Raw genomic sequence first — 57,671 nt, forward strand, 5'->3', positions numbered from 1 at the left:
TAAGCACCACATCCTCGTCGACGCCAACGGAATCCCCGTCAGCGCGATCCTGACCAGCGCGAACCGAAACGACGTCACCCAACTCCTGCCGCGCATCGACGCGATTCCACCGATTCGCGGCGTGCGTGGCCGACCACTTCAGAAACCCAAAGTCATCTATGCCGATCGCGGCTACGATTCCGAACTGCATCGTCGGAAGCTACGCGAGCGCGGCATCAAGCCAGTGCTCGCGAAACGCCGAACCGAACACGGTAGCGGTCTCGGCAAGTTTCGCTGGGTGGTCGAACGTACTCATGCATGGCTCCACAGTTTCCGTCGTCTTCGCATTCGCTTCGAGCGCCGCGCTGACATTCACGAAGCATTCCTGAAACTTGGCTGCTCTCTCGTTTGCTGGAACGTCTTCAGGCGTGCTGAGCAGTCTTTTTGATATGGTCTCCTAGGGCTTCGGCGCATCGAATTGCGCCATGGCCGTAGGCATTGGCTTTGAGCACCGCAAGCGCGCGGCCTCCACGCACGGTTCTCAAGTGTCCATAGTTGCGGCGCAGGACCACAAGGTCAATTCGAGCGAGAGCAGGGCGAGCCATGAGTAGACTAAATCGGGGATGAGATGACTTCGGTGTCCGAACGCGGGAAGGGAAGCTGCATCGGTTGAGATAGAGAACGACGCAGTCATTTGAGGCACTGAAGCCGGACTGCCGGTATGCTTTGGTCGCGCAGGACGAGTGCGCGACCAGCAGGGGAAGGTGGGTAGAGCGGAAGGTAGGGCTTTCGGGCACACGTCTTCGGCCTTACCTATGCTTCCTGGGAGATTAACTGTTGCTCGGGAAGGCGAACTGCGCCTTCTCGTTGCTTTCGCGCTTGGGCCAGCGTTGGGTGATTGCCTTCCGGCGGGTGTAGAAGCGGACGCCATCAGGACCGTAAGCATGCAGATCGCCGAACAGGGAGCGCTTCCAACCGCCGAAGCTGTGGTAGGCCACGGGCACTGGTAGCGGAACATTGACGCCAACCATGCCGACTTCGATTTCGTCGCAGAACAAACGGGCCGCTTCACCGTCGCGCGTAAAGATGCACGTTCCGTTTCCGTACTCATGCGCGTTGATGAGCTGCATCGCTTCCTGCAGGCTCTTGACGCGCACGATGCACAGTACCGGGCCGAAAATCTCATCCTTGTAGATGCTCATTTCGGGCTTCACGTTGTCAAACAACGTGCCGCCAACGAAGTAGCCATTCTCATGGCCGGGAACCTTGAGTCCGCGTCCATCTACAAGCAGGTTTGCCCCAGCGGCTTCACCGTCATCGATATAGCCGGTCACGCGCTCAAAGGCAGCTGCCGTGACAAGCGGGCCCATGTCGAGACCACAAGAAGTGCCCGGACCAATCTTCAGTGCCTGGATTTGGGGCACAATCTTCTCGACCAGGGCGTCGGCAATCTCGTTCCCGACACACACTGCCACCGAGATGGCCATGCAGCGCTCGCCGCAAGAGCCGTATGCCGCTCCCATTAATGCATTGACGGCGTTGTTGAGGTCGGCGTCTGGCATCAGAACTGCATGGTTCTTTGCCCCACCCAGAGCCTGGACACGCTTGCCGCGCTTGGTGCCTTCGGCGTAAATGTACTCGGCGATAGGCGTCGACCCCACGAAGCTCAGGGCCTTGACGTCGGGGTGGTCAATCAGCGTGTCGACGGCTTGCTTATCGCCGTTGACCACATTCAGAACCCCCTTGGGCAATCCTGCCTTGTGGAACAGCTCGGCAATCAGGAGCGTCGAACTCGGGTCTCGCTCGGACGGCTTCAATATGAAGGTGTTGCCGCAAGCGACGGCCAGCGGGTACATCCACAGCGGTACCATCGCCGGGAAGTTAAACGGAGTGATACCCGCAACCACGCCGAGCGGTTGGAAGTCACTCCAGGCGTCGATGTTGGGGCCTACGCTTCGATTGTATTCGCCCTTGAGAAGCTCGGGAACCGCACACGCGTATTCCACGTTTTCGATGCCGCGCTTGAGTTCACCGGCAGCATCCTCGATCGTCTTGCCATGTTCCTGGCTGATGAGCTCGACGATAGCCTGCTCGTTCTCCTCGAGCAGTTGCTTGAAGCGGAAGAGAACCTGTGCCCGCTTTGCCGGCGGCGTATTGCGCCATGCCGGGAATGCCGCCTTGGCGGTCAGGATGGCGTGCTGCAGTGTGGCGGAATCTGCCAGGATAATCTGGCGAGTGACCTCGCCGGTGGACGGGTTGTAGACCGGCGAGGAGCGGCCTTCGCCCACGACACGCTCACCATTGATCAGATGTGGGATGGTATTCATAGAATATCCGGAACGATAGATGTTGCTGAGATGGGACGCCTACATTGCCTCAGGCAAGGGTTTCAATGACCGCTCCGACTGCGTCGAACATGGTGTCCAGCTCGCTGGTCGTCGTGTTGAATGCCGGGCCAAACTGGAGCGTGTCGCCGCCAAAGCGGACATAGAAGCCCTTCTTCCACAGCGTGAGGCCGGCCTCAAACGGGCGGATGGTCGCGTCACCGTCACGCGGTGCCAGCTGGATCGCGCCGGCCAGACCGCAGTTGCGGATGTCGACGACGTGCTTCGCGCCGCGAATGCCGTGAATCGCCTGCTCGAAATGGGGTGCCAAGTCGGCGGCCTTCTGAATCAGACTCTCACGCTTGAGCAAGTCCAGCGTAGCCAAGCCGGCAGCACAGGCAACGGGGTGGGCGGAATACGTGTAACCGTGTGCGAACTCGACAGCGTGCTGCGGTGCCGGCTGGTTCATGAATGTCTCGTAGATTTCGCTTGATGCGATGACCGCGCCCATGGGGATTGCGCCGTTCGTGAGCTGCTTGGCGACATTCATGAGATCGGGGGTCACGCCGAAGAATTCCGCGCCGGTTGCCTCGCCCATGCGGCCGAATCCGGTGATGACCTCATCGAAAATCAGCAGGATGCCGTGCTGATCGCAGATTTCGCGCAGGCGCTGGAGGTAACCCTTGGGAGGGACAATGACGCCGGCCGAACCCGACATCGGCTCCACAATGACGGCCGCGATGTTCGAGGCGTCGTGCAGTTCGATGAGTTTGAGCAACTCGTTGGCGAGCTCGATGCCGCCGGTCTCGGCCTGGCCCTTGGTGAACGCGCAATCTGACTGCAGCGTGTGCGGCAGGTGATCCACGTCCATCAATTGGCCAAACGTCTTCCTGTTGCCACCGAGGCCGCCCAGGCTCGTGCCTGCAACGTTCACGCCGTGATAGCCGCGGGCGCGACCAATGAGCTTGGTCTTAGCCGGTTGGCCCTTGAGCCGCCAGTATGCGCGAGCCATCTTCACGGCCGTATCGGCGCATTCCGAGCCGGAATTCGTGTAGAAGACGTGCTTCAGGTTGCCGGGCATCATGTCCACGATGCGCTCGGCGAGCGTGAAGGACAGCGGGTGGCCAAACTGGAATGCCGGTGCATAGTCCAGCGTGCCCAGCTGGCTAGCCACGGCCTCCTGAATCTCTTTCCGGCTATGACCCGCACCACACGTCCACAGCCCCGACAGCCCGTCGAAGACCTTGCGGCCATCGGCGTCGATGAGATAACGCCCCTCAGCAGCAACGATCAGACGCGGGTCGTGATGGAAATTGCGGTTGGCACTGAACGGCATCCAGTGGGCGCTGAGATTCAGCGCGTTCTTGTTCCTGAGGGCGTGGACAGTTGAGGGATTCACGGCATTTCCTTTTGGTTGGCAGGGGGCCTAGGACGCAAGTGTGTACCTTCCATTGCGTGAGTAAAATACGATTTTTCTCAAGATTACTTATCATAGTACTCACCTATGCGGAAGCTTCCCCTATCCCAAGTCACCGACTTCGACCTTCGGTTGCTACGTGTCTTCCGTACCGTGGCGGAGGTTGGCAGCTTTGCTGCGGCCGAAAGCACCCTTGGCATCACACGATCGGCGATTAGTCTCCATATGAGTGACCTTGAGAAGCGGCTCGGCGTCCGGCTGTGTCAGCGCGGGCGCGCGGGATTCGCCCTAACTGACGAAGGGCGCGAGGTCCTCCGGGCAGGCGAGGCGGTGCTTGCCGCCATAGAGGGCTTTCGCACCGAGGTGAATCAGCTCCACCAGAACTTGCGAGGCGAACTCAATATCGGGCTCATGAACAACCTGGTAACCCAGCCCAAGATGCGCATTACCGATGCCCTGAGGGCAATCCGGCGCCAGAGCGACGGGGTGCGCATCAATATCAGCATGAGCACTCCCGAGGAAATTGAGCGTGGATTGCTGGATGGCCGCTTGCATGTCGGTGCCTTGCCACTCATCACGACCCTCACCGCGTTGGACTACAGCCCTCTTTATGAAGAGCGATCGTCGCTCTACTGTAGTTGGGGCCATCGATTGTTTGCATCAGCAGGGAGCGTGACCATGGCTGATCTGCGAGATACGCCCGCGGTGGCGCCAAGCTATCGGATGAGTGCTGAAGCTATGCAATTGCACCAGGATCTTGCCTGCACTGCGACGGCGACGGACCGAGAGGGGATCGCCTTCTTGATTCTCACAGGCGAATACATCGGCTTCTTGCCGGACCATTTTGCTGCCACATGGGTTGAGAAGGGGATGCTTGCGACCCTGTCACCGGAGGAAATGCAGTTCGTCGTGACGCTAGGGGTTGCGACGCGAAAGGCACGAAGGAAGAACCTCATTGTGGATCGGTTTCTCGAAGTGCTCCTTCAAAACGCCTGATCGCATGGCGAACGATGCCGCGTGGCGGGCAAGCGCACGCACCTGACTTTCAACACGCTATTTCCAGTGGCTGTGCAGGGCACCGGGAGTCGCATGCCGGCGCAAAATACACTTTCCCGGCTGCCCAGGTTGGGTTACCGAGAATCCCTTGCAGCGAAGCCGACAAGCAGGTGTCGCCGGCTTCGCTGGCGCGGTGCCCAGACCAAATTACATCTGCAGGCACAGGTATTTGATCTCGAGGTATTCCTCGATACCGTGACGCGAGCCTTCGCGACCAAGGCCAGATTGCTTGATGCCGCCGAACGGTGCCACCTCATTGGAGATCAGGCCCGTGTTCAGGCCCACCATGCCATACTCCAGCGCTTCGGCCGTGCGCCATGCACGGGTGATATCGCGGGTGTAAAGGTAGGCCGCGAGACCGTACTCCGTGGCATTGGCGGCGGCCACAGCGTCTTCATCGCGCTTGAAGCAGAACAGCGGCGCCACTGGGCCGAAAATTTCCTCGAGCGCGACGCGCATCTCGACCGTAGCGTCGGCGATTACGGTCGGCGCAAAATAGGTACCGCCCAGTTGATGCTTGCGCCCGCCAGTGAGCAAACGACCGCCCTTCGACATGGCGTCATCCACTAGCGAAGTTACTTTCTCGACGGCAGCGTCCTCGATCAGCGGACCAATCACGACACCATCCTCCAGACCATTTCCCACGCGCAGCTGGCTCGCGCGTTCGGCAAACTTCGTCGCGAAAGCGTCGTAGATGCCGTTCTGGATATAGAAGCGGTTCGCGCAGACACAGGTCTGGCCACCATTGCGGTACTTGGCCGCGATGGCGCCTTCCACTGCGGCGTCTACATCGGCATCGTCAAACACAACAAATGGTGCGTTGCCCCCCAATTCCAGAGATAGACGCTTTACCGTAGGCGCCGACTGGGCCATCAGGATTCGACCTACTTCCGTCGAGCCCGTAAACGAAAGCTTGCGCACAATCGGACTACGGGTCAGCACTGCGCCGATCGTCTTCGCATCCCCAGTCACCACCTGGAGCACGCCGGCTGGCACGCCCGCCCGATGAGCCAATTCGGCCAGTGCGAGTGCGGACAGCGGGGTGAGTTCGGCGGGCTTGACGACAATGGCACAACCCGCTGCCAGAGCCGGGGCCACCTTGCGCGTGATCATCGCCGCCGGAAAATTCCACGGCGTGATCGCGGCGCAGACACCCACCGGCTGGCGCAACGTTACCAGCCGCTTATCGGCGGCGGGACTCGCCAGCACTTCGCCATCCACGCGCTTGGCCTCCTCTGCAAACCACTCAATAAAGCTGGCCGCGTAGCTGATCTCCCCCTTGGCTTCGCCAAGCGGTTTGCCCTGCTCGCGCGTCATCAGATAGGCAAGGTCATCGGTGTTGGCGATCACGAGGTCGAACCAGCGGTGCAAGATGATCGCCCGTTCCTTGCCGGTCTTCTGTGCCCAGCCCTTTTGAGCCACTTCAGCGGCGGCAATTGCACACTCTGTTTCGGCGGCTCGTAAGTCTGGCACCTTTGCAATGATCTCGCCTGTGGCCGGGTCCGTCACGTCAAACGTAGCGCCGGAATCGGATCCCACCCACTGGCCATCGACATAGGCCAGCTGCTTGAATAGCGAAGGATCTTTTACATGCATGATGAATTACCCAGTAAAGGCAGAACGCTTGTCGCGTTCAAGAGAATGAAGTAAAACGACGCGTTGCGCGTAGCGTCATATAACAACACGAAGCTTCGCCTTGTCAGACCACGTGCGCCATATGCAAGTGCCATTGACGCTTCTGTGGCTGGCAGTCATTGATGCATGGGTGAGTAGCACAACCGCGTCACCACCCTACGACGTTAAATCAGCACGTAGACTTTGCGTAGTGTCTCTTGAATGGTCGAAATTCCGAACGTATTGGGTGGAAAGAAGAGCGTATCCCCGCTCCTGAACGCATACACGGACCCGTCATGCGAAGTAAATTCGCCACTTCCACAAAGAATATGCATCACTTCACCAGCGGCGACCTGGCGCTCGAAGCGACCACGACTGCATTCCCAAATGCCAGTCTTGCACTCTTGGCGCTCAGGCATTTTGACTTCTAACGCCGAAATTTGGCAGGCCGGTTCGCTCAATGGGATCGGCACTGGGCCCTTGGCGAGTAAATCGCTAGTTGTCGACGATGAATGAATTATCTGGATACTCATTTTGCTCTGATAGGCGTAGATGTGAGAGGCGATGGGTCAAGATAGCTTATCCAGCAGGCTGTACCACGCAACCCCTGCAGCGATATAGAAGCGCTGCAGCCTGTGGAAGGGGATGGGTGCAAGCGGCGAAACCGGGTAGGGAAACTGTTCCCCACAGCTCATCAGGTCGGCTGCCAGATGCTTGCCAAAGCTGGTACAGAGCGCGATTCCGCGCCCGTTGCAACCCACCGCTATCGTGATACCAGGCGCTGGCTTATGAATGTGCGGCATGAAATCCCGGGTTACTGCGATGCGCCCGGACCAGCGGTATTCGAACTCCAGCGTTCCGAGCTGCGGGAATAACAACGCCAGCGATCGCTCCAGATGTGCGAAGTCCTTTGGTTGCTTAGGATCCGAAAAGAAGCCTCGCCCTCCCATCAGGAGGCGACCGGCATGATCTTTGCGGAAGTAAAGTAGCAGTCGCTGCGATGTGGAAGCTGTTTCTCCGCGCCGGAGTATCGTCCGCGCGATGTGACCGCGAAGCGGGCGCGTGGCAACAATAAAGCTGTTAGCGGTAAGCAACGTTTGCCTTAGTCCTTGCCAAAGTGCATCGCTGTAGCCGTTTGTCGCGATGACAACTTCCTCTGCGGTCACGACTGCGCCGGTAGAAAGGGTAGCCTTCCACTTAGCGCCTTCGCGCGCCAACCCTGTCACACAGCTGCCACCGTGAATCGTGGCACCGGCATGAATGGCCGCGTCGGCAAGTCCTCGGGCATAGGCCAAGGGCTGGACTGCCCCGGCCCTGCCGTCCAACCATCCGCCCGCAAACTGTCGCGTCCCGACACGTCGTTCCACCTCATTGCGATCAAGCATTTCAACTGGTACGCCGCGGCGCTGCCAGAGCCTCGCGCGCGAATGCAATGCCGGCACCGACTTAGGAGAGTACGCCAGCTGCAACCAGCCTGCGCGCACTGGATGACAATCGATCTTGTATCGCTCAACAAGGTCGAACACCAGATCCGCGGATCCGGACACTGCGTTAATTAGTGCTTCGGCGCGCTCGCCCCCAAGCATCCTCTCGAGTTCGTCCGGGTCATGCTTTAGGGATGGACTGACCTGGCCGCCGTTGCGCCCGGAGGCTCCCCAACCCGGTTCATGCGTGTCGACTACGCAGACATTGCTGCCGTGCTCGGCGAGATGCAATGCTGTCGATAGCCCAGTGTAGCCGGCGCCAATCACCAGCACGTCCACAGTCTTCGAGGCCAGCAAAGGAGGAACATTGGGTGCCACCGGTGCCGTTGCCGCCCAGAGGGATGGCGGAAGGGACGATGGCGCGGACACTTCAGTTGTATAGGTTGTGGCTATCATGGTGCGACGCCTCTCGCCAGGATGACTGGCGATTCAAAAACATGATGCGGGTTCAATAGATCTGGCTCGTTAGGAGCGCTGGGGGCCTCATTCCGGTGTTCCTGGCGACCACCTGTTTGATCGACGCTATAGCTCCGAGGTCATTAGGCTGGCCCACGCTCGGTTGACCGGAGTCTTCCGTCAATGCGAGGTCGGCCAATCAGGCGCCAGAGTGAGGCTACCGCCCCCGCGATGCCGTTGCGGAAAAACAATACTGTGACGACAAACAGAATTCCTGTGACGACGGTAACGCTCTCACCAAGTTTGAGAAATGCATCGATGTTGGTCAGCGAAGCCAAGACGTGGCCAATATCGCCCAGCTTGGTTTCCAGCGCTACGATGATCAACGCCCCGAGCATGGGTCCCCAGCGTGTACCTAACCCCCCGACCAATGTCATCAAGATCACGGTGCCGGACATAGACCAGTGGACATCGGACAGGGTTTCAAAGCCGAGTACGAGCACCTTGAGAGAACCGGCCAATCCGGCGACCGCGGCGGAGATCACGAACGCCACCAGCTTGAAGCGCTCCACGTTATACCCGAGCGACGCTGCACGGGATTCGTTTTCCTTAATGGCATGCAGCACGGCGCCGAACGGAGAGGAGACGACGCGCCAGAGGAGCAGGACCGCTGCGGTGGCGATCGTCAACACCACGTAATAGAGCACGAAGTCGTTGTCTAGCGGTAACACGCCAAGGAGCTTCCCACGAGGCACACCTTGCAGCCCATCTTCGCCACCCGTGAACGGTGCCTGGAGCATGACGAAGTAAAGCATTTGCGCAAGTGCTAGGGTGATCATTGAAAAATAGATGCCTTGGCGCCGGATTGCCAGTATTCCCATGGTGCCCCCAAGCAACGCACCTGTCAGTGTTCCGACAATGAGACCGAGTTCTGGGGTGATGCTCCAATGCTTTAGCGCATGCGCCGCAATGTATCCGGCCCCGCCAAACATTGCAGCATGCCCGAAGGAAAGAAGTCCTCCATAACCGATCAAAAGGTTGAACGCGCATGCGAACAGGGCGAAGCAGATAACTTTGAGTACAAACAGAGGATAGGCGCCTGCGTACGGCGCTAACAGCAGGAATGTCAGAACAAGCAGTGGCAACGGGTTCTTTCGCACGTCAGATCTCCTACTTCTCTTTGCCAAACAAGCCAGCAGGTCGCACCAGAAGCACGATGACCATAATGGCGAAGACAACGGTGGATGAGGCCTCTGGATAAACGACCTTGGCAAGCCCCTCAATCACGCCTAGGCCAAGGCCCGTTGCGACTGCGCCGAGGATCGAGCCCATGCCGCCGATCACGACGACGGCGAAGACGACGATGATCAGGTTCTGTCCCATCAGCGGTGAGACCTGGATCACCGGCGCAGCGAGCACGCCGGCAAACGCGGCTAACGCAACGCCAAATCCGTACGTCAGGGTGATCATCAATGGAACATTGATCCCAAAGGATTCGACAATCTTGGCGTTCTCCGTGCCGGCGCGCAGGTACGCTCCCAAACGGGTTTTCTCGATCAGGAACCAGGTCGCAAAACAGATGCCAAGGGACGCTGCGACGACCCACGCCCGGTAGTTTGGCAGCATCATGAAGCCAACGTCTGTGGCACCGCTGAGGGATTCCGGTGTGGGGTACGGCAACCCGGAGACGCCGTATGCCGAACGTAGAAGCCCCTCAATGACGAGCGTGATGCCGAGCGTGAGCAGAAGCCCATAGAGGTGATTGAGCTTGTAGATCCAGCGCAGCATGATCTTTTCGATCAGGATGCCGATCACGGCGACCGCCACCGGAGACAGCAGCAGCATCGTCCAGTAGCCAAGTCCGAGGTATTCCAGGCCCATCCAGGCCAGCACCGCGCCCAGCATGAACAGCGCGCCGTGGGCGAAGTTGATGACATTGAGCAGACCGAAGATCACGGCTAGCCCCAGACTCAACATCGCGTAGAACGCGCCATTGACGAGCCCCAGCAGCAGTTGCGACAGCAGCGCGGGCAGGGGGATTTCAAATAGGTTCATGGGTGCTCCTCATACGCCCAGCAATTCATGCAGCACCGGCATCTTTGCCTGCAGTTCGCTGGCATCGAAGCGTTCGACGATGCTGCCGTGCTCCATCACATAGAAGCGGTCGGCCAGCGGCGCGGCGAAGCGGAAGTTCTGCTCCACCATCACCACGGTGTATCCCTTCTGCTTGAGCATCCGGACCATGCGCGCCAGCGCCTGGACGATCACCGGCGCCAGCCCTTCCGAGATTTCATCGAGCAGCAGCAGGTTGGCGCCGGTGCGCAGGATGCGCCCCACCGCCAGCATTTGCTGCTCGCCGCCAGACAGGCGCGTGCCCTGGCTCTGGCGGCGCTCCTTCAGGTTGGGAAACATGTAGTAGATCTCGGCCTCGCTCATGCCCTCGCCTTGCCCTTTCAGCGTGGGCGGCAGCAGCAGGTTCTCCTCGCATGACAGGCTAGAGAAGATCGCGCGCTCTTCGGGGCAGTAGCCGATGCCGTAGTGCGCGATCTTGTGCGTGGGCAGGCCGATGGTCTCGTTGCCATTGACCTTGATCGAGCCCTTGCGCGCGCCGGTCAGTCCCATGATCGCGCGCAGCGTGGTGGTGCGCCCGGCGCCATTGCGGCCCAGCAGCGTGACCACTTCGCCGCGGTTCACGGTGAGGTCGACGCCGTGCAGGATGTGCGACTCGCCGTACCAGGCCTGCATGCCCTTGATTTCGAGGGCGGGAGTGTTGTTCGTGCTCATCGTTCGTTTCCCCCGGCTCAGTGCGCGCCCTGCAGTTCAGCGTCTGCAGTGCCCATGTAGGCCTCCATCACGCGCGGGTCCTTCGACACCTCGGCGTAAGGCCCTTCGGCCAGGATCGCGCCACGCTGCAGCACCGTGATCTTGTCGGCGATCCACGAGACCACGCTCATGTTGTGCTCGACCATCAGAATGGTACGGCCGGCCGAAACCTTCTTGATCAGCTGCGTGACGCGGTCCACGTCCTCGTGGCCCATGCCCTGCGTGGGCTCGTCGAGCAGCATCAGCTCGGGCTCCATCGCCAGCGTGGTGGCGATCTCCAGCGCGCGCTTGCGCCCGTACGGCAGGTTCACCGTCAGCGTGTGCGCGAACTCGGTCAGCCCCACCTGCTCGAGCAGCTCCATGGCGCGCCCGTTGAGCACGTCCAGCGAGCGTTCGCTGCGCCAGAACTGGTAGGCGGTGCCAAGCTGGCGCTGCAGCCCGATGCGCACGTTCTCCATCACCGTCAGGTGCGGGAACACCGCCGAGATCTGGAAGGAACGGATCACGCCGCGGCGCGCGATCTGCGCGGGCTTCTCGCGGGTGATGTCGATGCCGTTGAATACGATAGTGCCGGTGGTCGGCTCCAGGAACTTGGTGAGCAGGTTGAAGCAAGTGGTCTTGCCTGCGCCGTTGGGGCCGATCAATGCATGGATCGAGCCGCGACGTACGCGCAGGTTGACGTCTCTGACTGCGTCAAAACCTTTGAAGGATTTGCTCAATGAGTGGGTCTGCAGAATCAGGTCTTCGTGGGGCATGCCGTTTTAAGTGAAAGGCGTCGTCGCGCAAACGGGGGCAACGCGTGGCGTATCTGGAAGCCCGAGGCGGCCATTGCATTGGCCACCACGGCCGCCAACTTCCCCGCGCAACGGGGACGTCAAGCAGTGCTACAGGGAGGAGCAGATGCTGTGGCTACTTCGCCTGCGTTTTGAAAACGCGACATTGGCTTTCGGTGACCGGCAGAAAGACGTCGTCACCCGGCAAGGTCTTCTCCAGGGCGTAGAGATCCCAGGAACCCTTCGATTCCTGCGGCGACTTGACCCGGAAGTAGTAGTAGTCGTGGACCATGCGACCGTCTGGTCGCAACTTGGGATTGCGTACAACGTCGTCCTGGATCTGCAGTTCGTGCATCTTGCGAACCACCGTACGCGCATCGTCGGACTTGGTTGCCGCCACCGCTTTCAAATAGTGATAGACGGACGAATACACGCCGGCGTGCGTGAGGGAGGGCGGTCCCTTCTTGTAGATATCCATGAATCGCTTGCTGAATCGCCGGGTACCTTCATCGATATCCCAATAGAAGCTCTCAGGAAAGCGCAGACCCTTTGCCTGTGCCAGACCTATCCCCTTGATCTCATAGACGGTTGGAAAGAACGCAGCCTGCAGCTTCTTGGAGCCGAGCTGGAATTCGCTGGCTGTCTTGATCGCATTTGCGGAGTCGGCGCCCGAGTTCGCAAACGCCACAACATCGGCTTTCGACTGCTGCGCAGCGATGATCTGCGAGGACATATCGCTGCTGTTTAGTGGATGTTTCGATTCGCCTACGGTATAGGCACCGATTGCCTCGAGTTGCTTTCGCGCCTCGGCAACGGCGGCATTGCCGTACGCATAGTCCACAGTAATGAAGTACCAACCCTGTTTGGGCTTGGCCAGGCCTTTGATTGCCGCGGCGGTCTGCGAATAGGTGTCCCACATCCATTGAACCGCATATTCTGGCTGGCAGTCCTCGTTCGAGATGCGCAGGGGACCACCGGCGAACAAGGCTGCTTTCTTCTTCTGTACGGCAAGATTCTGCATCGCCAGCGCCACTGCGGAGTTCACCATGTCTGCATAGGCGTCCACCTTATTGACATCGGCCCATTCCCTGGCCTTGGCGAGCGCGATGTCCGTCTTGTTCTGGTGGTCGGCGGACAGCAACTCGATCTTCATGCCCTTGCATTCCCGGGCGAGGCAGTCGTCGATGGCCATTTGTGCCGCAACTACCGAACCTTGGCCGGAGAACTGCGAAAATGAACCGCTCATGTCTGTAAGCAAGCCGATCCTGACAGCTCCGTCGGAGATTTCTGCCTGCACCCCGGTTGCGAAAAGCATCGCCGTCAGCGCGACTGCGGACAGGCGAATTGTGTTGCTCAAACACTTGTTCATGATTTCCTCCGTGGACGTGGGTTCAGCGCGCGGTTGCGACCATGCCGTCGTCGATGTCGGCTTTGATGAGTGCCGGATCGCGCTCGGCCTCATCGCCATAACCACCGCCACCGCCCATATAGACCTTGACCCGGTCGCCACGATTGAGCGTGACCATGGATTTCGAAGCGAGCCTTTCTGTAACGCCATTGCGGGTCAGTTCACAATAGCCGCGTCTGCCCTCGTTGCCACCGAACAGGCCTTGCGGGGCATAGCGATGGCGATCGGCATAGATGGCGAAAACGACGCCATCCTTGAGCACGGAATACTCTCGGCTGAAGCCGGCACCGCCGCGGTACTTGCCGGCACCGAAAGAGTCTGGTTCCAGCGCATAACGCTCCAGCCGGAAAAAGTCGTACTCCATATCCAGAGCCTCGGCAGGCGTGTTGGCGCAGTTCGACAGCGGGGAGTCCACGGCGTCACACCCGTCGCCGTGCTGGGATCCGCCATAGCCGCCGCCGAAGATCTCCAGGTAGACACTGTAGCCCTCGTGGCGCTGCAGGGAGAAGCAGGCTGCGGTCAAGGTGTCGAAGCCGGTCGCGATGACCTTTTCCGGAGCGACCGGCGCTAATGCGCGCATGATGGCGTTGTAGATTCGATAGTTTGCTTCCAGTCGGGCACGGACAGGCGAGGGCGGGGCTGGGTTCAGGATCGAACCGTAGGGCGCCGTGATCCGAACCGCGCGCAGGATGCCATCGTTAAAAGGAATGTCCGGAGACGTCAGCACGGACTTGACACAGGTTACGGCGGCGGACACTGTGCACGAGAATGGCGAGTTCAGGTTGCGGCGTACCTGTGGGCTGCTGCCGGTGAAGTCGATATCGATAGATTCGCCTGTCACAGCTACCCTGACTTTGATCACCAGAGGCTCATCGGTCACGCCGTCATCGTCGATCACGTCTTCACCGTAATAGACACCATCCGGCAATTGGCCAATGGCGGCGCGGAAGCGCCGCTCAGAATAGTTGACCATTTCTGCCATGACCTCGGTCACCGCGCGATCGCCATATTTGTCGCAAAGTTGCACAAGCCGCGCCGCAGCGATGGCGTTGGCGGCAAACATGGCGTTCATGTCACCGATGGTCAGGTCCGGTACCCGGATATTCGCGCGGACCAGTTGTTCGAGCGGGCCGCCATCCCAGTCCCGGGTTCGAGACCAAAGGGTGGGGGGCAGGCGCAGCCCTTCCTGATAGATGTCGGTGGCGGCCGGATCGAGGCCTGGTGCGCCGCCGCCGAAGTCAATCTGGTGGGCGACACTGGCAGAGAACCCGATCAGCTTCGCGCCGTAGAAAATCGGGCAGAAGATATAGACGTCAGGCAGGTGCTGGCCACCCGAGTATGGGTCATTGGTGATCATGAAGTCGTCCGGGCCGATGGTTTCGACCGGATGACGTTCAAGGCATTGCTTCAGCGTGATGCCGATAGGGCCGAGTTGGATGGGGATAAGCTCGGCTTGCGCCACGATATCGCCATGCACATTCGCGATCGCCGCCGAGCCATCGCTGGCCTCGCGCAGGATGGTCGAATAGGCGGAGCGGATCATCTTTACGCCCATCTCACGCGCTGCGGCAAGGATGCTTTGGCTGATGATGGCGTTGTCGAAAGGATTGACCGGCATGCTCATGCTTCCTTGGAAAGAATCAGGTTGGATTGCGAATCGACGCTGGCTGCCCAGCCTGCCGGTACGAGAACGGTCGTGGTGTAGTCCTCCAGCACTGCTGGTCCCGACACTGTGGTCCCATCAGTACTAAGCCCCGCGACAGTGCGGCGGCGGCACGACGCCCAGGCTTTGCCGTCATACAGGGCAGGCTCGCCCGGAGCGGCCAGCAGGCTGCTTGTTGTGTCGGATGCAGCGGAAACATGCGACGTAGCAAGCGTTGCACCCACGCGCAGCGCGACGACTTCGATCGGTCTGCCGGACTTGTCGCTGTGGAAATAGATGCGATGGTGAGCATCGATGAAGCCCGCCTCCAGGCTCTGTCGATCCAGTGCCGCAAGGGCGGGCGCATCGAGTTCGAGCGGCACTTCAAAGGCCTGTCCGACGTAGCGCATCTCGAGCGTGAAGCTGAAAGCCAGCGGCTCATCGAAAGCCATTTGGCGAAACTGCGCTTCAAGGTCCTGTTGCATGGCGGCGAAGCGCTCGCGCAACTGGCCGCATGTCTGGTCGTCGAGCTGAACCCGGTGAGTCAGCGTCTCATACTTGATGAAATCGGAGGCAAGCAGGCCGTGCGCTGAAGTCACGCCGGGGTTGGGCGGCGCAACAACTTTGGCGATGCCAAGTTCTTCAGCGATCTGCGCCGCCTGCATCGGTCCGGCACCGCCAAAGGGCACCAGAACATAGTCGCGGGGATCGCGTCCACGCTGGGTGGACACAAGTTGGATGGCGCGAACAATGTTCGCATTGGCTAGGCGCACGGCGTTGTAGGCGACCGCCTCTACCGGAAGACCGAAGTGCGCAGCCAGCGAATCAAAGGCCCGGTGCGCCGCGGCAACATCAATTTTCATCTGGCCGCCGAGGAAGGCTTCGGGACGGACCGTACCGAGGACGACGTGGGCGTCAGTGATGGTAGGCAAGTTGCCACCGCGCCCATAGCAGGCAGGTCCTGGCTGCGCACCTGCGCTCTCCGGGCCGACCCGCAGCATGCCACCGTCGTCAATCCAGATCAGGCTTCCCCCGCCGGCGCCGACCGTGACGATGTCCAGGACCGGGGTGCGCACGGGTAGCCCATCGATTTCGGTTTCCGGAGCCAACGTCGGCCTACCATCTTGGACCAGGCACACATCAGAGCTGGTGCCCCCCATGTCGAAGGTAATGACGTTCTGGAAGCCGGATCGAATGACCTGGCGTACCGCGCCGACCACGCCAGCGGCTGGCCCCGAGAACAGCGCGCTGATCGCATTCTCACGCATGGCGTCAGCCGGCAGCCGCCCCCCATTGGATTGCATCACCGAAAAGCGACCACGAAACCCTTCCCGAGTCAGCGCTTCGGTCAGACGCCCAAGATATCCCGCGATAACCGGCTGCACAAACGCGGACAGCGTCGCGGTGCTGGCACGTTCGTATTCGCGGAACTCGCAGGCCACCTGATGAGAGCACGTCACAACGACCCCCGGCAGGGCAGACCGAATCATGTCCGCCAGGCGGCGTTCGTGGTCCGGATTACGGTATGCATTGAGCAGGCAGATAGCCACAGCGTCGAACGTACCGGCTTCGAGCTTCGGCAGGACCTCGGCGCGGAATTGCTCTTCATCCAATGCAAGTTCCACACTCCCATCGGCCAGTATGCGCTCGTGCGCTTCGAAGCAATCGCGACGCTTTACTGGCGGCGCCGGTTTCTTATAGAACAGGTCGTAGATCTGCTTGCGGTCGTGTCGCTGCAGAAAGAGGATGTCGCGAAATCCTTCGGTCGCAATAAAGGCGACCTTTCCGCCCTTGCGCTCAAGCACCGCGTTGGTGGCAACTGTGGACCCGTGGGCAAAGTCGTCGATCTGCGCAAAGTCAATGCCGGCAGCTCGCAGCGCATCCAGGACGCCAATATCAGGAGATGCTGGTGTACTCGGGACCTTAATCACGTGTATCCGGCCAGGACTGTGCGCGACCAGATCCGTAAAGGTTCCTCCGACTTCTACTCCTACTTTCATTTTGCTTTCCTTATCCGACATGAGGCGGTTGACGGTGGCGAGCGGCGCATGTGTAAGGTGGTGCATGCCAAATGGCGCCGTTCTGGTGCGTCTGCACAAAAAACTGCACTTATTTAATCGATATGCGATACACTATGATCGTGCAGCGGTTACGAAGAGTTTATGCGCGCTTTCTGCATCGGTAAACGCTCATATGTAATCGAATATAGATTAATTTGTAACTGACTGGGGGATTCCCATGATGGACAACGACAGCAGAGATTCACCGATGTTTAATCAGTCGGTAGAAAAGGGGCTGGCCATCTTGGCCGCTTTTGGATCCCGCAACCGCCACATGAGCCTCGGTCAGATCGCGGATACGGTTGGCATCACACGCAGCTCCGCGCAACGCATTGTTTTTACGCTCGAAGCTCTTGGCTACGTGGCGAAGGATCCTTACACCCGACGCTACGAGCTAGCGACCAAGGTCATGGAGATTGGATGCAACTATGTGGCGGCCAATACACTCATCGATAGCGCCAATCCGTTTCTTTCTGCGATGAACAGCAATTGCGACGAAACGGTGTCGCTCACGGAGCCGTGCGGCAGCAACATGGTGTACGTGGCCTCGTTTACAAGTCGTAAGCCGATCGTGGCGCATATGGCGATCGGCAGCCGGATGCCGATGTATTGCACATCGGCTGGCCGGGCTTATTTGGCAGGGCTGCCGGATGAAGAGGTTCGTACCCTGCTGCGGCAGTCGGAGCTAAAGCCGCTGACGCCGAATACGCTGACCGATCCTGAGCAAATCTTTGCCAACGTGCTGGAAGGACGCGTGCGCGGATTCTCGATGAATTTTGAGGAGTATTACCTGGGACACATGAACGTCGGCGCACCGGTTTACAACAAGAATGGGCGCGCCATCGCCGCGGTACATGTTGTGGCACCGAGCAGTCGTTGGACTCGTGAAGAGGTCCTGGCCAAGCTTGGTCCGATGGTTCGCGAGTGCGCTGGGGCAATCACCAACGCCGTGCGTGCCCACTAGGGCCGCCGAGACGAGACCGCGCCATCGCTGGGGCAAAGACGATGTTCCCAGAGCCCGGTCGGCAGCCGCTTGGCGCTAACCTGCGCACATAGGATTTCAACATAACACCCGGTCACCGAAAATTGGATGGACTCGACTGTTGGGAGGGGGCGAAAAGTGCCCCCACGGCCGAGGGAACCGTCCGGCCCTCAGTTGTCCGTCAGCGAGCGATTGGTTGGAACCGGTGCAAAGTCGAAATGGGCGGCGGCATACACGGCATTGCACGCCCATACTTCTTCCCCGTCCTTATAGAAGGTGACCCATTTGCCGTCGCTGATGCAGTCGGCGCCAGGGAATACCTCATCGTGGCCGTTCGGACCGTCCAGCGGAAACGGCGCGTGCGGGGTGGCCCAGTATTGGCCGCGCGATAGGGGCGCGATCGTCTTTGGCATGCTCATCAGGCCCAGTGAGGTGTTACACAAGAGACGCCATGGCCCGGTTAAGGCAGCGAAACGGCGGTGGTGTCAATCGTGCAGCGGCGTAGAACCGTCTTATGGCATCTTCGTGTAGTCTCCACCACCAAATTACCTGCTGCTACCCGTTGCAATTTCGATGGAACGATACCTTACGTTTGTGGCCCGTGCCTTCATTGCGATCGTCGCCATCGTCTCCCGGCAAGTATATCTGCGCACGCCGCGGAGGCCGCCGACCCCGGCGCAGACGAGGAGCCTGCGACAATGATCCTGATTCGCTGCGAGACGATGCACGAACGTCTGCAGAGCCGGCACAGGCCGGCTGCGGAGGCTGACGAGCGGCCACGCGCTCGTTGTAGGGAATCGTGACTGCGGAGAGCCTCTGGTCAGTCGATCAGGAGAACAGGCAAAAGAAAGCCCGCTGCTCGGGCGGGCATGAATCCCTTCAGGACAAAGGGAGGAGACGGGTGTGAGTATAAACCCTTGTGAAGAATCTTGCAGATCGCTCCGCAAAGGGCAGGGGATCCAGGCGATAGCAGCGAATGAACAGTGGCCAATCAATCATGTCACAATACCCCGAACCGCTGTTCGGACTTGAGTTCGCGCATCCCGACCCAAGTCAGCCCCACTATGAAGGGGTGCTGCCAGCTTGTCCCAGCGCTTAGCATCGCGCTCAAACAATAAGCGCAGGAGGGTCAAATGAAAGCAATGCTAGGTGCGTTCCTTTTCGCAATTGCAATCGTTCTCCTGTCGATACTGAAATCAGCAGCGGCAGGCGGAAATTCCTCCAAAGATTTTCGTTTTGTTCGCAGATCTCCATTCTTGCGGCACGATGAGGTACAGCTCTACGAACGGCTAACAGCGGTGCTCGACGACGCGCACGTCTTTCCCCAGGTCGCAATGTCCGCGTTTGTACAGCACAGGGGAAAGTCACAAGCCGCCAGGAATCTATTCGCTCAGAAGTACGTCGACTACCTCGTCTGCGAACGCAAGACGATGCGACCGCTCTATGTCGTCGAGCTTGACGGCGCCTCGCACGGTAGCGCGAAAGCACAGAAGCGCGATAAGCAAAAGAATGACGTTCTCGCATCAGCCGGAATTCCGATCATGCGCTACACGTCCAAGGACGTGGATCTGAAGACAATCCTCGGCGACTACTTCAGTGTTGTCCCGCCTCAGCCAGTCGAATCTGATCCGTCAGCGCCAGACAATGAACGAACGCGGCGGGCCGTGCGGGCACCCGCGGCCTGAAGTTAACCATGCTTAGATATCTGACGATCGCGATGTTCGCCATGGCCACAAATGCCGCAGGCCAGACCATCTATCAATGTCGGAGCGCCGCAGGGCATGTCACGTTGCAGGATGCCCCCTGCCAGCACGACGCAAAGACTGAGGTGATGAGGAAATCCATCGGCCAACGAAACGCAGAGTATCGTGCCGAACCGTCTTCGTTCTTCGACCCAGAGGGACAGGAGCGGCTCGCATCGAGCATCATGTGCGTCCCTGCGCCAGTCCTACCTGGCTGCGGTTACCCACTCCGAGCGAGCATTGCTCACCCAAAATTCGGTACAGATCCAGCAAGCATCAGAGGCCGTACAGCGAGCCGGAGCGCAAATTTCCAAGTATCGCTGCGAGTAACAATACACCGAAGCGTGCGTACGATTCGCCACAGCCATCGTACGATTGCTCTCGCTCCGCGGTGGGCGACGACCGCGACCGACGCCGGCATCTGGCGCTTGTCTGCACCCTGAGTTCGGCCGCACAGGCACCGCAGGATAACGACGCCACTGTGGCAAGGACTACGTTTATGGGCGACCCAACTTTTCCTGGCTCCCCGAATGCCTATGCTATGCGGGTACAGGCGGCGGGCAAGAGCAAAACCAACGCGCTCGAGTCGCCAACTTGATCAACGGTTCGTGCGAATTCTGGCGGCAGTCATGAGGTTTTCCTGCAATTTTCCACGGTGGCATACGAATTGACGATGGCCGAGTTTGGTCTGCGAGAACACGAGGGCTTCATCTGTACGACTTCAACGCGTGGTGGCGGCATGATATACGCGTTGAGAGTCGCCAGATGGCGTCCCGGCCAGCTGCCACGTTGCATGGCCGGTTGTGGGCATGGGCCGCCAGCGGACATTGGGGAGAAGAAGATCGCCGCCTTGCTGCATAGTCAGCCCGTGATTTGGCGCGGTTTCCACTGGAGCGAACACGGATTACCCATAGTGGCAGAACTTCACATCCGTCGTCCATCATGCTTGCGTCCGCAAAGAGTGGTTGCGGACGCAAGCCTGCCCACTCTCAGCCGCAAAGATTGGGTGCGCCTAATTTCGCGTCTACAAAATAACCATGCGCGGCGCGCGTACTGAGGGACCCACGGGACACGTTGGTGGGTGGGTCAACTGCAGCTGGCCCTGCTGAAGGCGTGCCAACAGTGGCCAAGTGTCGCACATGGTAGCGTTTCATTCGCGACATCGCCTCGGTACGCGTACGCAGTCCCAGCCGCTGCAGGATGCCGGATACATGCTCCTTGACGGTGTTCTCGGTTAGGCCGAGTCGCAGCGCTATGATCTTATTCGGCAACCCTTCCAGTAGCAGAATCAGGACTGAGCCCTGGCGTTGGGTTAGCCCCAAAGCCTCCGGTGTAATCGGGGCACGCTGCGTCGATTCGATCGCGCCATCCTGCTCGCCTGCCGCTGCCGCGGCGGTGAGGGGCAAGCTATCACCCGCCCGCGAAGCCTCCATGCGCAGTCCCATGCGCGAGATCACTTCAGCACGGGAGCGCAGGCCAAGCCGCCGCAAAATGCCTGCCACATGTTCCTTCACTGTGTTTTCTGTCAGGCCGAGACGCCGCGCGATGAGCTTGTTGGGCAGTCCCTCAAGCAGTGGAGTTAGAACGGCGCGCTGCCGTTTAGTGAGCGCGCCTGGATCGGGAACGTCATCGCCGTCCCGTGCGGACGCGGCTGCTGGCGTTTCCGCAAAGACTGTTCCGTCATCGTCGATCTCAATCTTCACTCCCGCGGCGGGTGCATTGACCTTCCGAGCACAGTTGGCCGGTGCTGGAGGCGATAGATCCATCTCATCCGATGCGGCTTCGAACGAAAAACCCACCATCGCAGCGGGCTTGGTTTCTGTCTGGTACCCAGCATGGAGGCGTGCAGGGATTGCGATTTCACTCGTCTGCCTTGAGCGAGGAGGCGCCGTCCACCCATTGACGACCGACGACTTTCCCATGTCAGGGGAGAGTATGGCCTGGGGCCCACCGTGGCTGCGAACGTCATGACATTTGGCGAGTGCTTGTCCCATCCCGATGGACGGATAACAGGTACCCTGCCCCCGTACACGTTCCATCGCTGCCTGCAACTCCTCGAACTGCGTAGTGGTCAGTTCCGCCACGCCACGTAACATAGTCCTAAACTGCTCTGAGATCATATTCTTATTACTTATTCCCCTTGACCCAAGTTCCCGCGCCAGCACCACTGTTCGCCCTGAAAGAGAGGAACGCGGCGGCTGTGGTTGGCTTCATCGCGACGCTGCCGGGATCGTTCTTTTATTGCATCGCTGAATTCGAGCAACGAATCTACACGACAACAGGAAGTGAGCAAAGAGCAGGGCACCGAATAAGGGGGACGGCTGTCGGCAAAAAAACACCAACGGCGCGATATCGCAATCGGCGTGTGGTTAAGAGCACTTTGCAAGTTCACTATTCGTGGGACAGAGCACCGGATGCGCCTCGTCAGTGGGGGAATGAGAGAAGGAAGTCCACGGCGTCGCGATACCGTTTAATCTGGGAAGCGGACTGCCCCTCGGCCACCAGGTGCGCCAGCGGATGGCGTTGGGTGGGCTGCTCGCGCGCCTGCAATGCTTCAGGCAGCTGCGACTTGTCGCCCTGTTTGCCAATGGCGATTACAGCCTCGATGGCGTAGTCGTCCGGCACCGCCAGCGCCTCGCGCAACCGCGCCTTGTCGAAGCCACCGATGCCGTGTGCGTGCCAGCCCGACAGCGTAACCTGGAAGGCCAGGCTGGCCCAGGCCGCGCCGGCGTCGAAGGAATGCGTAACGATGTCCTGCGGCTCGATCTTGCCCGGAGGGATCCACACCTTGCGCGACAGAATGGCCACCAGCGCCGACGCGTTCCGCGCCCAGCCTTGGTTGTACTCTGAAAGCGCGTCGAAAATCGGATGCCAGGCCGGCGTATCGCGCCGCCCGTAGACGAAGCGCCACGGCTGGGCGTTATAGCCGGACGGTGCCCAACGCGCCGCCTCGAAAAAGCGCAGCAGCGTGGCGGGGTCGATCGCCTCGCCGGTGAAGGCGCGCGGCGACCAACGCTGCAGGAAAAGAGGATGGATATCGTGCTCGGTGCTGCGGGGTTGCGACATGAAGGCTCCTGGTGATGGATGCGGACAGTGTTGGCTCAAGATGCCAGTGGTTGGTGGGCCGTGGCTAGCATCAGAGAGCGCTACAGGGCTGATTCCAGCATGATTTCCCCTTGCGTCCCCACGAATCTTTGCGCAGGTTCTTACTCGGATAGCCGTGTATACCAGGACCGGCAGATGGCATACGCCGGGCTTGGGCTCTCAAGCCGACTCTGATTCCTAAGCTCGCCTCATTGCTGGTCCGTCTAGGCAAAAGCGTACAAATTCCGATATGCGGGCCACTCCGAACCCAGTGGACCACGCGATCCGTGGCGTTCAAGAGGTACAACGAAGTGCGCCGTGCAGTCGGGCGCAGCAAGCCCGCCGAACATAGCCAAGACGCCTTGTCGCACGGAGGGGTGACAGCTTTGCTTTGGTCTACGACGAGTGCCCAGGCAGGGATCCCGAAACCGCTCTGCTGCGTATGCATGAACGCGCAAGCGCGGCCAGGATGTCCCCTCCAGCTTCGCTGGTCGCGCCAAAAAACATATGCATATCCAGACATGTTATTTCCCGCGTAACCGGCCAGACAGTAAGCTTTGACGCTCACTCACCGGCCGAGGCAGCCCTGCCTTGCCGCGTTGCCCCTGTTTCAAATTCCACTCGTCGCGGGACGAGCCAGTTTCCATGACATCCAGTGCCTCAAAGCCATTCAAGGTGCAGACTGCCGCGCCGCCAGTCTCGAAGGAGAGAGACCGCGGCCACAAGCGCAGGCTCGGCAATGCTGAGTTCCTGGCCATCTCATGGGCCACGCCTGCACTGGTCCTGGTCGTATGGGAACTCCTGTCACGCGCGGGCTATATCGAACCGCAGGTGCTGCCGGCGCCCAGCGGCGTCGCGCAAACGGCATGGGAAATGATCCGTGACGGATCGCTGTTCGTTCACCTCGCATACAGCCTGGCACGGGCGGCGACCGGCTTTGCCATCGGTGGCGCGGTCGGCTTTGGCCTGGGCATCCTGGTGGGCTTCTCCCGCCTGGCGGAAGCCGTCCTGGACCGCTCGGTGCAGATGGTGCGGGCGATTCCATTCCTTGCCCTGCTCCCGCTGGTCATCGTCTGGTTCGGCGTGGAGGAGAGCGGCAAGATCTTCCTCGTCTCGCTGGCCGTGCTGTTCCCGATCTATACCAACACGGTGCTGGGGATCCGGCAGGTGGACCCGAAGCTGCTGGAAGTCGGCAAGGTGACGGGCCTGAGCCTGGGCGAGCAGATCTCGAAGATCGTGCTGCCGGGTGCCATGCCGTCCATCCTGACCGGCGTGCGCTATGCGCTCGCCGTGTCGTGGCTGGCGCTGGTCATCGCCGAGACGATCGCCACTACGAAAGGCATCGGTTTCCTCGCCATGGATGCCCGTGAGTTCCTGCAGACCAATGTCATCGTGCTAACCCTGCTGATATACGCGGCCATCGGCGTGCTCGCGGACTGTCTGGCGCGCCTGCTGGAACGCCAGTTGCTGTCCTGGCATCCAAACTACGACGCAAAGGGTTCACGCTGATGTCCGCGCAAACAGCAACCCGCCAGCGCGGTGACGCGGCAGTCATTGTCCGTGGATTGCGCCGTCAATATGGCGAACATGTGGTGGTGGACGATCTCGACCTGCAGATCGAGGCCGGCGAATTCGTCGCGCTGCTCGGTGAAAGCGGCTGCGGCAAGACCACGCTGCTGCGCGCGCTGGCTGGTCTGGACCCCATCGATGCCGGCCACGTGGAAGGCCCTGTGCAGCCTGCCGTGGTCTTCCAGGAGCATCGGCTGATGCCGTGGTTCCCGTTATGGCGCAATGTCGCGCTTGGCATCCCCGACGACAAGGGCCGGCCGCTCGCCGAGGCGGCTCTGCGCGAGGTTGGCCTCGGCGGGCGTGAAAATGACCTGCCCAGACGGCTCTCCGGCGGGCAGGCGCAGCGTGTGGCATTGGCTCGTGCCCTGGTGCGCGAGCCCCGGTTGCTGTTGCTGGACGAGCCGTTCGCGGCGCTCGATGCGCTGACTCGCATCAAGATGCATGTGCTGGTCAAGGAACTCGTGGCACGTCACCAGCCCGGCGTGCTGCTGGTGACGCACGATGTGGACGAGGCCATTGCCATCTCCGACCGCATCCTGGTCATGCGCAAGGGACGCATCGCCGCGTCCTATGGCGCCGGGGCCGGGCAGGACGGGGGCAAGCTGCGCGCCCGCCTGCTCCGGGAACTGGGCGTCGATGCCCGGCCCGAGTCAGCCACCTGAGATCCAGTCTTCCCGTCCCGGCCGTGAACGCCGGCTATGCCATTCTCCATGAGGTTCCGATGACACAGCATTCCCCTTTTTCCCCCGCCCGCCGCAAACTGGTCCAGGCCGGCCTGGCGCTCGGCGCTGGCGCCGGCCTGGGGCTGCCGCAAGGTGTCCTGGCCGAGGGTACCCGTAATACCGACAAGGTGCGGGTGGGTTGGGGACCCGGCGGCTTGCCGCTGATTGCGCGCGAACGCGGTGAGTTCGAGAAGAACCTAGCGGCCAAGGGCATCAAGGTGGAATGGGTCGGCCCCTTCCCCAATCACGCGCCGTCGCTGCAGGCGGTGGTGGGCGGCAGCGCCGACTTCGGCTTCTGGGGCAGCACGACGCCAGCGCTGGCGGCGATCATCGCCGGTTCACCGCTGGTGTTCGCGCAGTTCAATGTCTACAGCCCGCGCAGCACCGCGATTATCGTCAAGAAGACCTCCGGCATCAACTCGGTCAAGGACCTGGTCGGCAGGAAGGTGGCAGTGAACCGCTCCGGCCTGGGAGAGTTCCTGTTGGTGGCGGCGCTGGAAAAGCATGGCGTTGACCGCGCAAAAGTGGAGTTTGTCTACCTGAATCCGCCGGACGCGGCGCCCGCCTTCGGGCAGGGTAAGGTCGATGCCTGGTCCATGTGGACGCCCGGCGTGGACATCGCCCGCAGCCAGTACGACGCCAAGGACATCTTTTTCGAAGGCACCGACCTGGACTTCCTGATCGACTATTCTTCGCTGGTTACGCAGCGGCGCTTCGCGGTGGACAACTCCGCCCTGGTGCGCGCTGTCATCGACGCCTATCGCATCGAGGGGAAGTGGGTGGACCAGCATGCCGCCGAGGCGGAGGCCTTCGCCCAGAAGACAGGTAAGTACAGTAATGCTGTGCGTGATCACCTGATCGGCTATCGCCGCCAGAACAAGTTCTACGAGGCCGACGACAAGGCCTTCCTCGGCCAGTTCCAGCGGGCCGCGGACTGGCTGGCCGAGCGCCGCATCCTGCCGAAGCGGGTCAACGTGGCCGATTACTCCGTGAGAGTGTGAGCCGTATTTCTTGCCCGGGCGCTTCCTGTGCCCGGTCGCTGTCGCGGCAGTCCGACTGCCGCGCCGTTGCCGGCGTATCGCCGTGGTGTACCGCCATAGGCCGTCATCCGCCGCACCCTACCGCAAGGACCTTTTCATGTCATCCGCACCTTCCATTCGCCTGGGCGTCAACGTGCTCGCTTCCGGCCGTCATGACGCCGCCTGGAAAACGCTGCCAAATCCGGCCGGCCTTTCCACCGATATCGACAGTTTTGTCAAGATTGCCCGGATCGCCGAGCGGGGCAAGATCGATGCGCTGTTTCTCGCAGATGGGCCTGGCGGGCTGGTGCCAGAGGCCTTTCACCGGCCCTGGCGCGCGCTGGATCCGCTGGCGCTGCATGCCGCGCTGAGCCAGGCCACCCAACATATCGGCCTGGTGGTGACGGCCTCCAGCCTCTTCGGCCATCCGTATATCGTGGCGCGCCAGATCGCCACGCTCGACCACATCAGCAAAGGACGCTCCGCCTGGAACATCATCACCAGCCAGGTGCCGGTGGCGCTCGCTGCCTATGGGCTCGACAAGGGCTTCGGGCAGGAGGCGCGCTACGAGCGCGCAACCGAGTTCGCGGAGATCGTGATCCAGTTGTGGGACTCCTTGCCGCAGCACGCCGTGGTGGCCGATGCGCGCAGCCATGTCTACGTGGATTCCGCACAACTGAGGCCGATCCGCTACCGGGGCGAGCATTTCCGCAGCGAGGGTACGCTGTCCACTCCGGCCACCCCGCAAGGCCGCCCCGTCATTTTCCAGGCAGGGCAGTCCGATGACAGCAAGGCCTTCGGCGCGCGCTTCGCCGATGCGCTCTTCACCGGGCAGCGCCGCATCGAAAAGGGGCGGGCGTTCTACGCCGACGTGAAGTCCCTGGCGCGCAGCTACGGGCGCAATCCGGACCACCTGCTGGTGATGCCCGGCCTGTTCCCCATCCTGGGCGGCACCGAGGCCGAGGCGCACAGGCGCAAGCGGGAACTGGACGAGCAACTCGATCACGCATTCTTGCGCGAGGAACTGGCGCACCACCTGGCGCTCGATCCGGACGATCTGCTGCTGGACGAAAAGCTGCCTTATGACAAGATCGAGCAGGCGGAAAGCCGGGTGCCCGTGGCTTCGCGATGGCATCGCCAGGAAATCCTCAGCGAGGCGCGCGCGAACGATTGGACCGTGCGCCAGACGCTGGTCAGCAATATCACCGGCGGCCACCGGCTCATCGTCGGCACGCCGGAGCAGGTTGCCGGCGACATCCTGCACTGGGTCGACAGCCGGGCTGCGGACGGTTTTAACCTGAACATCGACGTACAGACGGGCGGGCTCGAAGACGTGGTGGACCACCTGATCCCCGTGTTGCAGAAGGCGGGGCGCTTCCGTACCGAGTACACGGGAACGACGCTGCGTGACCACCTGGGACTGCCGGCCTATGCCGACCCGCGCAATGCGGCCACCGCAGCGCAGGCCGCCAACAGCGACGGAGTGACCCATCATGTCTGAGACTGCATCGGTCGACCTGATCGCATGGAGCGACGTGACACGGCGCCTCGGCTACGAGGACCTGTTCCGGGAACTGGCCGCGGGCGCCGCCGAGCGCGACGTGGCGCACCGACTCCCCTTCGCCGAAACGGCTGCCCTCAAGGCACGCGGCTTCGGCGCCGTGCGGTTGCCACGCGCCGAGCGCGGACAGGGCATTACGCTGCCGGAGTTGTTCCTGCTGGCACGCGATCTCGCCACGGCGGACTCCAACATCGCCCATGTGTTCCGCAATCACTTCTTCGCGGTCGAGCAGCACCTGAAGACCAGGGACGATGCCTTCTCGCGGCATGTTCTGGACTTGGCCGGACAGGGCAAGACCTTCGGCGTCGCCTTCAACGAACTGACCGGCGAGCCGGCGGGCTCCCTCGGCCAGGTGCCAGCCACCCGGCTCGTGCGGGTGCCCGGCGAGCCCGGGTGGCGCCTGTCAGGCAGGAAGATCTACTCGACCGGCAATCTATACGCTGACTACCTCTTCTCCACGGCAATCGCACCACCCGCCGAAGGCATCAAGCAGTTTTTCATCGCGTCTTCGGCGCCCGGCGTCAAGCTCGACGACGACTGGGATGGATTCGGGCAAAGGCTGACGGGATCGGGCACCACGGTGTTCGACAACGTGTACGTGAGCGAGGCGGACCTGCACGATCTGCCCGCCCGGGCAAATGACGGGCGGCCCGTGCTGTATGGTTTTACCTTCCACCAGGTGTACCTGACCAATGCCATCACCGGCATCGTTAGCCGGATATTGGCGGATGCCATCGCCCTGGTGCGCGCGCGGCACCGCAACTACTACCACGCGCTGGCGCAGCGGCCGGGCGACGAACCGGAAATCCAGGCGACGGTAGGCCGCATCGCGGCCTACCGCAGCGCCCTGCATGCCACCACCGACCGCGCCGTGCAAGCGCTGGACCTTGCCTGGCGGGAGGCCCATGGGCCAGATGCGCATCGGTTGTCGCTGGCCGCCACGGTGGCTGCCTCCGAGGCCAAGGTGATCACCGACGAGGTGGCCGCCAACCTGGCCAGCCTGCTGATCGATGTGTCCAGCGGCAGCGGTGTTTCCACCCAGGCGGCGCTCGACCGGCACTGGCGCAACATCAAGGTCATCGCATCGCACAATCCGCGTCTCTACAAGGAGCGCGTGCTCGGCGACCACTACCTGAACGGCACGCTGCTACCCACCGGCGCGTTCTTCTAGATCGTCCCGGTGGCCATGCGAGAGCAGACATGGATGCCGGCTGGGTTTCAACGCAGATGTCCGGCCCCGGGTGGCCGTCACCCGTATCAGCAGAGGAAACCAACATGAGCACGGATGCACGCCTTGCAAGATTCGTTACCGGACCCCGGACCGCCAGCAAGCCCGCGGCGCACTACCAGAACGCCACGTCGTGGGGCAACCTGCTGTTTCTCTCCGGCAAATCCGCCGCGCCTGCAGACGGCAAGGCGCCGCGCGGGAAGCTCGGGCGCGAATTTACCGTCGAGGAGGGAAAGCACTTCGCACATCTCGCCGCGATCGAATTGTTGCTTGTCATCAAAGACGAACTCGGTTCGTTGGACAGGGTTGCGCAGGTAGTTGAATTGCAGGGATTCGTGAATGCCACTGAGGATTTCGAAGATCATGCCTTGGTGCTTGATGGCGCCTCTGACACCTTCGTCGAGGTGCTTGGCGATGTCGGCATCCACGCGAGATCCGTGCTCGGCGCCAGTTCGCTGCGTGGGGGCAACCCCGTGATCCTGCGGGCAGTGGTGGGGGTGAGGCCCTGACGGCAGGAGCTTGCCGGCGAACGCCTGGCGCAGGTCGGAGACGAAGCCGCTTGCAACGGGAATTCCCGTCTGGCGGCGAAGCTGCAGCCCGGGCGCGAAGATGGTAGCAAGCAATATCGAAAAGCTTCGTTGTCCGCGCTTGCACGCGGTTGCAATATCGAAGACTGCTCTGTTTCACGGATCGCCTTGCCGGTTCGGTTCGTATCCTCCATGTCTATCAAGAAACTTCGCTTGCACGCCGTCTGCGCACTGTTTTCCCTCGCCCTGGGCGGCGTTTTTGGAGCGCATGCATTCGCCCAGCCGGGTGGCACCGATCCGGCGGTCCCGGCCGGAACGAAGCTGGTTGTGGCCGACCAGAACGAAGCTCTCCAGACGCTGCTGCGCAGCGCCGGCGAGCAGGCCAGGGTGGGCGCCGGCATCACCTATGCCAACTTCCTCGGTGGTCCCGCGATTCTGGAGGCCTTCCGCGCAGGCGCCCTGGACCTGGCAGTGGTTGGCAATACGCCGCCGATCCAGGCCCATGCCGCAGGCGAGACGCTGCCGATTGTGGCAGCCAGGAAGAATTCAGCGCCGGACTACCAGTTCGCCGTGCGGCCAGGGTTGACGATCAACACGCTCAAGGAACTGAAAGGCAAGAAGATAGCCTATGCCGAAGGAACTGGCCGCCAGCCTTTCGTGCTGGCTGCGCTGAAGCTGGCGGGCCTGTCCCGGCGCGATGTCAGGCTGGTGCCACTGCGCGCAGGCGAGTTCCCCACCGCGATCCGCAGCGGGCAGGTTGATGTGGCCGCCCTGAATGAGCCGCACTTCAGCCGCTACCTGCGCGACTACGCAGACCAGAAGGCCAGCGCGATACCTGCAGCCGAGCATGCCGCGCTGCCCACCAGTACGGCCTACCTGTATGCCAGCCCGAAGGCGCTCAAGGACCCGGCCAAGGCCGCCGCGATCCGCCAGTTCGTGAAGAGCTGGATCCGGGCCAGCGACTGGGCCGTCAAGCATCCGCAGCAATGGGTGCAGGCTTACTACGTGAAGAACCAGGGCCTGAAGCCGGAGGACGGATTCGCCATCGTCAAGTCAGAGGGGAAAGTCTACTATCCCCTGCTGTCGGCGCTGATCCCCTCACAGCAGCAACTGGTCGACCTGATACACGATGCCGGCGACATACCGAAGCGCCTGGACGCCGGCGAGGAGTTCGACCTTGGTTTCGATCCCGTGATCAAGGCTGCCGTCGATTCGCTGCCGCCGGCAGCTAACTAGGAGGACGGCGTGAACCAGCAGGCTTCCACGACAGGCAAGGGCGCTGGCGCCTGGCTACGCGCTGCGGCTTCGGGCCAGCGGCCTTCCGTGCGAGGCGCCGGACCCCGGCCGGCCTTGCTGCCGCGCAAGCTCGGTGCCTGGAGCTTGCTGTTCGGGCCGGCGGTGGTGCTGCTTGCCTGGGAGCTGGCCTCCCGGCTTGGATATCTTCCGCCCAAGCTGCTGGCGGCGCCGTCGACAGCCGTCGTCACCGGCCTGGACCTGGCGCTCGACGGGACCCTCGGCCCGCATCTGTGGGCCTCGGCCCAGCGCGCCTACATCGGATTGTTCTGGGGCGTGCTGATTGGCGTCACACTCGCGCTTGCGGCGGGCCTGAGCCGTTGGGGAGAGGCGTCGATCGACAGCTTGGTGCAGATCAAGCGTGCGATTCCCACGCTTGCGCTGATTCCGCTGGCGATCCTGTGGCTGGGCATCGGCGAATCGATGAAGATCGCCCTGATCGCCACCAGTGTGCTGGTGCCGGTCTACATCAATACCCATGCCGGGCTGCGCAGCATCGACATGCGCTACGTCGAACTGGCACAGAGCCTGGGGCTGTCGCGGGCCGGGTTCATCCGCAGGGTGGCACTACCCGGGGCGCTGCCCGGCTTCTTCACCGGACTGCGGCTCGCGGTGACAACTTGCTGGACGGCGCTGGTGGTGCTGGAGCAGATCAATACCATGGAGGGCATCGGCTATCTGATGAACCGCGCCCGTGACTACGGCCAGACCGATGTCATCGTCGTCGGCCTGTGCATCTACGCGTTACTCGGGCTGGGCTCGGATGCCCTGGTGCGTGCCTGCGAGCGCAGGGCGCTGTCCTACCGGAAGGTGATCGGGTCATGAGCGTCGCCATCGAAGTGCGCGCCCTCAGCCGGCGCTTCGGGCAGCGCACAGTGCTGGACAACCTCTCCTTTTGCATCGCCCCCGGCGAGTTCGTCGCGCTGATCGGCAAAAGCGGTTCCGGCAAGAGCACCTTGCTCAGGGCGCTGGCCGAACTCGATGCCGATGCGGGTCGCAGCGGGGAGCTCTCGGTGCCACAGAGCCGGTCGGTGCTGTTCCAGGATTCGCGGCTGTTGCCGTGGGAGAGCGTGCTCGGCAATGTGACGCTCGGCCTGCACGAGGTGGAGGCGCAGGCCAGTGCGAAGGCGGCGCTTGCCACGGTCGGGCTGGCCGGCCGCGAGCAGGCGTGGCCCAATGCGCTCTCCGGTGGCGAGCAGCAACGGGTTGCACTGGCGCGATCCCTGGTGCGCAGGCCGGCCCTTCTGCTGGCCGACGAGCCCTTCGGCGCTCTCGATGCACTGACCCGTCTCAGGATGCAGAGCCTGCTGCACGATGTGGTCCGCAAGCACCGGCCAGCGGTCATGCTGGTCACCCATGACGTGGAGGAGGCGTTGGTGCTGGCTGATCGTGTCATGGTCATGGATGCGGGGCGCATCGTGCTTGATCGGCAGATCGATATGTCCCATCCACGCAGAAGGAGCGAAGCGGGCTTTGACCAGCTACGCGGCGAGTTGCTTTCCGCCCTCGGCGTAGACACCTGCGTGTAGGCGCCTCGTTCCACTCCACCGATCTACTGATCCTTTGATCCCTTGACCCCATGCCGAAGAAGCAGCTCCACCTGAATCTGTTTGTCCATGGCCGCGGCCACCACGAGGCTGGCTGGCGCCACGCGCGCGCAACGCGCCTGCCGCTGACCGATATCGGCTACTACGAGGCGCTCGCCCGCACGGCGGAGGCGGGCTGCTTCGACTCCGTGTTCCTTGCCGATGCGCTGGCGCTGGGGGAGGGCATCCGGCACGTCGCCGGCGCCGGGCTGGAGCCGATCACTGCGGTGGCGGCGCTGGCACGGGCCACCAGCCGGATCGGTTTCATCGCCACTGCCTCCACCACGTACTCAGAGCCTTTCAACCTGGCCCGCCAGTTCGCTTCGCTCGACCACATCACAGACGGCCGCGTGGGCTGGAATATCGTCACGTCGTGGGTTCAGGGTGCCAACCAGAACTTCGGGCTGGACCAGCAGCCGCCGCACGCGGAGCGTTACGCGCGTGCCCACGACTTCCTGGCGGCGGCCACCAAGCTATGGGACAGCTGGGCCGACGATGCCATCATCGACGATGCCCAAACGGGGCGCTTCGCCGACCCCGGCCGTATCAGGCCGATCGAGCATGCCGGCTCGTTCTACAGGGTGGCTGGCCCGCTCAATATCCCGCGGGGGCCGCAAGGCCGCCCCGTGCTCGTGCAAGCGGGGTCATCTCCGGCGGGGAAGGCGTTTGCGGCACGCTATGCAGAAGCGGTCTTCACCGCGCATCTGGACAAGGAAGCGGCGGTGTCCTTCTACGACGAGCTGAAAGCCGGGGCCGAGAAGAACGGCAGGCGGGCCGACCAGATCGTGATCCTGCCCGGCATCAGCCCGGTGATCGGTTCGAGCGATGAAGAGGCGCAGCGCAACTGGCGCGAGCTCAATGCGTTGACCGATCCCGAGGTCGGCCGCGCCAGGCTGTCCAACCGTTTCGGCGGGTTCGACTTCTCGCACCTGGATCTCGACACGCCGCTGTCCCTCGATGATTTCCCCGATCCCGCCACTGTGCAGGCGGCACAGAGCCGGGCTGTGGTGATCACCGGCCTGGTCGCCCGCGAGCGCCCGACGCTGCGCGAGCTGCTGCACAAGCTTGCCGGCGCGCGTGGGCACTTCACCCTTGCAGGTTCTCCCGAGCGCATCGCTGACACCATCGAGGATTGGTTTGTCAGTGGCGCCGCCGACGGCTTCAACGTGATGCCTCCGGTGCTGCCCGCACACCTCGACGATTTCGTCGAACACGTGGTGCCGCTGCTGCAGCGCAAGGGCCTGTTCCGCCGTGGCTACGAGACCCATACACTTCGGGCGCACTACGGTCTGGATCGCCCGTGAGTACGCCGGCGCGCCAGCGCGCCGTGTCCTAGGGAGTCACCGCGATTTGCCCGGTTCTGCAGGACCGCGGACACATTGGCCAGTGTGGCGCCATCAGCGCGTGGATAACGCCGATGCCCACGCGGTTTTGCTCAGTCCTGAAGCACACGGCCCGGCGCCACGCACTGCATTACCAATGGCGGAAAGATTCGTTGGCGCCATGCCTGTAGCGGTCCTAGAGTGGGGCGCTCGTCTATCCGGCACCTGCCAGCACATCATCATGTTCCGCAAGTCTCTCTCTGCATTCCTCACGCTTGCCACGATATCCGTGTTGTCCGCGCTTTGGACCAGCCCCGCGGCTGCCGCTGATGCAGCCACTGAAACCTGGCCGGTCAAGCCCATCCGCTATGTCATCCCATGGCCGGCAGGCGGCAGCGCGGATTTGTATGGCCGCGTGCTGGCGCGCGCGCTCAGCAAGGTTACGGGCCAGCCGGTGGTGATCGACAACAAGCCTGGCGCCACCGGCTCGATCGGCGCGGAGGCCGTTGCGCGCGGCGTGGCCGATGGCTATACGCTGCTGCAGGCCAACAATGTTGTGATCGTCGGCAATACGGTGCAGAACCAGCATCTGGAACTCAAGCCCATGCGCGACCTGACGCCAGTGGCGGTCACGCTGGAATCGCAGGGTGTGATCTTCATAAACGGCGAGCTTGGCATTCGCTCCTTCCAGGCGTTCCTGGCCAAGGCGCGCGCGTCCGGAGAGCCATTTGCCTTCGGCTCGTCGGGGCCGGGGTCCATCTCGCATTTGTCGGTCGAGCAGATCGGGAAGCACTTCGGGCTGAACCTGCTGCACGTGCCATACAAGGGCACCGGGCCGCTGTATTCCGATTTGCTTGCGGGCCACGTACAGGTTGGCATGGTCGACTACGCCCTGGCAGAGCCACAGATCAAGAACGGCCGGCTGCAGCCATTGCTGGTGATCGGCGCGCAGCGCCTGGCCGCTCTGCCCAATGTGCCGACCACAGTGGAACTGGGCGTGCGCGAGCCCGATTTTGGCGGCTGGACGGGCATCTTCGTGCCGCCGCGCACGCCGCCGCAACGCATCCAGGCCATCAGCCAGGCGCTGGCCCGCGCGCAGGCCGAGCCGGAGGTAAGGGAGTTCACGGCCAAGCCGGGCAACCGCCCGATCTTCCTCGGGGCTGTCGAAGCGCGCGGGCGTATCGAGCGCGATGTGGCCGCATGGGAGCGCTATGTCAATGGCGGCCAGGGCGGCATCATTGCGCGCAATGACAAGCCAGAAGGCGCTGGAAGCCGCTAGCCGCTAACGCACCAAGAGTCCTCACCGGAGAACAACCATGAGCCACCCCCTGCACGAACGCCTGCAGCCCTATCCCACCGAGAAACTCCTGGCGCTGGCGGCGCAGACGCCGTTGCGCACCAACCTGCCGCACATCAGTTTCAGTTGGGGCGAGCCGCAACATCCCACGCCCCGTTTTATCGTGGAGGCGCTTGGCGAGCACGCTGCGGGAATTGGCCAGTATCCAAAAGTGGCCGGGAGCGACGCGCTGCGCGAAGCCATTGCCGCGTGGATCGCGCGCCGACACGGCGTGACCGACCTGGACGCAGCACGCGAGATCGTGCCGGTCAATGGCTCGAAGGATGCCTTGTTCAGCGTGGCGCAGGTGGTGCTGCGGGCCAATCTTCCACTGCAGGGCACGCCGGTGGTGCTGGTCAGCAACCCCGGCTACCAGGTCTATGAAGGCGCCGCGCTGCTGGCCGGAGCGGAGCCGTATTACCTGGACATCGACCCCGCGAGCGGGCTGGCGGCAGCCTTCGATGCGGTACCGTCCGACATTTGGCCGCGCGTGCGGCTGGCCTACCTGTGCTCGCCCGACAACCCCTCGGGGCGCGTGTACTCGCTATCCGACTGGGCGCATGTCCTGGAACTGGCCGAGCGCCACGGCTTCCATATCGTGGCGGACGAGTGCTACTCGGAGCTCTATTTCGACGAGGACGCGCCGCCGCTGGGCGTGCTGGCCGCCGCACGCGCGCTGGGCCGCGACCGCCAGCGCATCCTGGCCGTGGCCAGCCTTTCCAAGCGATCCAATGCGCCAGGCCTGCGCTCCGGGTTTGTCGCAGGCGACGCGGAGGTGCTGGTGCGGCTGCGCCAGTACCGCAGCTATTCCGGGGGGGTACTGAGCCCGGCCGTGCAGGGCGCCAGCATCGCGGCCTGGCAGGACGAGGCGCATGTGGTGGAGAACCGGCGTCTGTACCGCGAGAAATTTGCCTTCGCCATCCCGCGCCTGCGGCAGGTGGCGAGCCTGCACGCGCCGCAGGCGGGCTTCTTTGCCTGGCTGGACATCGGTGCCAGCGGGCTGGATGACGTGGCGTTCACGCGCGAACTGCTGGCCGAACAGAACCTTGCCGTGGTCCCAGGCTCCTACCTGGCGCGCACGGTGCGCGACCATAACCCTGGCGTGGGCCACATCCGCATTGCGCTGGTGGCCAGCCCGGAGGAATGCGCGCAGGGCGTGGAACGGCTGATTCGCTTCGTCCGTGCGCTGCAGCCGGCGACCGTAGCGGCCTAGTTTGCTCGGGAATCAACCCTGCGTCAGCCGCCCTATCGCGATCTGCAATCTGATGAGAATTTGAGGTGCGTTGGAGAAACCTCCTTTCCGCAAGGTGCAGACCTGAGGTCACGCTCAGGAGAGCGAAGGCTCTCCCGCACATTTGCCGGGAGTAACTGCTCGAAAATCAACACTCTCTTGCACCGGCTGCTGCGTGCTTGGCGGCGGGGCATGATCGGGTCAGGTCAAGCGCCTGTTTACCTCTCTGCCGCTCCCGCGTCAACGAACGACTTCAACTTATCTACTGCGGAATGCTTCCTTTTGCTGAGCTGTGCGCTCGTGTGAGACTTGGCCCTCGCATATCTGCATGTCTTTGTCATGTCCAACATTGCCGTTCGCCTCGCGACAACCATCATCCTGGCGGTCACCGCTACCTCCTCCTATGCACAGGCTGGCCCGGCGTATCCGGCCAGGCCGATCACCTATATCGTGCCCTATGCACCCGGCGGTACGAACGACAATGTGGCGCGCATTATCAGCAAACGGCTCGCGGAGAAGACCGGGCAGAGCGTGTTGGTCGAGTACAAGCCAGGCGCCGGCGGCACGCTGGGTGCGGGCTACGTTGCCCATGCGCCAGCCGACGGCTACACGTTGCTCAACACGTCAATCGGCAATCTCGCGATTGCGCCGCAACTGGTGAAGACGACCTTCGACCCGTTTGCGGATTTCGTTCCGGTGGCTTACATCGGCAACTCACGCGCAACGGTGGCAGTCAATCCAAGCGTGCCTGCTCGGAGTCTGAAGGAACTCATCGCCTATGCCAAGGCCAATCCCGGCAAGCTAACCTACGCCACCTCGGGAAATGGCACCCCTGGGCATATCGCCGGCGAGTTGCTCAAATCGCTCGCAGGCATCGACATGCGCCATGTGCCGTACAAAGGCAGCGCGCCCGCCGTGGCGGATGTTGTCGCCGGCCATGTAGACGTTGTGTTCGATCCCCTCAGTACGGCGTCCATCAAGGCAGGAAAGCTGCGTGCGCTTGCTTTCTTCGGTAGCGAGACCTCGCCCGAGTTGCCAGGCGTGCCGTCGATTGCACAGGCTGGAATCAGCGGCTGGGAGAATGCGCTGGGAGGGTCGTTCTTCGTTTCCGCACCGAAGGACACGCCTGCGAGTGTACTCGCGGCCTTGCGGGGATTGCTCACCGATATCCTGCGGGAACCCGCGACTATCCAGGCGCTCGCCCGTGTTGAGGTGGAGGCCCGTTCGCTCACGCCGGAGCAGACCAAGGCCACGATACGCTCTGTCCATGACCTGTCGCATCGCATCATACGAAGCAGCGGTACCCAGCTCTAGGCCCATTGACGCCAGTGCCACCTACTTGAAGTCCCTGACATGCCCATCACTTCGCCAAAGCCGATCAAATTAGGCCTGTTCCTCCTGGCAGCCGGTCATCACGCCGCCGGCTGGCGTCATCCCGATGCCGAGTCAGGTACGGAGAACATTGATCTGATTGTTCGAACCGCCCAAGCAGCAGAGCGAGCCCGGTTCGACATGCTGTTCTTTGGCGATCGCTTGCTGACCACGCCCGACTCGCACCCGTCGATGATCACACGGCCGGAGCCGCTGACACTGCTTGCCGCATTGGCGATGGTGACGCGTCACATCGGGCTGGCGGCAACAGCATCCACGACCTATAGCGAGCCATTTAACCTCGCGCGCATGTTTGCCACAGTCGACAAGATATCCAAGGGACGGGCCGCATGGAATATCGTGACGACCTTCGCCGATGGCTCGGTGAACTTCAGCAGGGATCGGCATCCCGATCATGCCGAGCGGTATGCGATCGCCGACGAGTTCGTCGAGGTGGTAAAGGGATTGTGGCGCTCGTGGGAGCCTGATCCCTATGTGCGCGACAAGCAGGCCGGTGTCTATGTTGACACGGGTAAGATGCACGCGCTGAATCACCGCGGCAGGTTCTTCGAGGTAGCGGGTCCGCTAAACGTGACGCCGAGCCCGCAGGGACATCCGGTGCTGATCCAGGCGGGATCTTCCGGGCCAGGCCAGGCACTTGCTGCCCGCCATGCAGAGGTTGTCTTCACGGCGCAACAGGACCTGGCAGCGGCCCGGCAGTTCTATCGGGAAATCAAGGAACAGGTGGCGAAACAGGGGCGCGATCCGGCGCACTGCCTGGTGATGCCCGGGTTGATGCCCATTGTCGGACGTACCGAGCAAGACGCTTATGAGAAGCTTGCCGTATTGCAGAATGGCACCGATCAATCCAACGCGACAGCCTTGCTATCGGAGCAACTGGGCCACGATATTTCAGGCTACCCGCTGGATGGACCTTTGCCTGAGCTGCCATCCACCGAATCCATCCAGAGCCGCAGCCAGCTTCTGAAGAAGCTGGCGCGCGACCGTAACCTGACGCTACGGCAGCTCTATCACGTGGTTGCCAGTGCTCGAGGCCACCAGGTCGTCGTGGGCACGGCGGCGCAGATCGCGGAACATATCACCACTTGGGTGGACGAAGGCGCCGCCGATGGGTTCAACATCATGCCAGCGTATTTTCCTGGGGGCCTGGACGACTTTGCTAATGACGTGGTTCCGCTGCTGCAGGCACAAGGGCGGGCACGTACCGAATATCACGGTGGAACCCTGCGGGAGAACCTGGGGTTGCCGTTGCCCTATTGATCGGATGCGCGGCAAACCTCGCCCTTCAAGGGGTGCCGTTCTTGCGTGGGCTCCTGCCGCGCATCTTCTTCCATGTGCAGGCGCCGATCGGTCTCGCCGCCTTTGCGCGCATCGGCCGTGTGCATGTCGACGCAGAAGGCACAGCCGGTGATCTGCGAGGCGCGCAGACGTACAAGCTCGGTCAGTGATTTTTCCAGCGGGGACTTGGCGATGCGTTCTTCGAGCGCGAGCAGCGCCTTGATTGCGTTCGGGTTGACTTTGTAAAAGTCGAGACGGGGTTCGATGATCGACTCCTCATTCCTCAATTACATGATGCCACGGCGGCGCCGTATGAGAAAGATTAGGTGGGTCTCCCGCACTTTGTGTGACGGCCGCGTCGAGGGCTTGATTTCGGGCCGATCTGGCCCCACGTCGATCGTTACCATGAGCAAAGTTCTCGGTGGGATCGATCGTCTTCTCGCCCGTGTGGGTAAGCGCTTCGTCTCCAGCGACGCGCGAGGGGACACCATCACTGTCGAAGCCTGCAGTACGGTTCGCGCGGCACCTTGTCCTGCCCGCCATCGTTGGAGTAATCGACTCCACGGCCGCTATGTGCGCAGATTGGAAGAACGTCCGATGCTCGAGCAGCGGATTGGTCTCGCCGTTGAGGTGCGTCGCTTCAAGTGTGCAAACGCCGGCTGCCCCCGTCGTACGTTTGCCGAGAACATCCACGCCTTGGCCGGTCGGCATCAACGTCGTACGCGATCGCAGGCTCGGGCGTTGCACGCGCTGGGCCACGCCCTCGGTGGTGAGGCGGCAGCTCGGCTTGCTGACGTTTTGGGCTTGTGCACCAGTGCCGACACCGTGTTGCGGGAGTTGCGCAGAGCTCCTGAGCGCAAGCGAAAACCACGACCGCGGGTCGTCGGCATCGATGACTGGGCGATCGCGCGCGGTCACCAGTACGGAACGATCATCGTCGACCTGGAGCGACGTGAGCCGAAACGGTCGCGGAAGGTGGGGGCGGACATATCGCACTGGACCACCTCCGCCTCCGCGTCTTCCTGGCTGCAGTCGTTCAGCCGCTCAACGCGCACGCCAGTCACCTCCAGCAGGATCCGCGACAGCGCGCGCGGCATGTGGATGCTTGGCTTCCAAGTGATGGCCTCGGCCGGCGGCAAGTTCTCAGTTCTGCCGAGCACGTTGTCCGGGTAGTCGGCGCGGTAGAGCGTCGGGCCCGGATGGCGCGCGCCATGGCGCCACTGAAGAGAATGGGGCGTTCTTTAGTCATGCTAGGATTCTCCAAACTGCGGGAGGGCCGATGAGATTCGTGAGCGCGACGACCGCTACCGCGGCATTTGTTGTCATCTTGGTGACACTTTTTTTGCTCTATCCGCCGCGGACTAGCGAAGCAGTAGCGGCGTGGGTCCAAGCGGTTGGGTCCATTCTGGCTATTATTGGTGCGTTCATTGTCGGGGAGCGACAAGCAACCGCCACCCAGCGTGCGGCACTGGAGCAAGTGCGGAGTGCTGCGCGACGTCGGCTTGAATCCACTCTTGCCGTTTTTACTTTTGCCCACGCCTGTATTGAAGAGGCGGCGCGGCAAATGCCCCCTCAGGCCCCAATTCCAGGGCTTACGGTCATTTTTTTTCTACTGAAACCTTCCACGGTGCATTGCAAGCGCTTGGGGCTCTCTCGCCATTGGATCTGGGGACACCTTCTATGCTTGCGATTCGCAATGGGCTTGCGGCATGTCTCCGATCGATGATCTCGATCACCAATGAACTCGAGACACCGGCGAAGGACCGCAAGAATACTGATTCATCCATGATTGAGTGGTGCGATCTTCTCCGCAAGAAGGCCTGTATGTTGGTATCTCAAGCAAAGGCAGAGGCCGAGGAGATCCAGTAAGTTGAGGGTGTTCACCACAAGCAGGTCATGCATGCTATAGGCGCGCAGGCCAGAGTATGGCGAGCTGCTGACGATGCACTGCGCGCGCACGCCGGTGGCGATCAGTTCGCGCATCACGGCGCGGCAGTCGTCTTGGTAGCAGTGGTCGAGGCTCACGCTAGGATTCCGCCAGTCTCAAAATTGAGGGAAATCTCTATGCGTGGCAAGGTCTGGTATTTCGATTGCTGGCATCGGGATCGCAATCTACATTCCGTGGCGCCAGAGAGCCGATCAGGCGAAAGCTGAAGAGCTGGCGTCTTGAAGAGCGAGCCGTCCGTGTGGCGCGCTTGGGCCTGATAGCACTTGAGACAGAGCTGTATGCCATCGCGGTGATCCAGAGCGCCACGCCGAAGGAAGATGGGGATCTTATGTTTGTCATGCAGCCGACAGTTGGTTCTCACCTTGTGGAGCGTCTGACTAAGGTCCAAGACCAAGGGCTCCAGCTCCTGGAGCAGGATATTTGCTACGGGATGCGATCCACCCTTGAGAAGCTCAATACGCAGATGAAAATGCGTCAGGGCATCGCCATACCGCCTGGCCCGTCCAGCGGCGACCCGTGGCGCCTCCGAGCACTTGCCGAAGAAGTCCTGGACAGGGCTTCTCCGGTTGCCAGGCTGGAGGAGGAAGCACGCGACGCTCTCAATGAGACGGAATCCCCTGCGAAGTGCCACCACTGCAGTGTTAGTAGATGGCGGTGGCACAGCGCGCGACGTATTAGATCCGGCTGGAGGCCGCCATGGCCGCTTGTCAGTTAGCGCGCGGCGGAGCAGCGGAGGCGGCTGGCGAACGAGTTGGGGTAATGCGTAGGCAACGTGGCGCGCGGGTGGTAGGCGCCTTCGGAGGGAGAAAGGGGTGTAGGCGCGGGGAGAAGGCGCCTACACCTTGGAATGGCAACACGGGGTCCAATCCGTTGCCGCTACTGATTATGATGCGCCGCATCAATATCTGTACCCCGCTGGTGAAGGGGGCGCGACGGAGGGCACCGGCTCACGGACCTGGAGGGCGAGGTGCGGGTGTGCTGGCGGTAAGAAAAGCACCCGCGGCCAGGAGGAAGCGGGTGCTGAAGGGAATGCGGGGCAATCGCGTTTGCTCCGTGTCACTCTAGGGGAGTTAAGTCCGAGAGAACATAACTCTCTCGATGGGATGCGCAACGCTATTCGGCGGCTTTGGCCCTCGGTGCGCGCGGCGCCGGCTCCGCAGCCATGAGTTCGTGCGGGTACGGCCGCATGAAGCTGCGCGCTCGTTCCGGATCCCGACAGGTCAGCCATTCCGCCCGCGGTACGATCACGATCATCCGTTTTTCCTTCCCCGGGGCATGGAAGCGGTTCATCAGCGGGTGCTTGTCCAAATTGATGGTCAGCATGGTGAAGCTGAACACTTCGGCGCCGCCCTCGTCCGGCCAAGCTCGCCACAGGCCGGCGATCGGAAACTCGGGCTCGTCCTTCAGCCAGATCCGCCAGCGGACCGATTTCGCTTGACCCTCCGCATAGAACGGCTCGTAGAAGGCGCTGGCCGGCACCAAGCAGAGCTGACCCTTCTTCCAAGATCCCGAGACGATCGCTTCTGGCCGACCGTTTCCGATCTCGCGTTGGTGGTGTCGAACTTGGCCACGCCGGGCGGGATTCGGCTCTTGGGCACCATGCCAAATGTTTCTGCCAGCGCGCGCCGCTCGCTGTGGTTCGTCGACACGATGGTCGGAGCTGCATAGTCCGGCCAGGTCTCCGGCGGATAGTCGAGGGGCGGCGGCTCGACGCCGTAGACGTCGCGCAGCAGCTGGCGCTGAACAGGGGCGTAGTTGTTGCACACGGCTAGTCCCTCCGGTTTTTCTTGCGAGTGTAGACGCTCTGCATGGGCGGCCCGAAGAACTCCCGTTCCCAGGCATCCCGTTCGTCAGTGCAGGGCTCGCTGCGAATGCTGGCAGTGCTTTTCCAAAAAAAAGACCGCTCACGGGCGTGGGGCGGTCCATAGAAGATCTCGGTGAGGTCAAATCACGAGATGGTCAATAGAAATTTTTCCGTGCTGCTGCGCGTGTGCCTACCCGTCGCTGGTGGGGTGCCAATCGAGCCGCTCCTGTAGCTTCGCGCCTATCCAGATCACGCGCAGCTTTCGGATACTGGTAGCGGCTGTCCGAGGCCGATGGGGAAGCTGGGTGCCATGGCACTCACTGCGCCACGCGCGGCAGCACCCGCATGGCCTTTTCCGCTACGCTGCGGTGCTTGTCTAGCGCTTCCTCCCAGTTCGGTGACGAAAAGATCTTGTCGACGCTGGGTGCGATCAGGTGGGTAAGGAACACCGGCGTGTCCCATGGACAGAAGCAAGTCCAGACGCGGGCATTTTGATCTGGCAGATCGGTGCGCAGCACGAATCGTTTGAACCAGCCCGTCAGGAAGTCGAGATGAACCTGCCGCTCTAGTTCCTCCACCGGCTTGCCGGAAGGGTCGAGGATGTAGGACCGCGTGCGGAATGGGTCGCCATAGAGATCCGGCGTACCGCCGCGCACGGCGTGACGCAGCGCGCGGATCCAGGCCTCGGGGGTATCGGGTGGGGGCATGGCGGCAGAACCTTGGCTATCTCACGCGCGGGGGAAGCGCGCTCGCAGAGGCGGTTTCGTCGCCGGCCGCGCGACCTTGATCCGGTGGTGCTCGTCGCCCGAGCCGAACGACAGGTAATCGGGCGCCCACTTCATTGCCTCGAGTTGGCAGGTCTCCACCCCGCGGACCGTTACCGCGTCAGCCGTCACGGTGACGCTCTCGCACGCCAGGCGCAACTCGGCCGTGTCGCCGGGCAGGAAGTGGGATTCGAGGAAGATGGACATGGAAATTTCGTCACTCGGCGAGAGCGGGGATGCTCCCTTCCTGCGCCAGGATTCGGGGCGAACCCATCTCGCCGGTTTCCTCGTCCACCAGCACCTCATATGCCGCGACGCCGACGAAACTCGAGGCCATGCCGTTCGCGATGCGGATAGCACCGACTTCGCTGGATGCCTGGCGGATCTCGCCGGGCAGGAGTGCATCGCCCTTGCCTTTGCGGTAGGGCACGACGATGTACTTGATGGCGCGAGTAACGGGCATGGCGGCAACTCCGAGCGTTGGGTGGGTGCTGCGGAATGCAGCACGTTTACTGTATGGATATACAGTATAGGGGCCGCCTAAGGGTGAGTATCGAAAGTTGAGTTAACTGTATGGATATACAGCAATGGGTGTGCTGCTACTTCACTTCACTACAAGGCGTCTGTTAGCCGGCGTCCACCAGCCAGGCGAACAGCGTATTGAGGATCACCATCGCATGCCGCGCGCTGGCCGGGGAGAGCGGGTCGGCAAACGGCCGCCAGTCCGGCGCCCCACGCGCGAGTTTCTTGCGCGACGCCATGACCCAGCGCCAGGCTGGTTGCGGATCGGCGAGGAAGCGCTCGTACAACAGCTGTTGAGGATCGTTAATTCCGCTAGCGGTGACCGCTATATCCGCTAGCAATCACATGGCTGTAAACCATTGATCTATATTGCGAAACGGCCGTTTAGTGGCGATTTTTGCCGTTGTGCAAGAGCAACGCCATTTTCCGTCCATGTCCAACGATTCCGCTAATACGGCGCGGCGGATCATTAATTCGGCTAACGCGGGCTACGCCGAGCCGGTGTCGGCGAAATTCTATTGCTGGTCGGGCAGGGCGGACGGGGAGGGTGATAGTTCGGTAGAGCCATGCGTATGACCTCGCGAAAGATCGGAAAAATAGGGGTATTCTGGCGATCCGCGTTCACGCCACGACCTGCGCGCCAGGGAGATCTCCATTGAAAGCACTCGCGAGCATCGGCAGGAGAAGAGCGTTTTTTCCTTCATCTATCCTGGCTGGCACCGACATTTGCGGAATTTGAGCTCGCCATTAGCCGAAATAACGATCTGCAACATGAGCATGGCGAGCATCCCCCTGACGATCAAAAATGCAATTAATCGCCAGGATTTCCACCCCAACCTTGAACTGGGTTTGGCAGCAAGGTAGTAGCGCTCACTGGGGCCGGATCGGGGATTGGTCAAGCGCTTGCCATACAACTGGCCGAGGTCGGCGCACACTTGGCGCTTTCGGACATCGGTACCGACGGTTTGGCCGATACCTTGCGTCGGGTGCGGACAATCCAGGGCGGCGAGCGGGCTGGGCTGCGCGCTAAGGGTTACCGGCTGGACGTGACTTTACGCGAGGCCGTATTCGCACATGCTGACGAGGTGCGGAGCGACTTCGGAACCGCGCACTTTGTGATCAACAACGCGGGCGCCAGCCTGCTTGGCACCGTGGAACATCAGTCGATTGAGGAGATCGAATGGCAGTTAGCGATCAACCTTTGGGGCGTCATCTACGGGACCAAGGCCTTCCTGCCCATAATGCTCGCCCAGCGCGAGGGTTGCATCGTTAACATCTCCAGTGTGTTGGGTCTGCTCAGCCTGCCCAACCAATCGGCGTATGCGATGTCGAAGTTCGCAGTACGTGCACTGACCGAATGCCTGTGGTCCGAGTTGGCAGGCACCGGGGTTCGCGCCGTAAGCGTACACCCCGGCGGCATCCGCACCCATATCGCTAACAACGGTCGCGTGTGCGCAGCGGCCGGGCCGCAGGAGGCCGCATTTGGTGAATGGATTCAGCGAGTGCTGCTACGCACCACACCAGAGGAGTGTGCCAAAGATATTCTCCAGGGAATCCGTCGCCGCATTCGACGCATCCTCACGGGGAAAAACTCACGCGCAGGGTACTGGATCAGCCGGTTGACGCCGAACGGATATCCGGACCTGATGCGGCGCATAATCCGGTAGGTACAACGCGCCATGAAGGCGCTTGCGCGTGCCGCTTCCGATGCCGTGCCCACGCCCGCGCAACGGCGCAGGCGGGCCGTCCCCGGAGCGCAGGGGGAGGGCAAAGGTCTCTCCCCGGGGCGGGTGGCTAGGTTTCCCAACCCTCATGCCATCGCATTCTTGCGGTAGCACTCCATGGGGTATGGCCCAGAGTATGGGGGCGCGCAGAAGGGGCCGCCCTGGGTGTAGATGGTGGGGCCAGCGTGCAGACCGCTGGTGCCGGTTCGACACCCGGCCCCTTGGTCAGGACTTGCCTAGCCGGCTAACGGGGTTGGCTGTGCGCCAGCGTTCATTGCGGTAACCTGTCAAATACGGGGGCAGGGGGAAACGTGTTTACTCTGCCCATACCGCATCCACTTCGCGCATCAGGCGCCCGGCGAGAATATAGTCCCCCAGTTTGGATGCCTTTGCCTCGAGGCTCTCCAACTCAGGTGCCGGCAGTTCGCTCAACTCAAACTGACAATAGAGGTTTCGCTGCCGGAAGGTCGTCTTTGGCCGCAGCAGGCCGGCGACCAATGCCGTCGGCGATTTGACTGCGATGTTCTCTTGTCCGCGATATTCCACGCGTATTCCTGCCTTCTGACCGAGTCGACCCAGTTCAATCGCGTCCTGCCAGCCTGCCTCATAGTCCAGTTCCACCACCGTCACGCCTTCTGTCCCCAGGAGCCCTAGTGCCTCCCCTTTGGTGCCAGCTCGAGCTGTCGCCATTGACTTCTCCACTCACATTCTCGGCGCCGATAGGCCACATCCTACACCCCGCAATATTGTAATCGCCCGCGGAGCGTGAGCCCAATAGGCCTTTCCGGCGATTGACCTCCGCGGGCGTGCGGAATGTGGGGGGGCGGATCGATCCTCTCCCTGACGGGGAAGAATAGCCCGGAAGGGCTGCATTCACAGAAGGCTATTTCAGCACCGGCTTAATATCATTCAATCGGGCTGGATTCACAGAGTTGCTGTAAATTCGGCGAAGTGCTGTAGGATAGTGAATTGTGATTAATAGACGGAGACCGAGATGGCTACCTACAAACAATTGCTGGCAGATAAGGAAAAGCTGGAGGCCCAGCTTGCCGAGGTTCGTCAAAGCGAGGTCGCTGGCGTCATTGAGAAAATCCAGGCTTTGATGGCAGAGTACGAACTCACCGTCGAGGACTTGGCGCCGAAACGACGCCGTGGACGCCCGGCGGCTAGTGATAAGCCTAAAGCTGCGGCGAAGGAGAAGACCTCGCTGCCGCCAAAGTACATGGACCCCAAGACGGGCGCCACCTGGACCGGACGTGGCCGGGCCCCGGCGTGGCTGGGGAAGAATCGCGACAAGTTTCTGATTCCAGAGGCATGAGCCGTTGGTGGCAAGATGTGGCGGGGCGAGGAGATGCATGGACTAGCTTGGCGCGCAACGCACTGGGATGAGTCAATATCTCCTGCAAGTTTGTCGAATGGATAACCAGGAAACTGGACACGGTGCTCGCCAAGCCGGAATCTGTATGGCTGATTCTCCTGCATCACGCTGGCTGGGCGACAGCGGTGAGCCGGAAACTAGCGGGACCCAGCCGCGGTGGCATCCCACTCGATGACTTGAATGCGAGCGAGGGTGACATGGATTGGCGCAGGTCGGTGGTTGAGTCGGGCTACTGCCTTTGGCTTGCTTCGTGGGCGGCCAGCAACCGTGAATGAACAGTCGGACGGGGATCTTCCCCAATTTCGAGCATGGTGCGAATAAGCGTCCGCAGGTTATGGTAGACGCATACTCCAGCCAAGCGCCAATCGCTGGCGGCATAGGGGCGATGGGAATGCAGGCCGGATCATCAACGGCCGCCCGCAGCGCATCGATGTCGCCGGTGCCAAAGGCAGCATGGATCTTCTCGAACTGCCGGTCGTATCACATTGTCTGACTTCATCATTTCGTGTCGCCTGATCGGACCCCGTTGTCGCTTTCTGGAGAAAGCGTCGTGGTGAGAGTCAAAGCGGCGAATTCGCCTGGCTGCGATCGCGGGCCCGGCGGGGGTGACTGTCTTTGGCGAGCATCCATTGATCATAAAAATGCAATTATTATAATCGCTAGGATTCCTACCCCAACTTTAAACCGGGGTTTGGCAGCACAGGCTACCTGACTAGCGAGGAGCGGTCGAACGGGCCCTCAGCATCAGTGGGATGCCCATCCTCCGCTGACGCGCCTGTGTGGCTTCGTGCAGGGTGGCGCCAGGAAGGTACGCTCCATCATGAAGCGCTGCGCTTGCACGGAGTGAGTGCCACTGGTTCCTGCGAACGCCTGCCCTCTCTCCCGCCCCTTTCTCGCAGGCGGGAGATACAGCATCGCCCACGGCAGAGATGCGAAGTCGATGGGCGGTGCATTTCAACTGGCACAGTGGGTCAGGCACCGGCATTTCCGTTACGCGAGCCGCCAGCGCCAGGTTCTGGCATTCGCCACTTGGTCAGGTCTGGCCAGCAAGTCGCGTAACGCCGTCTTCAAAACCTTGCCGTTGCTGTTCTTCGGCAATGCTTCGGCGAACAGATAGGACTTTGGCCGCTTGAATCGAGCGATTCGGTGCAGGCACCACTGATCCAGTTCGGATTCGCTCACTTGCATCCCGGTCTTTCGCACGACAACGGCCACCACTTCCTCTCCCCAGTCGGGATGGCTCCGCCCGAGCACGGAGACTTCGCACACCGCGGGATGGGTGAGCAGAGCGTCTTCCACCTCGCGCGGATAGATATTGGAACCACCGCTGATAATCGTGTCCTTGCTGCGGTCCTTGAGGGTGAGCTGGCCGTACTTGTCCTGGCACCCCACATCGCCGGTGTGCAGCCAGCCGTTGCGCAGCGTTGCCGCACTGGCCTCTGGGTTGTTCCAATAGCCTTGCATCACGGTGGGACCGCGCACCAGCACTTCACCAATTTCGCCCGCCGGGAGCGCACGGTCTTCGGCGTCTGCGATGCGAATCTCCACGCCGGGCAAGGCACGCCCTACCGAAGCCAGCGCGTTGAAGTCGCCTGCGGCATGGGCTCTGGCAATCGCGGTAGGTGGCTGGGCAGTAATTGTCATCGGGCTTTCGCCCTGGCCGTAGATCTGGGCAATCCTTGGCCCTAGGTAGTGGAGCGCGGCGACCTCATCTTCCACATAGAGGGGCGCACCGCCACAGACAACAACCTTAAGGTTGGAAAGGTCCGCCCGGGTCCGGCGCGCGTACTCGACCAAGCGGTTGAGCATGGTCGGTGCCGCAAAAAAGCCCGGGCGCCGGTGCACAGCGATAAGGCTGGCCAGTTCGGCGGCATCGAAGCCGCCGGAAGAGGGAATCACCTGGCTCGCGCCTTCGGCAATGTGGGGGACAATGTAAAGTCCGGAGCCGTGAGATATCGGCGCAGCATGAATGAGGCAGTCACCGGGCGCGATGCGCGTCACAGCGCTCGAATAGGCCCGCGACATGGCGGTCAGATTCTGGTGCGAGAGCATGACGCCCTTGGGCTTGCCGGTCGTTCCGCTTGTATAGAACAGCCACGCGAGCGCGGCCCCGTCGACATCGGTCACCGGCGTGCCCTGCGCCACGAAGAGGGCGTGATAGTCGCTGGAGCCGACGACGATGGTACTTGCGCCGGGTACTGCGTCGGCATCGGCAACGAAGCAGACGCCGGCGCCACTGTCTTGTACGATGTAGTCAATTTCGCCCGGATGCAGTTTGGCGTTGATCGGTACCGCGCACAGGCCCGCGTGCCAGATGCTGTACAACAGCTCGATGTACTGCGGGCAGTTCTTCATGATCAGCGCCACCCGATCACCGGCATGGAGCCCGAGCCAGTCGTGCAAGCCGCAGGCGCAGCGTGAGACGCGGTCGGCTAGCTGCGCAAAGGTGGCGTGCTGTTCGGTGCCGACGAAGAGTGCGGCCTGACCGGGATAGGCACCGGCCGAGCGGACGAGCGTCTGGGCGAGATTGGCGTTCACGTTGACTCCCATTTCAGGCGCTGACCAGGTATCCGCGCAGGCCAGTCAGGCTCAGTACGGCCGCAAAAGCCATAGTTCATCTTCACTCCTGCGTGGGCAAGCGCCGGCCTGGCGCTTGCATTCGACGGGTTGATATCCCGTCTTTCATGGGAACCGTTCTTTTTTTGGGGGGGCAGGCAATGCCTGCCCCCTCGCCTCCCCCTCACCAATCAGTCCGGGGCGCGCTCCGGCAGCGGCAAGTGCATCCATTCCTGATAAAAGGCCTCGATGTCCGGCTCGAAGTCGTGGATCACGGGATACCACGGGGTGGGTGCCTCAACGTCGTGCATGGTGCCGCACGTTGGGCAGTAGTACTCGCGATATACCTGCCACTGGGTATCTGGGGCCATCAGCTTGGGGTAGACCTCGGTCATCGCCTCCTCCGTGTCGCGCACGTAGATTGAGGCATGCAGTTTCCAGTTGTCGAGGTAGCCGCAGAACTCGTGACCGCAGTCGCACATGGTGACCCACTTCTTGGTCTTGGCCGACTGCACGATATTCAAGTGGGGGCCGAGCGGAAGCACGATGCGGTCCGGGAAGCTCGCCTTAGCTTGCAGGGCGGCAAGATATTGCTCGAAGCGAGCCTCGTCCTTGGGCATCGAGAGCATGCGGAAGGTGGTTTCCCAGTCGAGGGAGCCTTCGACGAGGTGGGCGACCTGTTCATTGGTGTAGGCAGACATTCTTCAACTCCTTGATTCGGTGATTACTCTTCGACCTGGACGACGGTGGTGACGTCGGGCAGCAGGGAGAGATCCATGCGGTGCTTGGCGCCATAGGACGGCACGCCCAATTCTTCCTCGAGCAACTGCCAATCCGCGGGCAGGTTCCAGAACTCCTTGAACTCCCGGGTGAACTTCTCGGACAGGGCAAAGCTGGTGGCGAACATATGCTGTACCTGAACGGACGCGTGCTTGTTGATGACGCGCTCGCGCTCCTCCTTCATCCATTCGCGGGTCGGCAGGGCCCGGGCTAGACGTTCCTTGCGAATCTCGGCACGGCGGGCCTGGGTTTTGGCTATATCCACCGTGAACACGCCCTTGGCGTCCTGGGTGAAGACGGCGCCATAGACCTTCTGCGCGTATTCCGGCAGCAGGAACTTCTGGTTGAGGTCCGCCTCGACAGCCTTCGGATCCCGATCGATGGGGTCGCCAAAGCCAGGGCCACCGCGCAGGTAGTTGAGGTAGAGGTCGTGGTTGGCATAGCAGTCCTCGGTAGTGATGCATTGCTTGTCACGCTTGACCACGGCGGTTGCGTCGATGTGGCGCTCGAAGTCCGGGTTGCTCGGATCGATGTCGCCGCCCAGAGGCAGGGAGTCGCCGATAGCGATGCGCTGGTCCAGGCCCGTCTTGTGTGCCTCAAAGCGGTAACCTGTGGCAGACGGGTAGCCGCCCATCATGCCCCAATCGCTGTTCATGAAGCCGTTGCCCATGAAGAACATGGTCCAGTCCTGAGCGTTCCACACCATGCGCAGCGTCTCGAAGCCGCAACCGCCACGGTACTTGCCGTAACCGCCGGAGTTGGCCTTGACGTTCCGGCCGAGGTAGAGCAGTGGCTCTGCCATCTCCCAGATCTCGATGTCGCCCATATCGCCTTCTGGGTTCCAGATGGCGGCGGCGTGGTTGAGACCATCCTTGACGGCGCAGGCGCCGGTGCCGCAGGAACTCGCCTCAAAGCTGTTGACTGCGTGAATCTCACCGTCCTGGTTGATTCCGCCGCCTTGCAGCCAGTTGGAGGTGTTGGCGTTTCCTGCGTTGACCTCTTCCAGATAGCCACGGCTGAAATAAGACTGGGAGAGCCCCCGCCACAGGGCGGCCCAGCCGGAGACCAGGAAGTGCCAGGCGTAGGCGTGACCGGTACGGCGGTCATCCGGGTTGCACCAGGTTCCTTTTGGCAGACGGAACTCGGTGGCGAAGTAGGCACCGTCGTTGATGCGCTGAGTGGGCACAAGGGTCTGGCACATCATCACCCAGATTCCGGAAGTAAAAGCGACCTGATGGGCGTTGAAGGTGTGCCAGCCCCAGCGGCTCGCGCCCTCGAAGTCCAGGCGCCACTTGCCATCCGGCCTGATGGTCATCTCCACCGGCGAGTGCATGATGGAGTCGAGCTTGGCGAAGGCGTTGGAGACCTGCACATCGTCGTGCTTGTAAGGCACGTCGACAAAGGAGACCTTGCGGTACTTGCCCGGCAGGGTCATGGCCTTGATACGGCTCTGCAGTCCGCGGCGGCCTTCTTCGATGACCTCGAAGGCAAACTTCTCATAGGCTTCGATACCGTCGGCGCGGATCACTTCCTCGACCAGGTCGCGGATCATGTGGCAGCCGGCGATGCGGGTCTTTTCGTCGAGGATCCAGTACTTCGGCGTGCGCACTGAGCGCTGGGACTCGTGCAGCCAGTCGCGCAGCGGCTCGTCGTTCACCCCGGTCTTGCGGCAGGTGACCATGTAGCCGTCGCCGAAGCGCTGGGTCTGGCCGGTGGACATCGAGCCCGGAGTCACCGAGCCGGTGTCGATGACGTGGGTGACGCCGCCGACCCAGCCTATCAGCCGGCCTTCCCAGAAGATCGGCACGATGGTGGCGATGTCGCATGGGTGGACGTTGCCGATGGCGCAGTCATTGGTCGTGAACATGTCACCGGGGTTGATGCCGGGGTTGGCTTCCCAGTTGTTCTCGATCATGTACTTGATCGCCGCGCCCATGGTGCCGACGTGGATGATGATCCCGGTCGAGGTCAGGACGCAGTCGCCGGCGGCGTTGTAGAGGGTGAAGCAGAGTTCGCCTTCCTGCTCGACGATGGGGCTGGCGGCGATCTTCTTGGCGGTTTCGCGCGCATGCACCAGGCCCCCGCGCAGCTTGGAGAACAGCTTCTCGTAGCCGATCGGATCGCTGTCACGGAATTCCAGCTTCTCGAGGCCGTTGTAGTGGCCGGTGGCCTTGGTGCGCTCGATGATGCGGTCGCGGTACTGCTTGAGCGTCTGGCCATTCTGCAGCAGGTCGGCGAAGCCGACTTCTTTATTGCTCATCATATTCATGGCGGGTCTCCTTACTTCACTTCCTTGAGATGGAACAGGCGGTGCTTGTCGATAGTGGTTTCGAAGCCGTCGGGCACGACGAAGGTCGTGGCGTCGGATTCGATGATGGCGGGACCCACGATGTGATTGCCGGCCTTGAGGGCTTCCATCTTCCAGAGCGCGGCATCCACCCACTTCTTGTGGCGGTAGAACGGACGGGTGCCGAGATAGGCTTCCTTGGGCGGCGTCGGGCCGGCATCCGGGTCTTCCGGCAGCACCGGCTTCTGGGTCACGACGGTGCCGCGCAGGATGGCACCGGTGATCGAGAAGCCCAGTTCCGGCGAGCGCGCAGAGCTGGCGTAGACGCGGCCGTAGGTGTTCTCGAAGGCCTCGACGATCTGGTTCCAGTCGGCCGCGGTGGCGGCGCTGGTCACCGGCGAGACGATTTCGAGGTCATTCAACTGGCCCATGTACTGCATCTTGTAGCCGGGGATCAAAAGCACGTCCTCAGGCTGGTAGCCGTTGAGGACGAATTCGTCGATGACCTTGACTGCTAGTTCAGACCAGGCTTCCTGCAGGCTCCTGCAGGCGACTTCCTTGTCGGCGTCGGGGGCGTGCTGGGCAACACCAAGGTCCACTGACTTGTCGTAGCGGTACTCGAAGTCGGCGCAGGCGCAGCCGAAGGCCGAGAAGCCGGCCGCCCAGGCCGGCACGACGACATCCTTGAAGCCGACGCCCTCGGTGTAGCCGTAGGTGTGCACCGGGCCGGCGCCGCCGTAGGAGAAGCAGGTGAAGTCCGCCGGGTTGTAGCCCTTGGCACTGATGTTGGCGCGCAGGTACTCGGAGAGGGTGAGATCGAGCAGCTCGATGACGCCGGCGGCGGCATCCTCGACCGACAGGCCGAGTGGGTCGGCGATCTGCGCCTTGATGTGGTTGCGGGCGCGCTGCACGTCGAGCTTGATGGCACCGCCCAGGAAGTTCTCCGGGTTCAGGTAGCCGAGCACGACGTGGCAGTCGGAGACGGACACCGTGTCGAGGCCGCTTTCCGGCCAGCAGGTGCCGACGCGGTAGCCGGCGCTGTCAGGGCCGAGCTTGATCGACTTGCTGTAGGGGTCGAGGCGCACGAAGCTGCCGGCGCCGGCGCCGACCGAGTCCATCGCCACCAGGGGCAGGGAGAGGACCAGCCGGGCCATGTCGGGGTCGGACTTGATGGCGAAATTGCCCTTGGTGATCAGGGCCACGTCGAAGCTGGTGCCGCCGATGTCGGAGCAGGCGATATTCTCGTCGCCCAGGTACTCTCCCAGCAGCTTGGAGCCGATGACGCCACCGATGGGGCCGGAGACGATGGTGCGTGCGAGTTCCTTGGCCTTCCAACTGATGGTGCCACCGTGCGTGGCCATGACGCGCAGGTCGAATTTGGCCCCGTGCGTCTTGAAGCGGTCGCTAACCTTCTTCAGCGTTTGACGCGAGGGCTCCGCGCCATAAGCCTCCAAGATAGTGGTGTTCATCCTGTGGCTCTCTTTGCGCGACGGGTAGTAATCCACGGAGGCGAATACGGGGATATCCACCTTCAGTTTCTTCAACTCCTCGCGCACGATGTCACGGGCACGTTGCTCGCTGGACTCGTTCTTGTGGGATTGCAGCAGGCAAATGACGATGGCTTGTGCGTTGGCCTCCACCAGTTCCCGGGTAGCCCGGCGGACTTCCTCCTCACGCAGCGGGATCACGACCCTCCCCTGCACGTCGGTACGCTCGGTGACGCCACGCGTGCGAGAGACGGGCACCAGGGGCTCATCGTAGCGGTGGGTGTTAAGGTGAATGCGGTCCTCCAGGGCATAGCCCAGGTAGCTCTGCAGGGCGCGCCCCATCGAATGGATTTGCTCGAAGCCACGGTTGCAGATAAGGCCGACGGCGAGGCCCTTGCGCATGAGGATGCGGTTGAGCATGGCCGTACCGGAATAGACGCAAGTCACCAGTTCCGGATAGACGTCGTCCACGGTCCGGTCCCAATGGGCGAGGGCGTCTTCGGAAGAGTTGTAGATGGCAAGGGATTCGTCGCCGGGATTGCTCTGCGCCTTGCCGACCACGAAGCGGCCATCAGAGCGCACGAAGAATGTGTCGGTCATCGTGCCACCAGCATCGATGCCCATCACCTGTACGGTGGACTGCGGTTGCATACTGCCTCCTGTCATTGGTGTCGTCATGGTGGGATCTCCCACGACCAATCCATGGCAAAGCTTGTGCCAGGCTTGGCTGGCACTAGGAGCAGCCATGGCAAGCGATTTGAAATCAACGAGTTGCCGGCATTCCTTGGCCACTTCGCTGGTCGCCCGATGCCTGCTGCCGCTGTCCGGATTCCCGACGCCCTGTGCAGCGGTGTCCGGGAACCGGACGCTTTCTGGCCAGCCGATGCGATTGTCCTTAGGCAAGCCCCGGCACTTGGCAGTTGGAGCACTGACTGCTGTCCAACGCGCATCGCGCTGGGTCAGGCCTGCCTGTCGCTGTCGCGAGGGACTTTGACTTTCCTGTGCTCTGCCACGCAGATCACTTGAAGCGTTGGCACGGCCTATGCGTTGGTTTCACGCGAATGGCAGTGGAACGTGGTGAAGCCCATGAAGAATTCAATGAGGTCAAGGCGCCTGATTGTCGAAACGGTTGCCGATACGGACTTGGCGATCGGAACCCATCTCGTCACCGATCGACTTTGGTACACGCATCATGGCGTCTATGCGGGGGACGGGAAGGTCGTGCATTACGCGGGTCTGTCGCTGTCACTTCGTCGCGCCCCGGTGCTCGAGGTCACGCTCGCGGAATTCGCGCATGGGCATCCGGTCTGGGTCCGGCAAAGCCCCGGCGCCAGGTTCGCCGGTTTGGAAGCCGTCCGACGCGCCTACTCCCGCATCGGCGAGGATCGCTATCACCTGATTTCCAATAACTGCGAGCACTTCTGTATGTGGTGCTTATATGGCGAGAGTCGCAGTGATCAGATCGACGTCTGGACGTCCTGGGCAAGCAATGTGCTGGCTGCGGGGTTCAACGCTATCGGGCGGCTCACGGTCACAACCTCGCGAAGTGTGTCCATGGTGCGAGCAGTTTCCCGATTCGGATTCGAGTGCGAGGCGTTCGCGAATTCAACGCGATCGTCTTCCTGAACCCGTGCTCTGCTCGTCGGGAAGGAAATGGCTAGTTGCCGTGGCTTCGCTTGCGCCACATCGGCCGCCGAGCATGCGGGGGGCCGTTCGTTGCGGCAGCGGCAACCGTGGTTATCGCAGGCGCTTGTTGTCGCTGTCCGGTTTCTGGACACCTAAAGGCAGCAGTGACCGGGAACCGCACATCTTCCGGGCGATTTGGTGCGGAGCACAAATTATTGATTTGAAAGAGATTTGTTGACTTGGGGATGGCACGGGCATACGGTTACTGCAGTCAATTGATAGTGATCGTTCCATGCCGTCTTCTTATTGCGGCGCTCTCATCCCCCGCATCGGCGACGAACTGATCGTGGCATCGGCTTGGGAGCGCTTTCTGCAGGACCAACCCGTGGAAGTGAAAGGGGTGCGCAGCGTTGTCCTGGCGTCGTGGCAGCGGTGTCGATCTGAGGCCGTTGATCCTTCCAAGCACTCCGCACCGGGGGCTGCCGCCGAACGTGTCCGCCAACTGCAGCGGCAGAGCCGGGATTTATGCGATGCTGCGCGTCCGGCACTTGAGGGCCTGCGCGATATCCTGCGGGAATGCGGCACCCTCATCATGCTCTGCGACCCGGGCGGCACCGTTCTCCAACTCAATGGCGAGACCAGGGCCCGCAGCGTTGGCGAGGGGATCAACCTAGCCACCGGTGGCTGCTGGAATGAGGATGTCATCGGCACCAATGCCATCGGCACCGCGATCGCCACAGCCGCTCCGGTTCAGATCCATGCCAACGAGCATTTCTGCCTGGACGTCAAGCGCTGGACCTGCGCTGCGGCTCCCATTCTCGACCCCTTTGGCAGCACCTTGCTGGGCGTGGTGGATGTCTCTGGCATCAAGGAAACCTTCCATGGCCACACCCTGGGACTGGTGGTGGCTGCCGCCAGGCAGATCGAATGCGAACTGGCCCGCCGCAAAGTTGCCCTGCACGAACGGCTGCTGACCCGATCGATCGATTATTTCATCCGTTACGCCAGCGACTATGTTGTGCTCGTCGACAGCCGCGGGCTCATTGTTCGTACTAACGGCAATGCGCAGGCGGCGCGGGAGAGCTATGATGTGCGGCTGCCCTTCGACGTTGGCGGCCAGGTGCCGGGACTCAACCTTGAACTGCCCGAGATCGACCGGTGCTGTCAACGCCCGCAATGGCTGCGCCCCGAATGGCTGCACGCGGTCAAGGACCATGACGGTATGCTGGGTACGATGCTGGTGATCCCGCTCGGGGCAAGCCAGCATCGTACCGCCGTATCGCTGCCCACGGCCACGGCACCGATGGCGGCAAACGATGCTTTTGGCGAGATCATCGGGGCAAGCGAGGTGCTGGAGGCGACCAAGGCACGCGCCCGCCGCATCGCCCCTCTCGATCTGCCGGTACTGCTCCTTGGCGAGACCGGTGCCGGGAAGGAACTCTTTGCCCGGGCGCTGCATCGGGCGGGTAACCGCCCCGATGGTCCTTTCGTTGCCGTCAACTGCGGCGCTTTTACCCGTGAGCTGCTGGTCAGCGAACTCTTCGGCTATACCGACGGAGCCTTTACAGGCGCCCGCCGTGGTGGCCTCCCAGGCAAGTTTGAGCAGGCCGACGGCGGTACGCTGTTCCTCGACGAGGTCGGCGAGATACCAATTGACATGCAGCCCCACCTGTTGCGCGTGCTGCAGGACGGCGTAGTGGTCCGCCTGGGCGATACCCGCGAGCGGCGCGTTTCGGTTCGTGTCGTCGCAGCCACTAACCGTGATCTGCAGAGTGAGATCGCCACCGGGCGCTTCCGCGAGGACCTGTACCACCGCCTCTGCGTGGTCAGCTTGCTACTACCACCGCTGCGCGATCGGCCTGGCGATATCGAGGCAATCATCGAGCATCTCAACAGCAAACTGGCGCGCAAATACGGCTGTGCGCCCAAGCAGCTTGAACCCGCCGT

46 protein-coding genes and 7 pseudogenes (1 of these 53 cut by a window edge) are annotated in these 57,671 nt (G+C 61.9%); 24 read left to right on the top strand and 29 right to left on the bottom strand.

Translation table 11 applies throughout. The annotated features are described in order from the left end of the window. On the top strand, positions 1–427 hold a 427-nt coding region (locus ACYP5B_RS46885; RefSeq protein WP_459574151.1), incomplete at its 5' end, for an IS5 family transposase. Here the strand turns inward: ACYP5B_RS46885 and ACYP5B_RS46890 are convergent. The 3 genes from ACYP5B_RS46890 to aptA form a co-directional block, all read right to left on the bottom strand. Then, a complete protein-coding gene (locus tag ACYP5B_RS46890; protein WP_459574153.1) occupies positions 402–584 on the bottom strand; it encodes an alanine racemase in 183 nt (60 codons plus the stop codon). The two genes, ACYP5B_RS46885 and ACYP5B_RS46890, sit on opposite strands and share 26 nt — an antisense overlap. Positions 585–809: 225 nt before the next feature. After that, complete coding sequence (locus ACYP5B_RS46895) at positions 810–2,306, bottom strand: CoA-acylating methylmalonate-semialdehyde dehydrogenase (RefSeq protein ID WP_459574154.1); 1,497 nt, start codon at positions 2,304–2,306, stop codon at positions 810–812. 49 nt (positions 2,307–2,355) lie between these two features. Continuing rightward, positions 2,356–3,702, bottom strand: coding sequence for an omega-aminotransferase AptA (gene aptA, locus ACYP5B_RS46900; protein ID WP_459574155.1), 1,347 nt, complete (start codon positions 3,700–3,702; stop codon positions 2,356–2,358). Positions 3,703–3,807: 105 nt separating this feature from the next. Between aptA and ACYP5B_RS46905 the strand changes: the two genes are divergently transcribed. After that, a complete protein-coding gene (locus tag ACYP5B_RS46905; RefSeq protein WP_459574156.1) occupies positions 3,808–4,716 on the top strand; it encodes a LysR family transcriptional regulator in 909 nt (302 codons plus the stop codon). Between the two features lie 207 nt (positions 4,717–4,923). On the opposite strand, the gene ACYP5B_RS46910 is transcribed toward ACYP5B_RS46905, so the two are convergent. The 10 genes from ACYP5B_RS46910 to ACYP5B_RS46955 all read right to left on the bottom strand — a co-directional run bounded on the left by ACYP5B_RS46910 (position 4,924) and on the right by ACYP5B_RS46955 (position 16,982). Then, positions 4,924–6,372 carry an NAD-dependent succinate-semialdehyde dehydrogenase gene (locus ACYP5B_RS46910; RefSeq protein ID WP_459574157.1) on the bottom strand — a complete coding sequence of 483 codons (1,449 nt, stop codon included), beginning with the start codon at positions 6,370–6,372 and terminating at the stop codon, positions 4,924–4,926. 203 nt (positions 6,373–6,575) lie between these two features. Next, entirely contained in the window at positions 6,576–6,923 is a 348-nt protein-coding gene (locus ACYP5B_RS46915) for a cupin domain-containing protein (protein WP_459574159.1), read from the bottom strand. A 36-nt stretch (positions 6,924–6,959) separates the two neighbouring features. Then, a complete protein-coding gene (locus ACYP5B_RS46920) occupies positions 6,960–8,270 on the bottom strand; it encodes an NAD(P)/FAD-dependent oxidoreductase (protein ID WP_459574160.1) in 1,311 nt (436 codons plus the stop codon). Positions 8,271–8,413: 143 nt separating this feature from the next. After that, positions 8,414–9,430: a branched-chain amino acid ABC transporter permease gene (locus ACYP5B_RS46925; RefSeq protein ID WP_459574161.1), complete on the bottom strand. Its 1,017-nt coding sequence runs from the start codon at positions 9,428–9,430 to the stop codon at positions 8,414–8,416. A 10-nt stretch (positions 9,431–9,440) separates the two neighbouring features. Next, on the bottom strand, positions 9,441–10,325 hold the full coding sequence (locus ACYP5B_RS46930) for a branched-chain amino acid ABC transporter permease (protein ID WP_459574163.1): 885 nt from the start codon (positions 10,323–10,325) through the stop codon (positions 9,441–9,443). A 9-nt stretch (positions 10,326–10,334) separates the two neighbouring features. Next, the gene (locus ACYP5B_RS46935; RefSeq protein ID WP_459574164.1) at positions 10,335–11,054 is read right to left on the bottom strand and encodes an ABC transporter ATP-binding protein; all 720 of its coding nucleotides are present in this window, start codon (positions 11,052–11,054) and stop codon (positions 10,335–10,337) included. A 17-nt stretch (positions 11,055–11,071) separates the two neighbouring features. Beyond that, a complete protein-coding gene (locus ACYP5B_RS46940; protein ID WP_459574165.1) occupies positions 11,072–11,848 on the bottom strand; it encodes an ABC transporter ATP-binding protein in 777 nt (258 codons plus the stop codon). A gap of 154 nt (positions 11,849–12,002) precedes the next feature. Further along, positions 12,003–13,235 carry an ABC transporter substrate-binding protein gene (locus ACYP5B_RS46945; protein ID WP_459574167.1) on the bottom strand — a complete coding sequence of 411 codons (1,233 nt, stop codon included), beginning with the start codon at positions 13,233–13,235 and terminating at the stop codon, positions 12,003–12,005. Positions 13,236–13,257: 22 nt separating this feature from the next. Then, positions 13,258–14,892, bottom strand: coding sequence for a hydantoinase B/oxoprolinase family protein (locus tag ACYP5B_RS46950; protein ID WP_459574168.1), 1,635 nt, complete (start codon positions 14,890–14,892; stop codon positions 13,258–13,260). 2 nt (positions 14,893–14,894) lie between these two features. Continuing rightward, a complete protein-coding gene (locus tag ACYP5B_RS46955; RefSeq protein WP_459574169.1) occupies positions 14,895–16,982 on the bottom strand; it encodes a hydantoinase/oxoprolinase family protein in 2,088 nt (695 codons plus the stop codon). 175 nt (positions 16,983–17,157) lie between these two features. On the opposite strand from ACYP5B_RS46955, the gene ACYP5B_RS46960 reads away from it, so the two are divergent. Continuing rightward, entirely contained in the window at positions 17,158–17,940 is a 783-nt protein-coding gene (locus tag ACYP5B_RS46960) for an IclR family transcriptional regulator (RefSeq protein ID WP_459574257.1), read from the top strand. Positions 17,941–18,128: 188 nt separating this feature from the next. Here ACYP5B_RS46960 and ACYP5B_RS46965 read toward each other — a convergent pair whose 3' ends face one another. Beyond that, positions 18,129–18,371, bottom strand: coding sequence for a hypothetical protein (locus ACYP5B_RS46965; RefSeq protein ID WP_459574171.1), 243 nt, complete (start codon positions 18,369–18,371; stop codon positions 18,129–18,131). 720 nt (positions 18,372–19,091) lie between these two features. On the opposite strand from ACYP5B_RS46965, the gene ACYP5B_RS46970 reads away from it, so the two are divergent. Then, complete coding sequence (locus tag ACYP5B_RS46970) at positions 19,092–19,643, top strand: DUF2726 domain-containing protein (protein WP_459574173.1); 552 nt, start codon at positions 19,092–19,094, stop codon at positions 19,641–19,643. 41 nt (positions 19,644–19,684) lie between these two features. Further along, on the top strand, positions 19,685–20,143 hold the full coding sequence (locus ACYP5B_RS46975; protein ID WP_459574259.1) for a DUF4124 domain-containing protein: 459 nt from the start codon (positions 19,685–19,687) through the stop codon (positions 20,141–20,143). 693 nt (positions 20,144–20,836) lie between these two features. On the opposite strand, the pseudogene ACYP5B_RS46980 reads toward ACYP5B_RS46975, so the two are convergent. The 3 genes and pseudogenes from ACYP5B_RS46980 to ACYP5B_RS46990 all read right to left on the bottom strand — a co-directional run. Continuing rightward, a pseudogene (locus ACYP5B_RS46980) lies at positions 20,837–21,043 on the bottom strand (helix-turn-helix domain-containing protein); the annotation flags it as partial. A 117-nt stretch (positions 21,044–21,160) separates the two neighbouring features. Then, a pseudogene (locus ACYP5B_RS46985) lies at positions 21,161–21,820 on the bottom strand (helix-turn-helix domain-containing protein); the annotation flags it as partial. Positions 21,821–22,124: 304 nt separating this feature from the next. Then, entirely contained in the window at positions 22,125–22,766 is a 642-nt protein-coding gene (locus ACYP5B_RS46990) for a nitroreductase family protein (RefSeq protein ID WP_459574175.1), read from the bottom strand. A gap of 663 nt (positions 22,767–23,429) precedes the next feature. Here ACYP5B_RS46990 and ACYP5B_RS46995 point away from each other — a divergent pair. The 14 genes from ACYP5B_RS46995 (at position 23,430) to ACYP5B_RS47060 (ending at position 38,830) form a co-directional block, all read left to right on the top strand. Beyond that, entirely contained in the window at positions 23,430–24,293 is an 864-nt protein-coding gene (locus ACYP5B_RS46995) for an ABC transporter permease subunit (RefSeq protein ID WP_459574177.1), read from the top strand. Beyond that, a complete protein-coding gene (locus ACYP5B_RS47000) occupies positions 24,293–25,015 on the top strand; it encodes an ABC transporter ATP-binding protein (protein ID WP_459574178.1) in 723 nt (240 codons plus the stop codon). Before ACYP5B_RS46995 ends, ACYP5B_RS47000 begins: the two co-directional genes overlap by 1 nt. 59 nt (positions 25,016–25,074) lie before the next feature. Further along, positions 25,075–26,076, top strand: coding sequence for an NrtA/SsuA/CpmA family ABC transporter substrate-binding protein (locus ACYP5B_RS47005; RefSeq protein ID WP_459574180.1), 1,002 nt, complete (start codon positions 25,075–25,077; stop codon positions 26,074–26,076). 136 nt (positions 26,077–26,212) lie between these two features. Next, complete coding sequence (locus ACYP5B_RS47010; protein ID WP_459574181.1) at positions 26,213–27,595, top strand: NtaA/DmoA family FMN-dependent monooxygenase; 1,383 nt, start codon at positions 26,213–26,215, stop codon at positions 27,593–27,595. Continuing rightward, the gene (locus ACYP5B_RS47015; protein ID WP_459574183.1) at positions 27,588–28,826 is read left to right on the top strand and encodes an acyl-CoA dehydrogenase family protein; all 1,239 of its coding nucleotides are present in this window, start codon (positions 27,588–27,590) and stop codon (positions 28,824–28,826) included. Before ACYP5B_RS47010 ends, ACYP5B_RS47015 begins: the two co-directional genes overlap by 8 nt. A gap of 104 nt (positions 28,827–28,930) precedes the next feature. After that, on the top strand, positions 28,931–29,392 hold the full coding sequence (locus ACYP5B_RS47020) for a RidA family protein (protein ID WP_459574185.1): 462 nt from the start codon (positions 28,931–28,933) through the stop codon (positions 29,390–29,392). 210 nt (positions 29,393–29,602) lie between these two features. Continuing rightward, positions 29,603–30,646 (top strand): ABC transporter substrate-binding protein, encoded by a 1,044-nt coding sequence (locus ACYP5B_RS47025; RefSeq protein ID WP_459574187.1) that lies wholly within the window; start codon positions 29,603–29,605, stop codon positions 30,644–30,646. A 9-nt stretch (positions 30,647–30,655) separates the two neighbouring features. Next, positions 30,656–31,528 carry an ABC transporter permease gene (locus ACYP5B_RS47030; protein ID WP_447430202.1) on the top strand — a complete coding sequence of 291 codons (873 nt, stop codon included), beginning with the start codon at positions 30,656–30,658 and terminating at the stop codon, positions 31,526–31,528. Next, complete coding sequence (locus tag ACYP5B_RS47035; RefSeq protein ID WP_459574189.1) at positions 31,525–32,232, top strand: ABC transporter ATP-binding protein; 708 nt, start codon at positions 31,525–31,527, stop codon at positions 32,230–32,232. The genes ACYP5B_RS47030 and ACYP5B_RS47035 overlap by 4 nt, the downstream gene beginning before the upstream one ends. 50 nt (positions 32,233–32,282) lie before the next feature. Further along, a complete protein-coding gene (locus ACYP5B_RS47040) occupies positions 32,283–33,593 on the top strand; it encodes an LLM class flavin-dependent oxidoreductase (protein WP_459574191.1) in 1,311 nt (436 codons plus the stop codon). Between the two features lie 259 nt (positions 33,594–33,852). Then, on the top strand, positions 33,853–34,890 hold the full coding sequence (locus ACYP5B_RS47045; protein WP_459574192.1) for a tripartite tricarboxylate transporter substrate binding protein: 1,038 nt from the start codon (positions 33,853–33,855) through the stop codon (positions 34,888–34,890). A 37-nt stretch (positions 34,891–34,927) separates the two neighbouring features. Continuing rightward, positions 34,928–36,160: a succinyldiaminopimelate transaminase gene (gene dapC / locus ACYP5B_RS47050; protein WP_459574193.1), complete on the top strand. Its 1,233-nt coding sequence runs from the start codon at positions 34,928–34,930 to the stop codon at positions 36,158–36,160. 357 nt (positions 36,161–36,517) lie between these two features. After that, complete coding sequence (locus ACYP5B_RS47055) at positions 36,518–37,492, top strand: Bug family tripartite tricarboxylate transporter substrate binding protein (protein ID WP_447430206.1); 975 nt, start codon at positions 36,518–36,520, stop codon at positions 37,490–37,492. 39 nt (positions 37,493–37,531) lie between these two features. After that, entirely contained in the window at positions 37,532–38,830 is a 1,299-nt protein-coding gene (locus ACYP5B_RS47060) for an LLM class flavin-dependent oxidoreductase (RefSeq protein ID WP_459574194.1), read from the top strand. A 77-nt stretch (positions 38,831–38,907) separates the two neighbouring features. Here the strand turns inward: ACYP5B_RS47060 and ACYP5B_RS47065 are convergent. Further along, positions 38,908–39,114: pseudogene (locus ACYP5B_RS47065) on the bottom strand (carboxymuconolactone decarboxylase family protein); the annotation flags it as partial. Between the two features lie 139 nt (positions 39,115–39,253). Between ACYP5B_RS47065 and ACYP5B_RS47070 the strand changes: the two are divergent. Then, positions 39,254–39,808 (top strand): annotated as a pseudogene (locus ACYP5B_RS47070) (transposase); the annotation flags it as partial. Between the two features lie 819 nt (positions 39,809–40,627). On the opposite strand, the gene ACYP5B_RS47075 reads toward ACYP5B_RS47070, so the two are convergent. The 6 genes and pseudogenes from ACYP5B_RS47075 to ACYP5B_RS47100 all read right to left on the bottom strand — a co-directional run. Further along, entirely contained in the window at positions 40,628–40,873 is a 246-nt protein-coding gene (locus tag ACYP5B_RS47075; protein ID WP_459574195.1) for a hypothetical protein, read from the bottom strand. 1,036 nt (positions 40,874–41,909) lie between these two features. Then, positions 41,910–42,562 (bottom strand): annotated as a pseudogene (locus tag ACYP5B_RS47080) (SOS response-associated peptidase). A 355-nt stretch (positions 42,563–42,917) separates the two neighbouring features. Beyond that, positions 42,918–43,307 (bottom strand): hypothetical protein, encoded by a 390-nt coding sequence (locus ACYP5B_RS47085; protein ID WP_459574197.1) that lies wholly within the window; start codon positions 43,305–43,307, stop codon positions 42,918–42,920. Positions 43,308–43,328: 21 nt separating this feature from the next. After that, positions 43,329–43,571, bottom strand: a complete 243-nt coding sequence (locus tag ACYP5B_RS47090) for a hypothetical protein (protein ID WP_459574198.1) — start codon at positions 43,569–43,571, stop codon at positions 43,329–43,331. 10 nt (positions 43,572–43,581) lie between these two features. Next, positions 43,582–43,827, bottom strand: coding sequence for a hypothetical protein (locus ACYP5B_RS47095; protein WP_459574200.1), 246 nt, complete (start codon positions 43,825–43,827; stop codon positions 43,582–43,584). Between the two features lie 166 nt (positions 43,828–43,993). Beyond that, positions 43,994–44,176: pseudogene (locus tag ACYP5B_RS47100) on the bottom strand (tyrosine-type recombinase/integrase); the annotation flags it as partial. Positions 44,177–44,755: 579 nt separating this feature from the next. On the opposite strand from ACYP5B_RS47100, the pseudogene ACYP5B_RS47105 reads away from it, so the two are divergent. Continuing rightward, a pseudogene (locus ACYP5B_RS47105) lies at positions 44,756–45,553 on the top strand (SDR family NAD(P)-dependent oxidoreductase); the annotation flags it as partial. A 372-nt stretch (positions 45,554–45,925) separates the two neighbouring features. On the opposite strand, the gene ACYP5B_RS47110 reads toward ACYP5B_RS47105, so the two are convergent. Further along, positions 45,926–46,300: a PHA-granule associated protein 4 gene (locus ACYP5B_RS47110; RefSeq protein ID WP_459574201.1), complete on the bottom strand. Its 375-nt coding sequence runs from the start codon at positions 46,298–46,300 to the stop codon at positions 45,926–45,928. A gap of 304 nt (positions 46,301–46,604) precedes the next feature. Between ACYP5B_RS47110 and ACYP5B_RS47115 the strand changes: the two genes are divergently transcribed. Further along, on the top strand, positions 46,605–46,928 hold the full coding sequence (locus ACYP5B_RS47115; protein WP_459574202.1) for an H-NS histone family protein: 324 nt from the start codon (positions 46,605–46,607) through the stop codon (positions 46,926–46,928). Between the two features lie 1,050 nt (positions 46,929–47,978). On the opposite strand, the gene ACYP5B_RS47120 is transcribed toward ACYP5B_RS47115, so the two are convergent. The 4 genes from ACYP5B_RS47120 to ACYP5B_RS47135 all read right to left on the bottom strand — a co-directional run bounded on the left by ACYP5B_RS47120 (position 47,979) and on the right by ACYP5B_RS47135 (position 54,749). After that, positions 47,979–49,538: a class I adenylate-forming enzyme family protein gene (locus tag ACYP5B_RS47120; RefSeq protein ID WP_459574204.1), complete on the bottom strand. Its 1,560-nt coding sequence runs from the start codon at positions 49,536–49,538 to the stop codon at positions 47,979–47,981. A gap of 197 nt (positions 49,539–49,735) precedes the next feature. Beyond that, entirely contained in the window at positions 49,736–50,245 is a 510-nt protein-coding gene (locus tag ACYP5B_RS47125) for an acetone carboxylase subunit gamma (RefSeq protein ID WP_459574205.1), read from the bottom strand. A 23-nt stretch (positions 50,246–50,268) separates the two neighbouring features. Continuing rightward, on the bottom strand, positions 50,269–52,593 hold the full coding sequence (locus ACYP5B_RS47130) for a hydantoinase B/oxoprolinase family protein (RefSeq protein WP_459574207.1): 2,325 nt from the start codon (positions 52,591–52,593) through the stop codon (positions 50,269–50,271). A gap of 11 nt (positions 52,594–52,604) precedes the next feature. Next, positions 52,605–54,749 carry a hydantoinase/oxoprolinase family protein gene (locus ACYP5B_RS47135; RefSeq protein WP_459574208.1) on the bottom strand — a complete coding sequence of 715 codons (2,145 nt, stop codon included), beginning with the start codon at positions 54,747–54,749 and terminating at the stop codon, positions 52,605–52,607. Positions 54,750–55,184: 435 nt separating this feature from the next. On the opposite strand from ACYP5B_RS47135, the gene ACYP5B_RS47140 reads away from it, so the two are divergent. Further along, on the top strand, positions 55,185–55,724 hold the full coding sequence (locus ACYP5B_RS47140) for a lecithin retinol acyltransferase family protein (RefSeq protein WP_459574210.1): 540 nt from the start codon (positions 55,185–55,187) through the stop codon (positions 55,722–55,724). A 292-nt stretch (positions 55,725–56,016) separates the two neighbouring features. Next, positions 56,017–57,671, top strand: the 5' portion of a protein-coding gene (locus tag ACYP5B_RS47145) for a sigma-54-dependent Fis family transcriptional regulator (RefSeq protein ID WP_459574211.1). It continues 349 nt past the right edge of the window; 1,655 of the gene's 2,004 nt are visible here — the first part of the coding sequence; it begins with the start codon at positions 56,017–56,019; its stop codon lies beyond the right edge, outside the window.

The organism is Cupriavidus sp. 8B, assembly GCF_054589115.1.

Coding starts and splice junctions, on each gene's coding strand:
- ACYP5B_RS46890 (WP_459574153.1), bottom strand. CDS start 584: ATGGCTCGCCCTGCTCTCGCTCGAATTGACCTTGTGGTCCTGCGCCGC.
- ACYP5B_RS46895 (WP_459574154.1), bottom strand. CDS start 2,306: ATGAATACCATCCCACATCTGATCAATGGTGAGCGTGTCGTGGGCGAA.
- ACYP5B_RS46905 (WP_459574156.1), top strand. CDS start 3,808: ATGCGGAAGCTTCCCCTATCCCAAGTCACCGACTTCGACCTTCGGTTG.
- ACYP5B_RS46910 (WP_459574157.1), bottom strand. CDS start 6,372: ATGCATGTAAAAGATCCTTCGCTATTCAAGCAGCTGGCCTATGTCGAT.
- ACYP5B_RS46915 (WP_459574159.1), bottom strand. CDS start 6,923: ATGAGTATCCAGATAATTCATTCATCGTCGACAACTAGCGATTTACTC.
- ACYP5B_RS46920 (WP_459574160.1), bottom strand. CDS start 8,270: ATGATAGCCACAACCTATACAACTGAAGTGTCCGCGCCATCGTCCCTT.
- ACYP5B_RS46930 (WP_459574163.1), bottom strand. CDS start 10,325: ATGAACCTATTTGAAATCCCCCTGCCCGCGCTGCTGTCGCAACTGCTG.
- ACYP5B_RS46935 (WP_459574164.1), bottom strand. CDS start 11,054: ATGAGCACGAACAACACTCCCGCCCTCGAAATCAAGGGCATGCAGGCC.
- ACYP5B_RS46940 (WP_459574165.1), bottom strand. CDS start 11,848: ATGCCCCACGAAGACCTGATTCTGCAGACCCACTCATTGAGCAAATCC.
- ACYP5B_RS46945 (WP_459574167.1), bottom strand. CDS start 13,235: ATGAACAAGTGTTTGAGCAACACAATTCGCCTGTCCGCAGTCGCGCTG.
- ACYP5B_RS46950 (WP_459574168.1), bottom strand. CDS start 14,892: ATGCCGGTCAATCCTTTCGACAACGCCATCATCAGCCAAAGCATCCTT.
- ACYP5B_RS46955 (WP_459574169.1), bottom strand. CDS start 16,982: ATGCACCACCTTACACATGCGCCGCTCGCCACCGTCAACCGCCTCATG.
- ACYP5B_RS46960 (WP_459574257.1), top strand. CDS start 17,158: ATGGACAACGACAGCAGAGATTCACCGATGTTTAATCAGTCGGTAGAA.
- ACYP5B_RS46965 (WP_459574171.1), bottom strand. CDS start 18,371: ATGCCAAAGACGATCGCGCCCCTATCGCGCGGCCAATACTGGGCCACC.
- ACYP5B_RS46970 (WP_459574173.1), top strand. CDS start 19,092: ATGAAAGCAATGCTAGGTGCGTTCCTTTTCGCAATTGCAATCGTTCTC.
- ACYP5B_RS46975 (WP_459574259.1), top strand. CDS start 19,685: ATGGCCACAAATGCCGCAGGCCAGACCATCTATCAATGTCGGAGCGCC.
- ACYP5B_RS46990 (WP_459574175.1), bottom strand. CDS start 22,766: ATGTCGCAACCCCGCAGCACCGAGCACGATATCCATCCTCTTTTCCTG.
- ACYP5B_RS46995 (WP_459574177.1), top strand. CDS start 23,430: ATGACATCCAGTGCCTCAAAGCCATTCAAGGTGCAGACTGCCGCGCCG.
- ACYP5B_RS47000 (WP_459574178.1), top strand. CDS start 24,293: ATGTCCGCGCAAACAGCAACCCGCCAGCGCGGTGACGCGGCAGTCATT.
- ACYP5B_RS47005 (WP_459574180.1), top strand. CDS start 25,075: ATGACACAGCATTCCCCTTTTTCCCCCGCCCGCCGCAAACTGGTCCAG.
- ACYP5B_RS47010 (WP_459574181.1), top strand. CDS start 26,213: ATGTCATCCGCACCTTCCATTCGCCTGGGCGTCAACGTGCTCGCTTCC.
- ACYP5B_RS47015 (WP_459574183.1), top strand. CDS start 27,588: ATGTCTGAGACTGCATCGGTCGACCTGATCGCATGGAGCGACGTGACA.
- ACYP5B_RS47020 (WP_459574185.1), top strand. CDS start 28,931: ATGAGCACGGATGCACGCCTTGCAAGATTCGTTACCGGACCCCGGACC.
- ACYP5B_RS47025 (WP_459574187.1), top strand. CDS start 29,603: ATGTCTATCAAGAAACTTCGCTTGCACGCCGTCTGCGCACTGTTTTCC.
- ACYP5B_RS47035 (WP_459574189.1), top strand. CDS start 31,525: ATGAGCGTCGCCATCGAAGTGCGCGCCCTCAGCCGGCGCTTCGGGCAG.
- ACYP5B_RS47040 (WP_459574191.1), top strand. CDS start 32,283: ATGCCGAAGAAGCAGCTCCACCTGAATCTGTTTGTCCATGGCCGCGGC.
- ACYP5B_RS47045 (WP_459574192.1), top strand. CDS start 33,853: ATGTTCCGCAAGTCTCTCTCTGCATTCCTCACGCTTGCCACGATATCC.
- dapC (WP_459574193.1), top strand. CDS start 34,928: ATGAGCCACCCCCTGCACGAACGCCTGCAGCCCTATCCCACCGAGAAA.
- ACYP5B_RS47055 (WP_447430206.1), top strand. CDS start 36,518: ATGTCCAACATTGCCGTTCGCCTCGCGACAACCATCATCCTGGCGGTC.
- ACYP5B_RS47060 (WP_459574194.1), top strand. CDS start 37,532: ATGCCCATCACTTCGCCAAAGCCGATCAAATTAGGCCTGTTCCTCCTG.
- ACYP5B_RS47085 (WP_459574197.1), bottom strand. CDS start 43,307: ATGCCCCCACCCGATACCCCCGAGGCCTGGATCCGCGCGCTGCGTCAC.
- ACYP5B_RS47090 (WP_459574198.1), bottom strand. CDS start 43,571: ATGTCCATCTTCCTCGAATCCCACTTCCTGCCCGGCGACACGGCCGAG.
- ACYP5B_RS47095 (WP_459574200.1), bottom strand. CDS start 43,827: ATGCCCGTTACTCGCGCCATCAAGTACATCGTCGTGCCCTACCGCAAA.
- ACYP5B_RS47110 (WP_459574201.1), bottom strand. CDS start 46,300: ATGGCGACAGCTCGAGCTGGCACCAAAGGGGAGGCACTAGGGCTCCTG.
- ACYP5B_RS47115 (WP_459574202.1), top strand. CDS start 46,605: ATGGCTACCTACAAACAATTGCTGGCAGATAAGGAAAAGCTGGAGGCC.
- ACYP5B_RS47120 (WP_459574204.1), bottom strand. CDS start 49,538: ATGGGAGTCAACGTGAACGCCAATCTCGCCCAGACGCTCGTCCGCTCG.
- ACYP5B_RS47125 (WP_459574205.1), bottom strand. CDS start 50,245: ATGTCTGCCTACACCAATGAACAGGTCGCCCACCTCGTCGAAGGCTCC.
- ACYP5B_RS47130 (WP_459574207.1), bottom strand. CDS start 52,593: ATGAATATGATGAGCAATAAAGAAGTCGGCTTCGCCGACCTGCTGCAG.
- ACYP5B_RS47135 (WP_459574208.1), bottom strand. CDS start 54,749: ATGCAACCGCAGTCCACCGTACAGGTGATGGGCATCGATGCTGGTGGC.
- ACYP5B_RS47140 (WP_459574210.1), top strand. CDS start 55,185: ATGAAGAATTCAATGAGGTCAAGGCGCCTGATTGTCGAAACGGTTGCC.